Raw genomic sequence first — 57,671 nt, forward strand, 5'->3', positions numbered from 1 at the left:
TTATACTTTGTTTTTATATGGTGCCATTTATTTAGGTGAAGTTAAAAGTTTTTATTATGTAGTTCCTCATTGGGATACAATCTTACATACTTTTAGTGGTGCTATGTTAGGAGCACTTGGATTTTCATTTGTTACATTATTAAACAAAGAAGAAAAGATTCCATTGCAATTAAGTCCAGTATTTGCTGCTTTATGTGCTTTTTGTTTCGCAGTAACATTAGGGGGGTCTGGGAGATTTATGAATTTAATTTTGATGGCTTATTAGGTTTAAATATGCAAAAATTTGTATTAGAAGGTGGGGGAAGCTTATTGGTAGAGTGGCACTTGTGGATACAATGAAAGATTTAATCATAAATATTGTAGGCGCCTTTGTTATGAGTTTTGTAGGTTATATTTCATTGAAGTACAAAAAAGGCTGGATTGAAAAGTTATTAGTAGCTAATTATAAACAAAAAGAAGTACATTGGTGTACTTCTTTTTGTTTATAATTATATTTATTTACTAAAATAATTATTCAAACGTTATGAATAAATTAAAATATTATAAATAAATTTAAAATAAAAATAATGAGTAAAAAGAGTTCAAAAATTAGATGTTGTTGTATAATAAATGAAAAGCTATTAATAATGGAGGGTAAAAGAATGGGAGATTTAACCTTTATTAAAGATTATAAAGAGGACAAAATAATTCGTAGTAGTTTAAATGCATTAATACAGGAAAACTGTGGTTATTCATTAGAAGAATGGTATGAAAAAGGATATTGGCAGGAACAATATATTCCGTATTCTTTTGTAAAAGATGAGATGGTAATCGCAAATGTATCTGTATGTAAGCAGGAGATGTTATTTGAGGGTGTTCACAAAAGTGCAATTAGCTTAGAACATATTCTTTTACATCCTAAATACCGTTATCAAAGTTTACTAGAGGACCTTATGAAGCGTATCATTGAGGATTATAAGGAAAAAGTAGATTTTGTATACTTAATAGCACACGAAGCTGTAACACCTATGTACACAAAGCTGGGATTTAAATATGTTGAAGATCGACAAATATGTATTAAAACAGCAAAGATTGAAAAAAGTCAAGCGCCACAGTTGATAGATATTACAAAGTTAGACGAAGATATTAAAAAATATCCTGAAACTTTTACCGTGCTTAGCAAAGGTGTGAAATGGATTAATAACGCATCAAGAAGGCACTTTGAATGTAGTAATGGAGAGATTAAAGTTTACAACTTTAAAGAAGTGATACATATGTTATAGTTCATTTTGAAGATGGTATCTTAAATATTATTGATATTTTAAGTAAGCAAATACCAGAGGTAGATGAAATTATTGCAGGGTTTAAAGCAATTTATGAGTTTGATAAAGTACGTCTCTATAGTGATACAACTTATAAAGGATGTGGCAATACCTATGAAGAAGTAGGCAGTCAATTACTCTTTATGAAATATTTTAATCTTGAGGAAGAAGTATTTCCAATCATTGTAGGAGACGAGTAGAAAAAACAAGCGCACTATATGTCAAAATGCCATATAATGTGCTTGTTTTTTGGGGATTTATAATTAATATGACGAATTATAAAAAGACGTGGAATATAATACAGGAATAACCTTGTCAAAAAAAGAAATAAAAGGTAGAATGAATGTTGATAAAATTTAAAATATAAAGACAATGATATAGAGATAACGTTAAATAAAAAAGAGAATAGAGGGAACACGATGCTACAAGTGGTGAAGTATATTTTAGGGTATAGCTTATGCCTATATGAGATAGCTACATTTAGTATCCTAGTAGGCGGTAAGAAAAATAATGAAGAATTAAGTTTATTTAAAACAAGTATACTTTTTGGAGGCGAGGCAATAGGGGGAATAAGCCTTTTACTTATGATGGAAAGAATATTTGAGAAAGAAGAAATGATAGGGTTTATAATAGGTGTCTTGGGAGGCTTTAGTAATATTATCATATTACTATTAAGTTTCAGGAGAAAGAAACAAGAGCAGGAAGAAAAGCAGATTCTACGGGCACAAAATAAATCGTTAGTTGATCTTATATCAAGCAATAAGGTGCTTGATGAAAGAAGAAGAAAGATGGGGCATGATTTTAATAATCATATTAGTTGTATAGATATGTTGCTTCAAATGGGAAATATTGAACGCGCTAGAGAATATATTGCGAAGATGAACCAAAACTATAGTAAGTATTATGCAGGTATTAGTGTTAATCATGAGATAGCAGATGCTATTATGAATGAAAAATATTTAAAAGCTCAAAAAAGCCATATTGATTTTCTTGTAGAAGGCCAATTTGAAGCACTCAATATAGATGAAATGGACTTTTGCATTATTCTAGGCAATAGTTTAGATAATGCCATTGAAGCTGCCATGCGCATTGAAGATGAAGCAGAACGTTATATTGAAGTTAAAATAGAAAACACAAAGTCAGTTACATGTATTACTGTATTAAATAGCATGAAAGAAATCGCTCAAGAAGGTAAAAGACTTTTAACCACCAAAAAAGATAAAGAACATCACGGCATAGGCATCAATAGCATGCAAGCAGCAGCCATGAGAAATAATGGTGAAATTAAATGGCAATGCAGCGATGGAGAATTTAAGCTGAAAGTCATACTAAACAAATAAGAAAGGGGGTATCGCAAAACAATGTCATTAAGTTAAGATGACCAAAAAGATCTCTATACTAATCAAATGCTATATTAATCTTTTTTGAAAAAATATTGACAAGTCTAAAAAAATGTGTGTCCGCTCTCATTACTGACTGAATATAAAGGTAGTGAGAGCGGCCCTTGTAATTAAAGGAAACTTAGTTACAAGGAGGATACATATGAAACAAAACCCAATTAAAAAACTTTTATTAAATGAAATTCAAAAGATAAGTAATAATCTGCATGATTATTGTACTAATCCAAATTGTGATTTTTTACGTACAAGAAAATTGCCTATGAATAAGGTTTTAGCTGGAATCATTGGAATGGGAAGTGGAAGTCTTACAAATGAATTATTAGATTTATTTGGTGCATCTGCAGATACGCCAACTTCTTCTGCGTTTGTTCAGCAGAGAAAAAAGATAAAGACTGAAGCGTTTAAGAACATATTTGATGGCTTTTCAAGCAAACTTATGGCTAACTTTAATGAAGATATGCCTATACTTGCTGTTGATGGGTCTGATGTACATATTCCAACTAATCCTGATGCTCTAAATTTATTTCATTCTGGAAAAGATGGAAGAAAACCATATAATCTTCTGCATATAAATGCATTGTATAATATAAATCATTCTATTTATCATGATGCAATAATACAAAAGTCTAAAGAAAAAAATGAACATAATACTTTACAAGAAATGGTCAATCGTTCTGCAATTCCTAAAGTTCTCGTTATTCATTAAAACTTACAAGAAAGAAAACAAATGAAGTCAAAGAACTTTTCAAAAACAAAAACCATTATCGAAGTATTTCTTCAACTCAACTGTTTGATTATTTACCACTTAAAAATAAGAAATCTGAACCTGCTAAATTCTATGAATTACATTTTAGAATAGTGAGATTTTCTATTTCAGAAACTTCATATGAAACCATAGTTACAAATCTAAACAGCGAGGAATACCCTCCTGATAAAGTGAAAAAACTGTATGCTTCTCGTTGAGGGATTGAAACATCTTTTAGAGATTTAAAATATACGATTGGAGTGTTACATTTTAATTTAAAGAAGGTGATGTGCATCAAACAGGAAAGCTATGCACATATAAAATGTATAATTTTTTAGAAATAATCACCTCGCACGTAGTCATTGAAAAAAGCAGAGAAAACATACATATAAAGATAATTTCTCAGTTGCAGTACATATGTGTAGATTATCCTATCATGGAAAAGCAACACCACCTGATTTAGAAGCCATAATTGCAAAAATCTTATTCCTATAAAGCCTGATAGGCATAGAAAACAACACCTAATTATCAAGATTTTTTATAGCTTCTTTTATAGGGTAGTAAAAATTTTTATAATTGAATAGAAATTTTGAGATAGATGCAAATTTGTCTATCTGTAATGCCTAAAAATAGAAAAGAAGTTGAAGAAATGAATCTTCAACTTCTTTTTTCTAAAGAGTACGTTTCTAACACAATATTAACTTAATAACATTGATTTTGCTAGGGGGTATCTTTTTATTAGGTGTGGGGATACTTAAGTTTTATTTCCATTGACATGAAAACAGTTACTATGTTAAAAGTTAAATTTCCATAATTTTAGACATGAAAATAGCCAGCATCCTGAGGTTTAATATAATTATTAGACCATACCAAACACAAAGGAGCTGACTATGGACAATTATATTACCTTATTCGAAAAATTTATAGGTCTTATCGATTGGAAATTACTTCAAAAATATACTGTTAAACTAAATACCGATTTTAAAAAGAATAAATTTTTTACACATGAACACCTTGCAAGTATGATTTATTTTCATATTTGTGAACATGATGGACTTCGTGATTTAAAACAAAGTATGACTGAGCAAATGTCAGAAATCTTACCAGACATCAGCTTAGCAACTTTATCAAATCATAATAACACTAGAGATTACAGAGTATTTCTTCCTATTATGCAAGAATTGATTAATACTTGTGTCTCAACGCTTACAATAGATGAACGCCTTAAAAAATTTGGTTCAGTCAAAATGATTGACTCCACTACTGTAAGTAGGTGTTTACGTTTTTTTGACTGGGCAAAGTTCCGAAAGACAAAAGCTGGTATAAAAATGCATACAAGTATCGATGGTTCAACAGGTGTACCTGAGCGTATTATTTCTTCTAATGCAGCATGTCATGATCGAACAAAAATGGATAAACTAATGACAGATAAAGGAACAGTTTACATTTGTGATAAAGGCTACATTGAGTATAAAAAATTTGACAGCTATACTTCAAAGGAAATTTACTTCGTAAGTCGTCTTAAGGATAATGCCAAATTTAAAGAAGCCATAGATTTACCTATCATACAATGTAACAAAGCCCAGCCGTTGTTACCAGTAGGTTCAACTTAAAGTGTAAAATAAAAAATCAGCTATTCAAACATGTAACCAAGATGCAATGCTATAAAACAGCATTATTTAGTAGTTCCTAAAACATGGAAAAGTGAATAGCAATCCAAGTAATTATACCTGTAGTGTATCTAACTTTATTGGATAAATATAGAAATTATTTATTTGAGTCTGTAAAGCATATTTTAGAAGCATAAGTCAATGGAAATTTTAGTTAGTAACTAAACATTAGTGAAATGAGTTGAGTTTACTTGAAATAAAATTAAAAAATAATAAGTGCAGTACATGAACTGAAAATAGATATTTTAACAAAGAGAATGTAAAATAAAAACCCCTAAAACACATGTTTTAGGGGTTTTGCTTATAAGCTCTAAGCTCCCGAGCGGACTTGAACCGCCGACCTCCGCCTTACCAAGGCGACGCTCTACCGACTGAGCCACGAGAGCAAAGCGTTCATATGCTGAACGCTTTTATAGAATATCATGTCATAATTATTTTGTCAACATTTGCCTACGTATTTTTAAAATATGGAAATAGGTTGAAAATTAATAACCTAATGCTTCACCTACTAAGATTACTTTAATACGTCCTTCAGGTTTGCTGTTACGTGTGACAACAGTTTGCATACAAATGCAGTCAGGAGATAGGCAATTGTGACAAGTACCTGTTTTGCCACATGGTGTCTGTTTATTAAGGCGCATGGCATTGATTGGTGCAGCAATTTGGTGAATACGTTCTATAGCAGCATCTACGTCTTTGACTACTTTATTCATACCAGCAATGACTATGACTTGTTTTGGACCATAAATAAGGGCTGCCACGCGGTTTCCTGTACCATCAGTATTGACAAGTTCTCCTTTTTGTGTGATCGCATTTGTACTCATAAAATATGTATCTGCTGTAAAAGCTTTGCGGTAAATATCTGGGACTTCTTCGGCTGATACTTTTGAGCGGTCAAGTAAATTATAAGTGCCTTTTTGCTCAAGGGCTTTAAAAAGATCGATTTCACTCAGTGTCATAGAGCCTCCCCAAGTAATGGTCATACCATCTTCGAGAAAAGAAAGTGCTTTGTCTTTTGCTTCCTCTTTTGAACAGACATAATGACCTTCTATACCGCGTTTTGCCATTTCTGAAACCATATTTTCGGCAATAATTTTAAAATAAAGTTTTTTATTTTCCATAATTGACCTCCTAATAAATGAATAATTTCTATCCATATTGTAGCATATTTCATAAAATTTATAAGTAATATAGCAAGAATTTCTTGCTATGAGTCAAAATATTACACGAACCTCCCTTTTTTGTATTTTTTAGTACTAAAGCACGAAAAAATAAGGGCATAATCACATATTGTATTTTTTTAAGAACATTTATAAAATGGTAGTGGGGTGATGGAAATGCTAAATTTTAGCGAAGAAAATAGTACTTATAGTTTTAGAACAACAATGGGACGTGTAAGTGTGAATGCAAAAGAAATTATGTATTTTTCTTATAGTGACAGGCACGTTCATTTACACACGATTAATGGAACTTTTAAAACCAAAATTGTACGTTTCAAAGATTTAGAAGATATTTTAAAAGAGCCAGAATTTATGAGTATCCATCGTGCATGTATTGTAAATGTCTGTTACATTAAAAGCATTGGGGGCATTACATTAACCATGGAAAACGGTGATAAATTGTCTATTAGCCGTTATAAGATGTTAGAGATGCAAGAAAAAATGAAATCATTAGTAGCAATCAAATAGTGTATATAGAAATAACTCCTATTCAAATAACTTGGCTTACAGATTGTTTGAATAGGAGTTATTTTATGTATGTTAACAAGACACTAATAATACACTTTAGATATAAATTGTAATACAATACTAATAGGAAAATTATCCTAATTGAAGCAGTGTGACATAAAAGCTGACAAAACGAGGAGGTAGAAATATTAGATATCGCAATTATTGTTGCTGGTCTAGCGGGGTTATCAGTAGTTATTTCAGGTGTTATTCGTAACAAGAAGTTAAAGTATTTGGGAATCCACCAAGTACAAGTTTTATTTATAGAGCAGAGTGCGTGGACAATTATCTTGGCATATTAGGTACAAGTGGTGAAGCGATGATGGAACATTTCGTTAGTCATGCTAAAGAACTTGGTGTAGAGATTCAATAATCGAAGGTTATTGAAATTTTCCCAATGGGTGACTACTATATATTCAATGTAGAAAATGAATTTGTGGAAGCAAGAAGAGTAATTTTAGCTAATGGTTTATCAAAGAACAAAGTACTTGAAAGAGAAAATGAATTCTTAGATAAAGGCGTAAGCTATTGTGCAACTTGCGATGGACCACTATATCGTAAAAAACAAGTACTTGTTATAGAGGATTCAGCCCATGCAGAAGAAGATGTAAATTACTTATCTGAAATCTGTGATAAAGTGTATGAAATACAAAGAATTAAATTAGTTACTGCACGAAAATATGTTCAGATGACAGAAGAGGATATCCGTTTATTAGACTCCCCTAAAAATTATAAAAAAAGAAAGACAGTAGTTGATGATTATCTAAATATTATCTATAAAATGCTTTATGATAAAATAGATCCTGCCGTCATTTTATCATATGTCTTACGAATGGGCTATGATGGGAATTTAAAGACATTAGAAAACTATATCGCAGTGCTTGCTAAAAATAACTTTAATAATAGTGCATTGCATATAAATTGGGCATATAAAACAGAATATCCTAAAGAAATAACTGTTAGTAAATGTCATCAAATATTAAGCTCTATTTTACGAAAAAGTTCAGGGAATATAGATACTGATGGGATAAAAGAATATATTGAAATCATTAAGAACTACTATGAGATAGTTAGTCTATTAGAAGATGCATATTATAGTCGTTAACTTAAGACTAAGTTTTTTCCAGCAACAATAAGTTGTTCTAAATAACCTTCTATTTTAGAATAGGTAGTTTGTCTTAAGCGTTTTTCATGCAAAGCCAACTTTCCTATTCTTTGAACTAAGTTAGAAAACGTCTCGTAAGTATGTAGTGTGATTCTTTTTAGTGTATAGAATTGATATAAGTCTACAAGCAGTAATGTATAAAATCTTTGCATACTTACGCTTCTCCCCTGACTCTTAAATATGCTTTGATCTACACTATCATAAAGTGGCATTGTAAGTAATGCTCCTAGAAGTTTCCTATAAAGAATTGCTTCTACATATTTAGTTTTACCTACATGCATTTTATCTAGGGAAAAGGTGCTTTTTAGAACCTTAAAAAGAAGTTCTATTTGCCATCGTATACGATAAAGCTCTGTAATAATAGATGTATTAAGGATTTCTTTGCTGATGTTAGTACTCATAAGATTCCAATGTAAAAGCTGACGCTTATGTGAGTCAATATCTTCACCATTATTTTGAATAACAGCACATTTTTCAGCAATCACTTCTTCGGTGAGCTTCTTTGAATCTAAAATTCCTAAAGACATTGCTTTTGTAAATGTCTTTAGGAATTTTAGAATGACGATTCATAAAACCAGTTAATTTTGTAACTTTTTCTATAAAAGATAGTATAAAAAGTTTAAAAAGTCTAGATATTAATCTTGTGATATGCATAGGAAACCTCCTAATCTGAGTACTATTAGACTATAGAGATTTCCCATTTTTATTGAATTTATTACTGGAAAATTTTATTTATAAGTTAACGCTTATGAGATGCATATAATAGTTTTTATACGATACTTATGGGAAAAGACTCCAATCAATTAGATGGATTTATTAAATCGTATGAAACATCTTATATTAAAGGTTTTGTAGAAGGCATAAAAAAAGATATCGACTTGATCAAGAATGCGATATCTCATAACGTAAGTAGTGGATTTGTTGAAGGAAACAACAACAAATTCAAACTCGTTAAACGTATTTTATATGGTAAATCCAATTTAGTCAACCTTTTTAAGAAATGTTATGTAACATTTCAACTTAAAAGTACGAACTTTAGTTTACAAAAACTACTAAAGGTGAATGCATTATATTAACACATTCACCTTTAGTAAAGGAGGTGCACTTACCCAAAGTTAAGTAAGAACTCAGAATTGTGGAACTTCTTTTTTGTTTTATATTTCAAGAATTTTAGGTTCTAAATAGGAGAGTTTATCTATAAAATAAAAATAAGACAAATTATAAGTGGAGGAAAGCGTATGAGTAGAGGATATTTTTTGCTGATTGTATTATGCGTATTAGGCATATATGTGCTGCTTTTAAATCTATCTGTAATCAAGGGTAATAAATTTACAGTATTAAGACAGGTTTGCAGTATATTATTGATTTTTTCTATTACACGTTATATGACGCTGGTTGCATATGGTGATCATTTAGAGTTTTCAACCCTTATGAAACTAAGATATTTTTATTTCGCAACTAGTATAGGTCTCACCATTCCTACTGCTTCAGCCCTTTGGTATATTACCCCTTTATATCGTGAAAAGATTAAATATCCGTATTATTTATTATGCTTCTTGCCTTGGATTTTGTTTTATACATATCTTATTGTGAGGCAACCCACTCAAATTATACAAGGCAGCAGGTATGGCTATGTATTGCAGCTTACAGGTTCTTTTCCATTATATCTAAGTATTGTACAAGGCAGTTTTATTGCGGTGATTATCGTTTTAAGCATTATTGGTTTAGTGCGCTATAAGAATATACAATTAAGGGTAGAATATATCATATTAATTTTAGCGCAAATTACATTAATTTTAGATGGCCTTGGCTATTATATAGGAGGGGCAAGAGTATTTCCATCTTTTACAGCTTCAGAAATATTAGGGTTCGCAGCTATTTATTATACTTTTAAAGTTCCGATTATAGAGATTAAAGGTATTCAAAGTAATTAAAAAAGAGGTATTGCAAAATTATTGGTTCTTACTCAACTTTGGGTATTTTAAAGATGGCTCGACAAAAAAAGTGGTATTTTTGAATGCCTTTTTTGTTGAGCTATTTCCTATGTTTTGATAGACTGATATTATATCAGCGAAGGGTAACATTATAAATGAAATACAAAGAATTAAATATCAACGAAAAATTATTCGGTAAGGATTATCTAGTCTATGACTGGGTAGAATCTGGTGAAGAAATACATATCTATATAAAATCTAAATCATGTAAAGCTATTTGTCCAAATTGTGGAGAGACGAGTAGCTTTTTTCATGCTACATATGTTCGTAAAATACAAGCGGTGCCTATACATTTAAAAACAACCTATCTTCATGTTACTGCCTATAAATATAAATGCCTCAATGAATCCTGTGAAACAAAAGTGATTATGGAAACACTTTCATTTGCATCTGCTTCCCAGGTAAGAACAACTGAACTCACATCTCTTATTCTAACTGTTTCAATCTTTCTTAGTAATGAGGGAGCTAGCAAAGTACTTTCTTTTATAGGTGTAAGAATAAGTAATGATACTATTAAAAGAATTTACGATAAAATTATTATTGAGGATAATCCTGAGGTTGAAGCTGAAGGTATTGATGATGTTGCCATTCGAAAAGGCCACACCTATGCTACAGCAATTTATGATTTAAATGACCATCACCTCATTGCGTTACTAGAAGGACGAGATGCTCCGACATTAAAGATATGGTTAAAAGAACACAAAAAATCAAACTTATTGCATGTGATCGAGCAAGTACTTATGCTAAGGCAATTAATGAAATATTGCCTACATGTACTCAAGTGGCAGACCGATTTCATTTACTTCAAAATTTAATCAATCGTATAAGGGACTTATTTAAGGTGGAATTACCTAAAGAGATATTTATAAAAGATGGCAAGAGCTTGGAGGTAGAAATACTAAAATTATTGCAGATGAATTCCATATAAAATTAGTTACTGCACGAAAATATGTTCAGATGACAGAAGAGGATATCCGTTTATTAGCCCCCCCTAAAAATTATAAAAAAAGAAAGACAGTAGTTGATGATTATCTAAATATTATCTATAAAATACTTTATGATAAAATAGATCCTGCCGTCATTTTATCATATGTCTTACGAATGGGCTATGATGGGAATTTAAAGACATTAGAAAACTATATCGCAGTACTTGCTAAAAATAACTTTAATAATGCATTACATATAAATTGGGCATATAAAACAGAATACCCTAAAGAAATAACTGTTATTAAACATCATCAAATATTAAGCTCTATTTTACAAAAAAGTTCAGGGAATATAGGTACTGATGGGATAAAAGAATATATCGAAATCATTAAGAACTACTATGAGATAGTTAGTCTATTAGAAGATGCATATAATAGTTTTTATACGATACTTATGGGAAAAGACTCCAATCAATTAGATGGATTTATTAAAGCGTATGAAACATTTTATATTAAAGGTTTTGTAGAAGTCATAAAAAAAGATATCGCCCTGATCAAGAATACGATATCTCATAACGTAAGTAGTGGATTTGTTGAAGGAAACAACAACAAATTCAAATTCATTAAACGTATTTTATATGGTAGATCCAATTTAGTCAACCTTTTTAAGAAATGTTATGTAACATTTCAACTTAAAAGTATGAACTTTAGTTTACAAAAACTACTAAAGGTGAATGCATTATATTAACACATTCACCTTTAGTAAAGTAGGTGCACTTCCCAAAAGTTGAGTAAGAATCAAATTATTTGCAGTACCTCTTTTAAATCTATATAAATTATAAATATGCTTCGTATTTTGGAACAAGACAAATTCCTACAACGTCTGGCCCTGTATTAACACCAATTGTTGTTCCAATAAAGCTATAATCTGTTGGTATTGTAATACCTAGTTCTTTTTCTGCAAGTTCATGCATTACTTTTGCGTATTCGACATTATCAGCTTGAGCGATAGTGTAGTTGTAGGCATCAGCGTTGCCGTCTAAGTATTCTTTAGTAAGTTCTACAACTTTAGCAAATGCTTTTTTAGTACCACGGACTTTACCACATGGGAAAAGGGCACCATCTTGAAGATGATGATTGGTTTTACATTAAGCATTGTACCAAGAAGAGCAGATGCTTTACCAATACGGCCACCGTGTTCTAAATAATCAAGTGTTTCAACGAAGAAGAAGATTCTTGCGTTTTCACGAAGTTTGTAAGCTGTTTCAACGATTTTTTCAAATTCAAGTCCAACGTCAATCATGCGACCAATTTCTTGAACGAGAAGTCCTTGACCACCTGTAGCATTTAATGAATTAATAATTTCGATTTTTGCATTAGGATAATTTTCTAAAATAAGTTCGCGTGCATTAACGGCTGCATTATAAGAACCGCTAAAGTTGCTAGATAAGCATACACAAATAATGCTTTTTCCAACTTCTACATGTGGTGTAAAGCGTTCCATATAGTCATTGATTGATGGAAGAGATGTTTTTGGAAAAATCTTTTCTGCTCTAAGTCTTTTATAAAACTCTGTAAGTGATAATTCTGTAATTTCACGATAATATGTTTCTTGATCGAAAGAAACATAATAGGGAATAATCTCCACATTGTATTTTGTAGCAAGAGATTCTGGTAAATCACAAGAGCTATCACTAATAAGTACGATATTGGACATTATTTCACCTCCTTTATGTTAAGATAACCTCTTCACAATTTTAATATGCAAATAGTTGTGGTGTCAATTCATAAATGATGAAAATGTGAATAATATTCATGTTGAGGAAAAAATTGGCATATATTTAATAGAAGCAATTAAAAAGGGGAAATGTACATGTTATCTGCCAGCTTAGAAAAATATTTACTGTGCATTTATGAAAGAATAAATGGAGATAAAGAGTTAAAGAGTACTGAAATTGCAAGAGAGATGAATCAACCCTTGCAAAAGGCTGTGCAAGCATTACAACGTCTTCATTATCAAAAGTATATTACGTATTCTGCGTATCAGCCCCTTAGGCTGACAGATCAGGGCAAACAGGTAGCGCAGTATTTGATGGCTAGAAATCAGCTCATTGATGAATTCTTAAATATTCTCCATATTGAAAAAAATAAAGAGACTGAGAAAGAGGCTATGCAGCAGTATTTATCTTATGATAGCTTGAAAACAATTGAAAAGTTTGTGATCTTTAATAAGCAGTATCCTGAGATTATGCAGCGTTATGAAATGATTTTAAAAAGAGAGCCTATTGTGTATTTGCTGCCAGAATTACCAAGCAGTGATAAGAGATAGGCGAGTGATAAACATAGTTTAAGATTTTGTATCTTAGGCTATGTTTATTATTTGAAAATAGACAAGCCCATAAAATAAGTTAGTAAAAAGGGTGTACTACATGATAAAATATGATAAAATATTTTTTAGTGTAAATATAGAAAAGAAAAGCAGAGGAATGATATGGAAGGTACAAATAATAAACAGGGCCTTATGAAAGGCGCAATGATTTTAAGTATGGGTGTACTTGCAAGTCGTATTATTGGAATGCTTTATCGTATTCCAATCCGTAATATCTTAGGAGATGATGGTAATTCGCTTTATGGTGTAGCATACACTGTATATGCTATGATTTTAACCCTTACAGCGATTGCTATTCCAGGTGCTTTATCGAAATTAATTGCGGAGCGTAAAGCAGCAGGCGCACACCGCGAAGCGCAGCGTGTATTTCACATTGCACTGATTTACTGCTTAGCTGGTGCTTTTGTTTTAGCATTAGGTATGTGGTTTGGGGCAGATTGGATTCAAGCAAAATTCTTCCCATCTCAGACTGGTGTGGTACTGCCAATCCGCGCACTCGCACCAACGGTTATGATTGCTACAACACTGGCAGTTATGCGAGGTTATTTCCAAGGTAACGAAGATATGTCACCGACAGCTATTTCACAAGTTGTTGAACAAATTGTCAATGTAATCTTTAGTGTACTTTTTGCTTCAATACTTATTAAAACATCTGTTGTATATGGGGCAACTGGTAGTGCCCTTGGAACAGGAACAGGGGCGGTGGCAGGTTTTATTGTTTTGATGTTACTTTATAAAAAGAAACGTCCAGTGATTAAATCAGAAATCGCACAAAGTGTAGAGTACAAATATGAATCAACAGGAACAATCCTAAAACAAATTTTAGGTATGATGATTCCTGTTATTATTAGTACATCTATTTTTTCAATTATGACATTCATTGATCAATCTATGATCTCAACATACTTACCAAACGTTGTGGATTTCTTAAAAGCAAATGGCCAAATTGGTTTAGTGCCAGTAGCCGGTGCGGATACAATGGAAACAGCTAAGGTTGTTAGAGAATTAAGTGGTCAAATGAGCTATCAATATGGGACATTTATGAATATCCCAGCAAGTTTAGTTATGCAGTTAGGACTTGCAGCTGTACCAGCTGTAGCTGCGGCAGCTTCAATTAAAGATTACAAAGAAATCCGTAAAAAAACAAAGCTTATTTTAAAAGTAGGGATGCTTTTAGCGGCACCTTGTGCGATAGGTTTTATGCTTTATGCGAAACCTATTTTCTTACTCCTTCATGGAGACATGGCAGGTTCAGAAGTTTTAATACAAGGAGCCATTGGTATTTTTGTAATTTCCCTTGCACAGCTTACAGCAGGTATTTTACAAGGAATGAGCTTACAACGTATTCCAACAATTAATGCAATTGTAGCATGTGGTATTAAAGTACTTATTAATATTGCATTTTTACAAATTCCAGTGTTAAATATCTTTGGATTTATTCATAGTACAACAATCTGTTATTTAATTTATGCCATTTTAAATATTTATTATTTATGCAAGCAATTAAATATGAGATTAAGCTGGAATAAGCTTCTTGTAAAACCTACAATTAGTGCAGTACTTATGGGCGCACTTTCTTATCCAATTTATTTTGGACTTACAAAGCTTATGGGGGCTAGATTTGCAATTATCATTGTGATGCCATTAGCAGCAATTATTTATTTCTTCGTAGGTATTTTAACAAAAACAATTACAAAATCAGATTTAGCTATGTTACCAGGTGGAAGAAAAATTATTCGTTTATTTGAGAAAAATAATTTATAAAAAATTCTAAAAATATTTGCATCTTATGTATAAAAACTGAGATTTTACACATAATCTCAATAGGTTGAATTATACAAAGGATGTGAATGCAATGTTAAAGAAAAATCAATATCGTATGAGTTTACTATTGGGCATCACTGCATTTCTTCTTTTTTTCATAGTAGCGTATTTAGTTACTTTACAAATGCCAAATTCTCAAAGGGATATGGCAGTAACAAAAGACGAACAAAGTGCTCACACATTAGTGGAATTAAAAGAAGAGGTGCCACGTATAGGAATAGATACAGAAGTGATTTTACAAAATGTCAATAAATCTGGAAAAGTAATCGAGAAGGTTCAGATTCCTGGTGGTGCACTTTTTGGTGAAGATGCAGACTCACTGAAAAAACATTATCCAGAGTATGAGCTTGTGACATTTAGTGACGTTAAAGTGATTTTAGAAAAAGTAGTTGAAAATAATAAAAAAGATGTCTATGAATTAAAACTTGATATAGAAGGCAGACTGTATATTATAGATAGTAATGGACATTCTGAAGAGATAGAAGTTGATTCATCTCTTAGAGGAACACTTCCTGCTGAGCTAAAAAGAGGATGGCGCATTACGGAAGATGAAAAAGACAAGTTAATTAAAGATAAAAGTTATATAGATCATATATTACAAGGACATCAGCAAAGCTAGGGCTACCGGTAGGTAGCCTTATTGTCTGTTTAGAAAGGATTAATTATGAATGATATTATAATTATAGGTGGCGGGGCATCAGGGATGATGGCAGCTATTACAGCAGCTAGAGAAGGAAAAAGCGTACTTATATTAGAACGTTTAAATCGTATTGGGAAGAAAATACTTGTGACAGGAAATGGTCGCTGTAATGTGAGTAATACGAATTTAAAACCAGAGCATTTCCATAGTAGAAGTCAAAAGGCAATATTTGGACCAATTGAAGCATTTGATTATGGAAAAACAGAAGCATTTTTCAAGGAATTAGGTATTGAACCTTTAATTGAAGGAACAAAAGTTTATCCACGTTCAGAACAAGCCAACAGTGTTTTAGATGTATTACGTATGGAACTTGAAGAATTAGAGGTAGATGTTTTAACAGAGGTAAAAGTAGTAGGCCTTAAAAATAAAAAAAGTGTATGGGAAGTAGAAGCTGAAAGTGGAGAAGTTTATATGGCGGAGAAAGTCATTATGGCTACAGGTGGACTTGCTAATGCGTCTTTAGGCTGCGATGGCTTAGGTTATGAAATTCTTAAAAAATTAGGTCACACAGTCATACCAACTTATCCAATTTTAGTACATGCCCTTTCAAGTTCACCTTACTGTAAAATGATGAAAGGGACAAAAGTAAAAGCAGTAGCAAGTGCTTATGTAAATGGCAAATGTGAAAGAGAGGAGTTTGGAGAAGTATTATTTACAGAAGATGGTCTTTCAGGACCAGCGATTTTCCAAATCAGCCGCAATATCTCATGTGCCCATATCCAAAAGAAAAAAGCAATGGTGACACTAGACTTAGTGCCAGAACAAAGTTATGATGAGGTAGTAGCAATGATTTATGAACGTATTGCTGCAAAACCAGAACGCAGCATAGAATTGTTACTTATGGGATTTTTAAATAAACGTGTCATTGTACCTGTTTTAAAATGTGCCGATATTAATAGCATTCATAGAAATTGCGATACTTTAGAATATGAAGAAGTAGAACACCTTGTAAAAGTTTTAAAAGGCTTTCCATTTGAAACACAAGGGACTAGAGGTTATAAGTATGCGCAGGTTACAGCAGGAGGCATTAGCGTAGATGAAATAGATTTAGAAACAATGGCGTCACTTAAAGCACCGCATTTATATGTAACAGGTGAAATCTTAGATGTAGATGGTGACTGCGGTGGATATAATTTACAGTGGGCATGGGCTACAGGCTACATAGCTGGCATAAACTGTAGTAAGTAGAAAGGAAAAATAATGATTAGAGTACAAGATATTAAACTAGATTTAAATGAAGATATTGCAATGCTTCCAGTTAAAATTGCGAAGAAACTTAAGATCAAAACAGCAGATATTTTAAGTTATATGATTTTTAAAGAAGCCATAGATGCACGTAAAAAAGATGATATTAAATTAGTATACACAGTAGATGTGGAAACAACAAAAGATGAAAAGCTTTTAGCGAAATTCCCTAATTTAAAACATGCAAGCGCTCAGTATATATGTCCACCTAAAGGGGATAAAGTAATGAATCATTCACCAGTTGTAGTAGGAAGCGGGCCTAGTGGATTATTTGCAGCTTTAATGCTTGCACAACAAGGATTTAAGCCAATTTTATTAGAACGCGGCGTAGCTGTAGATGAGCGTGTTAATGATATTGAGCGTTTTTGGAAAGAAGGTAAATTAGATCCTAAGTCAAATGTACAATTTGGAGAAGGGGGCGCAGGGACGTTTTCAGATGGGAAACTGACAACACAGATTAAAAACAAACGTTGTCATAAAGTACTTGAAGAGTTTGTAATTGCTGGGGCACCAGAAAATATTTTATATAAAAATAAACCACATGTGGGGACAGATATTTTAAGAGATGTTGTAAAAAATATTCGCCAAACAATTATTGAATTGGGTGGGACTTACCGTTTTAACAGTCAAGTCACAAATATCTTTGTAGAAAATAATAAAGTATGTGGTGTAGAAGTGAATGGCAACGAGCGTATTGATACAGAACATTGTATTATGGCTATTGGACATAGTGCCCGTGATACTTTTGAGATGCTTTATAATGCCAAGGTGCATATGGAACAAAAACCATTTTCTATGGGGATGCGTGTAGAACATCTTCAAGATTGGGTTAATGAAGCACAATATGGGAAATTTAAAGATAATGAAAAATTAGGAGCAGCTGAGTATAAACTTGTACATCACTGTGAAAATGGACGTACTGTATATAGTTTCTGTATGTGTCCTGGTGGGTATGTTATTGCTTCTGGTTCAGAAGAAGGGAGCCTCGTAACAAATGGAATGAGTGAACATGCCGTGATGGGAAAAATGCTAATAGTGCTATCCTAGTAAATGTAGGACCAAAAGATTATCCAAGCGAGCATCCACTTGCTGGAGTAATCTTACAAAGAGAACTTGAAACACTTGCCTTTGAACTTGGTGGAAGAGATTACAAAGCGCCAGTACAGCTTGTAGGAGATTTCTTAAATAACAAAACAACAACTGAACTTGGTGTTGTCAAACCAACTTATAAGCCAGGTGTAAAATTTGTGAATATGCGTGAAGTTCTTCCAGAATTTATGAGTGAAGCCATCTGTGAAGGAATGCAGGCTTTCGGTAAAAAAATGAAAGCATTTGCTCATCCAGAAGCTGTATTTACAGGTTTTGAAACAAGAAGTTCTTCACCAGTACGTATGCCACGTAATGAGGGATATATGAGTAATATTGAAGGACTTTATCCAGCAGGAGAAGGTGCTGGATATGCTGGTGGAATTACTTCTGCGGCAGTAGATGGTATTGAAGTAGCTGAGGCGATTATTCAGAATTATTGTGGTATTAAAGAAAATCTCTAAAGTTACTATATAATTATTCCTAAGTCGAACCTTTTGTGTTATAATTAAGAAAAAGTTCGAATTTGTGGAGGTTAACATGAAACAAGACATTGAAAAGATTTTATATTCACAAGAAGCATTAGCAAGGCGTGTAGCGGAGCTGGGCCAGCAAATTACAAAAGACTATGAGGGACAAAATCTTTTAGTAGTCGGTATTTTAAAAGGTTCGAATATGTTTATGAGTGATTTGGTACGTAATATTAAGTTACCATTAAAATTAGATTTTATGGTTGTTTCAAGTTATGGGAATGCTACAGAGTCTTCAGGCGTTGTGCGCATCATTAAAGATTTAGAGCAAAGCATTGAAAATTGCCATATTTTAATTGTAGAAGATATTATTGATAGCGGATTAACACTGAGTTATTTAAAAGAAAATTTAATGACTAGAAAGCCTAAGAGCGTGGCAATCTGTACACTTCTAGATAAGCCTTCAAGACGTAAAATAAATGTAAATGTAAAATATGTAGGCTATGAAGTACCTGATGAATTTATTGTAGGATACGGCATTGATTATGCGGAGTACTATAGAAACTTACCATACATCGGAATACTTAGCCGATCTGTTTATGAAAAATAATTTTAAAGAAAGAAGAAGTGCCATGTATTATAAAAAAGTAAGAGAAGCTATTTTCAAGGAAAGACCAAACCGCTTTATTGCCTATTGCGAAATAGATGGCAGACTTGAAAAGTGCATGTGAAAAATACAGGGCGTTGCAAAGAATTACTAGTGCTAGGGGTCAAAGTTTATGTGCAGCATCATAATAATCCTAATCGTAAAACTAATTATTCTTTGATTACGGTGGAAAAAGGCTAGTGTACATTGATTCCCAGCTACCTAATACAGTATTCGAAGAGGCTATTAAAAATGGAGTGATTAAACTGCCTGATATGGGAGAGCCACTAACACAAATCAAACGTGAGAAAACCTATGGGAACTCACGCTTTGATTTTTATTTAGAGTCAGTTCATGAAAAGGCCTTTATGGAAATAAAGGGTGCAACGATTGAACAAGAAGATTATGTTTTATTTGTAATTCAGATAGGTGAGATGGAATATTTTACCTTCCATGTAGCAAGAAATCCTAAATTTGCAAAAGCTTTATATAAGGCCAGTAAGAAGGGTGTTAAGATTTTGGCTTATGAATATAAGGTGATGGAAGATACGTTAGAGGTAACAAAACAGCTGCCTGTACAGCTACCAAAATTATAAACTAGATAAGTTATAATGTAGAGGAAATATAAAAACAATAAAATAGTTGGTTATAGATTATGATAAAATAAATGATTTACAAAAGCAGGGGGAAAGCGTATGTACCAATTAGCCATATTTGATTTAGATGGCACATTATTAGATACAATCCAAGATTTATGTAATGCATGCAATCATGCATTAGCTTATTTTGGGTATAAGACACATGATATAGAAGCATGCAAATACTTTGTAGGTAGCGGAATTTATAAACTTATTGAACGTGCATTACCAGAAGAAGTGAGAGATGAAGCAAATGTTTTAAAAGTAAAAGCCGTATTTGATGCATATTATGCAGCCCATAGTGAGGAGTATACAAAGCCTTATGACGGCATTTTAGAAATGCTTGAAAGCTTAAATGCAAAAGGTGTGAAATGTGCTGTGCTTACCAATAAAGCACAAGTGTATGCTCAGGAACTAGTAGATCGTCAATTCAAAGGCTTGGTAGAAGAGGTCATTGGTCAAAGAGAAGGCATTCCTAGTAAGCCAAATCCAGTAGGTATTTATGAATTGTTAAATACATTAAATGTTGCAAAAGAAAATTGTATTTATATTGGGGATTCTGATATTGATATGTATACAGCAGCAAATGCCCAGGTGACATCAGTGGGTGTCCTTTGGGGATTTAGAACAAAAGAGGAACTTATATCAGCTGATGCTAAGTATTTAGCAAAATCACCAGTAGAATTAGAAGTTTTAATTTTAAATAGATAAAATAGAAAAAGCGACCTAGTGAGATTATTTCTAATTTTACTAGGTCGCCTTTTCTAAATGAATTATTTCATTTCGACTGTATATTTTTTAGAAAGTTCTTCTTTTTTTGCAAGATAGATATCTTGACGTTTTGCATTTAAGCATTGATCTGTTACTTGGTTTTCAATTTCTTCAAGTTTAGATGGTTCTTCTGGAGAGAAGTCATCTAATTTGATAATGTGGTAACCAAATTGAGTTTTAACTGGGTCAGAAACTTGACCAACTTCCATAGCGAATACTGCTGCATCAAATTCTGGAACCATACGTCCTCTTGTAAATTCACCAAGGCTTCCACCTTGTGCAGATGATGGACAGCTAGAGTATTTTTTAGCTGCCTCAGCAAAGTCAAGACCACCATGAATTTTAGCAAGGATTTCTTTAGCTTTATCTTCTGTATCTACTAAGATATGGCTAGCTTTAGCTGTTTCAGGTTTTTTGAAAGCATCTCTGTGTGCCATGAAGTAAGTTTTAACTTCTTCTGGTGTTACAGTAACATTGTTTAAAAGGTTACGCATAGCGTATTGTTTAAGTAATGTAGCTTGCATATGAGCTAATGCTTCTACGTATTCTTCTTCTTCTTCAAGTTTTAATTCTTTAGCTTCTGAGTAAAGTAACTCTTGTGTTACTAATTCATCAAGAAGTTGCTTTTGACCTTGTGGAGATTGGAATTGCATAGCGTTTTGTCCAATAGATTGAACAAGTTCCATGAAATCTGATTCTGTGATTTCTCTACCATCTACGATGGCTAATACTTTACCTTTATCCATAATGAATAAACTCCTTTTTCAAATAAAATGATTATGATAATCATACTATCATGATTTGTAGAAAATGTAAAATAATTAAGATAAACTGCGGTGTTTATAGTATTATAATAGCATAAATAATGCTTAATATATATAATATTTTAATTAATATTCAAGAAAATATATTGTTATTAAATATTAAGTGTGGATAATTTTTCGCCTTCTAAAGTATAAACTGTTATTGTGCCATTTTCATAAGTTGCATAAGTATGTGGGCGGTTTCCTTTTGGCAGTGTAAGAGAACCTGGATTACATACAATGACATTTCCCTCTTTTTTGAGTTCCCAAAGGTGAGTGTGACCATATAAGAAGACTTCAGGATTACCTGTTTTAGGGAAGTTTTCCGATGTATATAAATGGCCATGTGTAGCAAAGAGTCGTACGCCTTCATCGAAAACTTGACTATAATCCCCAAGGCAAGGAAATTCTAATAGCATTTGATCGACTTCCGCTTCACAGTTACCACGGCAAGCAATGATTTTAGAAGCGATAGGATTTAAAAGTTCTACAACAATTTTGGGATTATGACCTTCTGGAATAGGATTGCGTGGTCCATGATAAAGAATATCTCCCAAAATAATAAGGTAATCATAAGCTTCTTCATAAAATCTTTTTAAAGCTTTTTCTAAAAAAAGTGAAGAGCCATGAATATCAGAAATAATCATATAACGCATAAAAACTCCTTTAAATTTAAATTTGAATTCATTATAGTACGATTTAACAGCCCTAGGCAAGAAGGTTGCCCTTTCAAGTGAAGAAATCACTTAAGGAAGTAATTCAAAATTGGAATGAGTTCACTTTAAGGAGGCAATATGCTACAATAAACAATAGGATTTGACATATACCCTACAGTAGGATATATATAAATAAATGCTTAAGAAGATAAAGTGTTAAGAGATGAGGAGGCTAGTAATATGGAATGTCGTGATTTTTGTGGAGCTTGTTGTATTGCACCGTCTATTAGTTCTCCCATACCGGGAATGCCGAATGGAAAAAAAGCAGGTGAGCGTTGCATTCAATTAGATGAAAATAATCGTTGTAAAATCTTTTTAGATTCAAGACGACCTAAAGTATGTGGTGCTTTAGCACCTGAGAAAGAAATGTGTGGGCACTCACGCGATGAGGCACTTAAATACCTTGAAGAGTTAGAACGCCTAACAAGTCCTTCTTAAGTAAAGGAGGTTAAAAAATGGCAAATGCTAAAACAAATGTCATGAGAATTTTAGACAAAGCAAAGATTGCTTATGAGATGACTTCATACGAAGTGGCAGATGGCAAGATTGATGGGAATTCAGTTGCCGAAAAGATTCATAAACCTAAAGAACAAGTATTTAAAACATTAGTGGCAGTGGGGCATAGCAAATTAAACTATGTATTTGTAATTCCTGTTGATAATGAGCTGGATTTAAAGAAAGCAAGTAAAACAGTTGGAGAAAAGAGTATGGAAATGATTCCTCAAAAAGAACTTTTAAAAACAACAGGATATATTCATGGGGGCTGTAGTCCTATTGGCATGAAAAAGTTATTCCCTACAATCATTCATATAAGTGCACAGTCACTTAGTGAAATGACTTTTAGTGCAGGAAAAGTAGGCTATCAAGTCACATTAGCCCCATCTGTTCTTGAAGACATAGTAAAAGCAAAATTTGCAGATATTATCAAGTAAAAATAAAAGAGGTGTCACAATGTTATTTATAATTTTGCGACACCTCTTTCTTTACTTCATAAATTCAATTAACTGTGGCATACAAGCCGTGGCTGCTTTATAACCATCTTCATAAAGTAGTTTAAGCTTATCCACGTTTTTTTCAAAACGATCTAACTCTAATGGATGGGGTGGGGCAATAATAAAAGCCTTGCCTTCTTTTTCTAATTCCTCTAGTAGTTTTAATGAATTGTTATAGTGAATATGCCGATGAGCCATGCCATTTATAAGCTCAGGGTAAGCGCGGAGCGTTCTTTGAGCCAGTATATGTGCGCTTTTAGAGTAAGCTTTACGGTAGCCACGATTACGTGTAGAAATGAAAATATGATGTGTATTACCATCTTCAATAGACTTATCAATAGGAATGCCATTGACACTGGCGCCGTCTAAATAATATTGTCCCCTGATTAAAACAGGTTTTGAAACGCTAGGAATACTACTTGAAGCACGAAGCATCAGAAAAGTTTCTTCCTCACTACGTGCCTTAGCTGGCAGCATATAAAATGTTTTTCCAGTGCGACAGTGTGTGACACCTACTTTAAAACAAGTATTGGTCTTATAAAAGGTTTCAAAATCAAAGGGATCTAGCTTATAGCCTAATTCATTATAGAGAAAGTCTAGACCGAAGTAAGAGCCTTCTTTTAAGAAATTGCTAAGGTTTAAAAAGCGTTTATCAGCCACCCACTTAGTATAAATACGTTTATTGCGTTCACATTGATTAGATAAATAGTCGCTTGCCAAATTGGCACCTGCAGAAATACCAATGATATAAGGAAACTCTAAGTGATATTCTTTAAAAGCTGTAAACACACCAGCTGTGAAAGCCCCACGCATTCCACCGCCCTCTACAAGCAGTGCTAATTTTTTAGACATTTATAAATCCTCCTCATGCGTAGATATATATTCTTGTAAGTATTTAAAAGTATAACCTAAACCTAAGTATAATACGCACACATGAAGAGTATAAGAATAAATTAAATTCTTCCTTTTTTATAAAATTTCATGATGACAAAGCTAATGACAAGGGCTGCAAGAACTCCAAGGGCAATATTGCTATAAGTATTTAAAAGCTGCTCAATTAATGCCCAGTTGTTACCTATATAAAAGCCAATGGACATTAAAACAAGGTTCCAAAGGGCAATGCCAGTAGAAGAATAAAGCAAAAATTCATGAAGTGGCATATGACTGACACCAGCAAAAAGTGAAATATAAGTGCGTGTAAGTGGTACAATGCGAGTAAGAAGTACGGCCCAGCGGCCATAAGCTACAAACCAATCATCAAACTTATCTAGAGCAGTTTGAAGTCCTGATGAACGTTTTGCTAAAGCATGTAGTAGTGGTTCGCCTCCGTATAAACCAATGGCATAACAAATAAGTGAGCCAAATAATCCGGCTACGATACTTATTAAGAAACTCGGTAAAAACGAAAGTGAAGTTTGTGGAATACTCATGCCAACAAAGGGGAGTACAACTTCGCTGGGAATAGGAAAACAGGCATATTCAAGGCCGATGACAAAGAATATCCCTATATAGCCTAGCTTCTCAATAAGATAAATCATATAGTTTGCAAAAGAAGTAAAAATATCCATAGTTAACCTCCTAAAATGATTCTTATTTATATCATATGAAGACAACCATAAAACATACCAAAGAAATAATTCGCTAATCTTAAAAAACTGCTTCAAAATTGCTAATATATGTAAAATGGTGTAATGAATATAGTTTTGAGAGGGAAAAATGAGAAAGTTGAATTTAAGTGTAGGAAAAAAATTAGTTTTAGTATGCACGGCATTGCTAATTGTATTTAATGTAGGAATCGCTAGTATAGTTGGGCACTTGTATAGTAAAAGTACACGTAGTTATTATACAGAAAGCAGTATCGAGCTTATTCATAGTATGATGTAAGGGTTAAATAAAGATTTAGTAAATGAAGTGTATGAAAGTCAGAATATGACAATTGATGCCTATCAAGAACTCTATCAGTATTTAGAGGGGTTTAATGCAAAGTTCATTTATGTATCAGTATACCAAAATAAAGGTGAATCAGCATATTATTTAATTGCTCCCAAAGTAGAGGGTAGCGAGGACTATACACTTTTAGAAACTCAATTAAAGCCTGAGAATTTAGACGTGGAATATGAAGCAATGCTTAAAGATGGGGAATATGTAACAGATATCTATGAACGTTCAAAAGAAAAACGTATTACAGTAGTAGCACCTATTGCAGTTATGACTGATGATGAGATAGTAGCCTTAGCCATAGATTATAATGCTACAGATATTTTAGTGAGTATTAAGAGATTTAAAGTTATGTTAAAAGGTATTTTAGCATTACTATGTCTTGTACAAATTATCGGTATTTCTATAGGCACAAGTTATTTTGTAAAACGTCCAATTGCAGGCATTAGACAACTTATTAATGCAACAGCACAATTTGACTTTAAGGCATTAGAGGGGGCAGAGATCGGTTTACAAAGCAACAATGAAATCGGAGAGATGACACAAGAGGTTTTATCAATGCGTAAGGCATTAAATGAAAAAGCAAGTATTACACAAACAGTTGTAAGTAGTCTCTTAGATATTGTAGGGAAAATGCAAAATGAGATAAATCACTCAACATATAATACAAAAGTAGTAAATTTACAAGACAAACAAACTTATTAGCACTTAATGCTTCAATTGAGGCAGCAAGAGTAGGGGAAACTAGTAGAGGTTTTGGAATTGTAGCAGATGAAATCAAAACATTTTCTACAGATACTTTTGAATTTACAGAGCAAATTCAAGAAATGGTAAATGAGATTAATACAGAGATAAATCTTATTAGTGAAGGAGTATGTGAACTTGATGAGAGTAGTAAACTTGTTACACAAATTGAAGAAGCAGTAAGTAATTTACGGATACACAAGTTGTAATGTAGGATATGATGTTACAATTAGAAATGTTTACAAAATCTATTCAAACATTAGGTGAAGACAAAGATGCAACAGTAGTAATTATGCATAAGTTAACAGAGGCATCAGAAAATCAACAAGCATTAACAAATACATTAACAGATGTAAATAATGCGCAAATGGGCTCATGTGAAATGTTGGCTGGTACAGGAGCTAATCTTGTTGAAATTACAGCTGAATTAGAAGTAAGCTTAAAAGATTATAAACTATAGAGAACGTAAAAAGCAGTTAAATATACAAGGGTATATTTAACTGCTTTTTTATATAGAATAAGGTTTATAGAAAGATTTAGGAGAAGATGTAACATGAATAAGTGGCATACACTAATCAATTTCATTGAAAATTTTAATGATGAAATGGTATTACTTACAAAAATTCTAAAGCCTCAGCAAATTATACTTGTTTCAAGTCAGAAGTTAACGCCTGAAAGTAAGTTACAGCAAGTACTCAATTATATGAAAGCAGCTATGCCCCGAATAGAGCCGGAAATACTTTTATATGATAAAGAGGAGCCTTTAGCTTTAAAAGAAAAGCTTTTGGTTTATTTAAATCCTGATGTTGTTGTTAATTTAGCTGGAAGTTCGCCTCTAGAAGCACTGCTCATTGCAAATTTAAAGCAGTCTTTTACCATGCTTTATCCAGATATTAAGCAAAATAGTCTTTATATATTTGAAGAAGGAGAAGTGAAAAGTGAAGTTTTATCGAAGGTAATAGGCTCTCTAGAGGTGAAAGATTATTTAGCCCTAGAAGGGGGTGAAATTTTAAAAGATGAACGGTGTAAATATGAAACGCCATTATATGAACAGATGCTACGTTTCTTGCTGATTCATTACAAAGATACTTTTTCAGAAATTAGGCATTTATTTAAGCCAACCTATCTGTATTTTAGTCCTTCTTATGAAAAGGAATTTTATTTTGAAATCAAAAGTGAAGGACTTACACCACAGCAAAAGATTGCTTTAAATAAATATCTTACGTATTTAAAAGAAATAAATTGGATAAAATCTTTTACAGAAAGTAAAGTGAGTTTACGCGTTTATGCACAAAATAAGGAGCTTGAGCATTATTTAAGTAGTGGATCATGGTTAGAGCATGTAACGTATTACTATATGAAACAAATTCCAGAAATTAGTGATGTGCATACTGGATTTAAATTTGCATGGCATATGAGTAAAAAGCATGTGCACAATGAGCTAGATGTAGTGGCCACACTTAAGAACCGTCTCGTATGTATTTCGTGCAAGGATACAGAAAAATATGATTATCAGACCTTAAATGAGCTAGAGGTTTATACGACGAGACTAGGTGGTCCGGAAAGTATCAAAGTACTTGTGACGACTATGCCTCCTGCTAAAAGTAGTACATTAGACCGGGCTAAAGGAATGGGAATTCATATTATTCAAATTGAAAATGAATTAGATGTATTATATGATACATTAAGGAGACTTGTATAAAAAATAAGGATTTTATATGGTCAATGATTCCTAAAGTGTGGTATAATACACAATGTTGAAGTAAATCACCCGAAGGGTAGATTTCAAAGAAAAGAATGTCATATTTAAGTTTATTTAAACTTAAGTCATGAAATCTATAGATAAAGGATGATAAAATAGATGATTACAGTAAATAATATGAGCCTGCAATTTGCAGGAAGAACACTATTTAAAGATGTTAATCTTAAATTTACATCTGGCAACTGTTATGGGGTAATTGGAGCAAATGGTGCTGGTAAATCTACTTTCTTAAAAATCTTATCTGGTGAGCTTGATAGCACAACAGGTGAAATCGCAATTCCAAAAAATATTCGTATGTCTGTTCTTAAACAAGATCACTATCAATATGATGAGTGTCAAGTTCTTGAAACAGTTATCCGTGGAAATGCTAGACTTTTTGAAATTATGCAAGAAAAAGATGCACTTTATGCTAAAGAAGATTTCTCTGATGCAGATGGTGAAAGAGCTGCTGAACTTGAAGGTGAGTTTGCAGAAATGAATGGATGGGAAGCTGATTCAGAAGCATCTCAACTTTTACAAGGTCTTGGAATTGGAACAGATCTTCACTACTTACAAATGAAAGAACTTCAAGGTGGGGAAAAAGTTAAAGTTCTCCTTGCACAAGCTTTATTTGGCCAACCAGGAATCCTTCTTCTCGATGAGCCTACTAACCACTTAGATATCGATTCAGTAGAATGGCTTGAAGACTTCTTATTAGACTTCCCAGGTACAGTTATCGTAGTATCTCACGACCGTCACTTCTTAAATACAGTATGTACACACACTGTAGATATCGACTTTGGTCAAATCAAAATGTACGTAGGTAACTACGACTTCTGGTATGAATCAAGTCAAATGATGCAACACTTAATGAAAGCACAAAACAAGAAGAAAGAAGATCAAATTAAAGAACTTCAAAACTTCATTCAACGTTTCTCTGCTAACAAATCTAAAGCGAAACAAGCTACATCTCGTCGTAAATTATTAGATAAATTAACACTTGATGAAATGCCTGCTTCTTCTAGAAAATATCCATTCGTACGTTTCACACCAGATCGTGAAGTAGGAAATGAAATCCTTACAGTAGAAGGTCTTTCTAAAACTATTGATGGTGTTAAAGTACTTAACAATGTAAGTTTCCGTGTAAATAAAGATGATAAAATTGCTTTCATTGGGGAAAATGAAATTGCACAAACAACATTATTCAAAATTTTAGCTGGTGAAATGGAGCCAGATGAAGGAAGCTTCAAATGGGGTGTTACGACATCTCAATCATACTTCCCTAAAGATAATACAGAGTTCTTCGAAGGCTGTGAATTAAACCTTATTGACTGGCTTCGTCAATACTCTGAAGATCAAACAGAAAGTTACCTCCGTGGTTTTCTTGGACGTATGCTCTTTGCAGGTGAAGATTCTCTTAAACCAGCAAAAGTATTATCAGGGGGAGAAAAAGTTAGATGTATGCTTTCTCGTATGATGCTTTCTGGTTCTAACGTTGTCATGTTAGATCAACCAACTAACCACTTAGACCTTGAGTCTATTACAGCAGTAAATGATGGTCTTATTGAATTCAAAGGAAATGTTCTTTTCACATCACATGACCACCAATTCATGCAAACTATCGCAAACCGTATTATTGAAATTACAGAAGATGGAACAATCGACCGTATCGGTACTTACGATGAGTTCTTAAACTTCAAAAAAATAAATAATCGTTAAAAAAGTGGATGTCCATGGGCATCAATGTCATTTAGTTAAGACATTGAACTTAGAATACTTCTTAAATACCCAAGTACTTAAACCGGTACTTGGGTATTTTTTATGTAAAAAAGTTTGACAAAATCTATAAAATTTGCGGCGAAGCCCCTTGATGATATACAACTTCAAGGAGGCATATTAATGACTAGCTACGCAACACAAATTAAAGAAAATTTACTAGGGATTATTGAACAAATGAATGACTATCAATGGCTTACGCGTAATCGCAAATTAGATAAGTATTCTGTCTATTTGCCATGCTTAAAATTATATATTTAGATAGAGTTTAAGCAATAAAAAGGTCATCTAACAATATTTAACTATTTGTAGATGACCTTTTTATATGTATTCTAAAAAATGGAGAAGAGAGTAATGTGGGTACATTACTCTCTTTACTTAAGAAGATAGACGTGAGTCTAAGTTGAAACAATATAAGAATGTTCTCCAAACTACTTATATTGTAGAAAGCGATAGGGTTATCACTTCCTGATGGATAAGGCTAAGGATCGTTCTAGTTGCAGCATAAAAGAAACAAAAATCCTTACTGATAATTTTGATTTCTTTTAAATAGAACGATGGTGATTCAAAATCTTAAAAATGATGGAAGTATGACAGGGTGTGTTGGGTGCCAGTGCATCTTTGTTTTGGATGCATTCATAGTATGAGCGAAAATGCTTAGATTTATGCTATAATAATAAAGAGCATTAAAACTTTAAGGAGGCACCAAGATGGAAAATTATTTTTACAAATGTGAAATATGTGGTTATGTACATATTGTGCCAGCTTATTGGGTGAGCTTTTCACCTGAAGAAGAAATGGAGTCACCGCACATTTGTCCAGAAACAGGGGCATGTTGTGAAAATATGCTGTTACATTTTATGCATGATACCGAAGCATAAGTGTTATATAAAGATAAAAGTGGATTAAAAATATGAGGAGTACATAAAATAAGCAAAGTAATTAAGAATTTTACAATGATTTTATTATTAAAGGAGATTAATGATGAAAGTAAGTAAAATAATTATGAATGCATGTCGGCTTATTTTTATTGTCAATGGTATTTGGATATTGTTTTTAGGACAATGGGGGAAGGGACTAGGTTTACTTGGTAGTTTAATATTGACCTTCTTACCAGAAGCCTATAGATGGCTTACAAAAAAGAAGGTGCCAGGTAAGGCCAGCATGTGGTATGTCATTTTTATATTAGGGTGTCAGTGGCTTGGCACTTATCTTAGATTATATGACAGTCTATTTTGGTGGGATATTTTACTTCATTTTAGTTCTGGCTTTTTATTAGGGTATATAGGACTTGTTTGTCTAATGAGCTTAGATAGTGATTATAGTTTGTTTAAAAACAAAAAGTATATGATTATTACCTTATTTATTTTTACTTTTTCGGTAACAGGCGCAGCTATTTGGGAAATGTGTGAGTTTTTAGCAGATCAAATCCTAAGTAGTTTTACCCAGCTTGGCAGCCTTAAAGACACAATGGAAGATATTGTTTGTGGGATAGTTAGTGCATTTTTATTTGCAAGTTATACGTATATAAGATTAAAGAGAGAGAAGCCTTCCTCAGTGACTTCTTATATACGGTTAAATCATACAAAAGAGAATGTTAAAGAATAAATTTATAATTAGGCTTTAATAGACTCTCTAAAGAAAGAGGAACAATTATGATTTTATTGTCTGTTAGTAATATTAAAAAAGTTTATGGTGAGAAAGTCATTTTTGATGATATTGCCTTTAGTATTGATAGTAATGAGAAAATAGGGATTATTGGTGTTAATGGGACAGGGAAAAGCAGCCTTTTAAAAATTATGGCAGGATTAGAAGTACCAGATCAAGGAGAAGTAATTACATCCAATGAACTTGTGATTGAGTACTTACCTCAAAATCCATATTTTGATGAAAAGTCTACAGTACTTGAACAAGTTTTCAAAGGAACTTCACCTATTATGAAAGTGCTTCGTGAATATGAAAGAGTAGCGCAGCAATTAGAAAAGGACCTAATGAATGAGAAGCTTCAAAAAGAGCTTATGGATTTAAGTGGACAAATGGATGCACAAGGCGCTTGGCAGCTTGAAAGTGAAGCAAAAGCCATTTTAACACAATTAGGTATCAATGATTTTGAGCAAAAAGTTGCCAATTTATCAGGGGGACAACGTAAGAAAATTGCCCTAGCAGGGGCTCTTATTCGTCCTTGTAACCTACTGATTTTAGACGAACCAACTAACCATTTAGATAATGATACAATCGATTATCTTGAAAATATGCTTAAGACTAAAAAATGCGCCCTTGCTATGGTAACACATGACCGTTATTTTTTGGAACGTGTTACAAACCGCATTATTGAACTTGATCAGGGTAAAGTTTATAGATATGAAGGAAACTATGAAGCTTTCCTTGAAAAAAAGATGTTACGTGAACAAATTGAAGAGCGTCAAAGAGAAAAAGATGCAAGTTTATATAAACAAGAACTTGAATGGATGCATAAAGGCGTAGAAGCAAGACGTACCAAACAAAAAGCGAGACAAGAACGTTTCTATGAATTAGAAGAACGTATGGGTGGCAATAATAAACAAACTATGGAAATCGCTCTTGGTACAAGCCGCTTAGGTAAGAAAATCATTGAGCTTAAAGATGTAAGCAAAACATTTGATGGCAAATGCGTCATTAAAGAGTTTACTTATACAGTAGTAAGAGGTGACCGTATCGGAATCGTTGGAAATAATGGGATGGGTAAATCTACACTCCTTAATCTTATTGCAGAAAAATTTACACCAGACACAGGTAGTGTAGCTATTGGAGATACAGTTAAAATTGGTTACTACACACAAGAAAGCAAAGATATGAATATGAAGCTCCGTGTGATTGATTATATCAAAGAAAAAGCAGAGCAAGTGAAACTTGCAGATGGCACAATGGTATCAGCAGGTAAAATGCTTGAGAAATTCTTATTCCCACCTATTCTTCAATATTCGCCTATAGAAAAATTATCAGGTGGAGAGAAACGGAGACTTTATTTATTAAGTGTTTTAATGGAAGATATTAATGTCCTTTTATTAGATGAACCTACAAATGATCTTGATATTTACACACTTCAAATATTAGAAGATTTCATTGATAACTTTAATGGACCTGTTATTGCAGTATCCCATGACCGTTACTTCTTAGATCGTATTGCGGATAAGATTTTTGCATATGAAGGAGAAGGACAAATCGTTTATACACCAGGTAACTACTCTGATTATCATGCACGCAAAATGCAGGAAGCAGAAGTTATGGAAGTGAAAAAAGAAAAAGTAGCAACATCTAAAAAAGAAAAAGTAAATATGGCTGGGCCTAAACTCAAATTTACTTTTAAAGAGCAAAAAGAATATGAGCAAATTGATAGTGTTATTGAAGCTTTAGAAGAAAAGATTCAAAGTCTTGAAGCAGATATGGTAACAAATTCAACACACTTTGCAAAATTACAAGAGCTTACAGAAGAAAAAGAAAAAGTAGAAGAAGAACTTATGTTCCAAATGGAGCGTTGGGAGTACTTAAACGAATTAGCTGAACGTATTAAAAATCAATAAAATTGAAACGTTTTATAAAGTTTAATAAGCTTTATAAAGCGTTTTTTTGGGGTAATCTACCTTAAAAATTACTTTAAAAATTTAATTTAAATCAGCTTAAATTGTTTTGAAAATAATAAATACTATGATATATTTAAGGTAAATACATGACAAAGGAGCAGGGAAATGAGAGTTGAGGGGATAAATAAAAATATTAAAATACGTGGCAGAGTTTATACAGAAGGAGAAGTAGTTTACTTAAACTATTCTTGCACTTCTTTAGAATTTACATGTAAGAGTAAGAAAGTTAGTGTAAGACTTTGGACAGATGGACATAAAGGGGAGGAAAATTTCCTTGCAAAGATGGCTGTTTTTATTAATGGGGAAGATATGCCATCTAAGTACTTTATGTTAGAAGAAGAGGAAAAAGATTATATACTTTATGAAAACACGTCAGAGGAGAAGGTACATATTAAGCTTATGAAGTTATCAGAAGCTGCCTTTGCTAAAGTAGGTGTCAAAGGCTTTGAAGTTGAGGGTGAGTTATTACCATTGGACGTAAAAGAAGCCAAACATAGGATAGAGTTTATAGGCGATTCTATTACATGTGGCTATGGCATCGAAGGGGTATGGAATGTAGATACTTTTTCAACGAAGCAACAAGATCCTTGGAAAGCTTATGCGGCAAGGACAGCAAGATATTTCGGTGCAGATTTCCATCTTATTTCATGGAGTGGGATAGGAATCGTTTCATCATGGACAGATACAGGGGATATTAATAATGACTGGCTTATGCCTATGATTTATCCATATTTAGATAGAGGGCTTGAAAATACTTTAGGCCATAAAGAATATAAGACTTGGGATTTTCAGAAGTTTCAACCTGAATGTATAGTAGTCAACTTAGGCACAAACGATACAAGCTATACAAAAGTAGATACAAGCCGTATTGCAGAATTTGGTGAGAGCTATTATGAATTTTTAAAGACCATTAGAGACAATAATAAAAATGCTATGATTATCTGTACATTAGGAGCTATGGGACAAGAGCTATATCCTGAAATTAATAAGCAAGTGGCACGTTTTAGCTTAGAACAAAAAGATACAAGAATTATAGATATGCCTTTTGAAGTGCAAGATGAAGCAGATGGTATAGGTACTGACTGGCATCCAAGTGAAAAAACACATGAAAAAATGACAGCACAGCTTACAGAAACTATTCGCACAGTCATGGGTTGGGAAAAAGAAGATTAATCACATAGAAGCTATCATATTTGCAAATACTGTAACAAGTAGCAAAAACTAATTTAATACATAAAACTTTTAAATATACTATATTTTTCATTTATAAATGTGTATAATAAGAGAGTATATGTAAGATAACGAAGGAGGAGTACTAAAATGGAAGAAAACAATCTCACCATGGCAGACTTAATGGCAGAAGTAGATAAATCAATGGCGCGTATATATAGAGGACAAGTGCTTGAAGCAACAGTTATTCTTGTTCAAGAAAAAGGTGTAAGCGTTAATATTGGATCTCAAAAAGATGGTTTCATTCCTTGGGAAGAAATGTCTTTCGAAGAAGTAGATAAAACAGTAGTTAAAGAAGGCGACAAATTTAACGTAGTTGTTGTAAAAATCGATGATGAAGAAGTAATCGTTTCTAAAAGAAAAGCTGAAGTACAAGAAACTCTTAACGAAGTACAAAAAGCATTTGAAAACAAAGAAACATTCACAGTTCACATTAAAGAAGTAGTAAAAGGCGGGGTAGTAACACCATTTAAAGGACTTCGTGGATTCATTCCAGGTTCTCAAATTTCTCATACATATGTAGAGGATTTAAATGCATATGTAGGTAAAGATGTAGAAGTAGAAATCATCGAATTTGATCCAAAAGCTAAAAAACTTGTTTTATCAGCTAAAAGACTTTCTGCTGAAAAAGCTAAAGCAGCTAAAGCAGCTAAACTTGCTACACTTGTTCTAGGGGAAAAAGTATCAGGTACAGTTACAAAATTAATGCCATACGGTGCATTCGTAGATCTTGGTGGCGTTGAAGGACTTGTACACAATAATGAACTTTCATGGACACATATCAAACATCCTTCAGATGTTGTAAAAGAAGGAGACAAAATTGATGTAATTATTTCAGCTGTTGATGCTGAAACAGGTAAAATTGCATTAAGCCACAAAGATATGACAGTAGATCCATGGATTCTTGAAACAGCTAACTTAGAAAAAGATCAAGTAGTTGAAGCAACAATTACTCGTTTCGCAAACTTTGGTGCATTTGCTAAAATTAGTGAACATGTTGAAGGCCTTATCCACATTTCACAAATATCAGAAAAACGTATTAATAAAGCTGAAGAAGTATTAGAACTTGGTCAAGTTGTTAAGGCTAAAATCGTTAACCTTGATAAAGAAGCTAAAAAAATTGGCCTTACATTAAAAGATGTAGATGCTAAAGTAAATGAAGATATGGCACAATATATGCAAGCAGAAGATGAAAAAGTTACAATCGGCGATGTACTTAACTAATCTGTGCATATGAACAAAATGCCTTATTATAATTTAAGTTATGATAAGGGCATTTTATTGTACTATTAACTAGGGATTAAATGTGATAATATAAAACATACAAATATAAATATAAAAGTTGAGGGGAATAGAGTGAAAGGACTAAAGAACTTATGGCAGGCATTAACGCATAAAATGATGTTTAAACAGGATACCATAATGGATGAGAAATCTGTAGAAGAAGTTTTTAATGAGTTAGAGTCTGTGGTCACTAAAAAACAAAGGGTAACAGAGTATCTTGCTACATTAGCAGTTAAGGAAGAAGAAACAAAAAGGTTTGAAGCGTTGGATAAGAAAACCATTAATGCTTTAAATGTACTTGCTGGTAGAGCTAAGGCTATTGAAGAAAAAAAACAAAATTTAAAGGGAAGACTCATTAATCAAAATGCAGCCCTTATGAGACTTGTGCCTTATGAAGATGAAATTCCAGATATTATTAAGGAAATGCAAGAAGCTGAGAAACGTAAGCGAGAAACTGAAAATAATATGTATTATTTACGTGAAGAAAGGGAAGAACTTTTAGAAGAGAGAGAGTCCCTGCTAAGCGGTTATAGCTTTTTAAAAGGGTTTAGCATTGTGTTTATTGGGCTTATTGGGATTGGGATTCTTGTTATTTTTGCCCTTATGCAAGTCTTAAGAGAAGCTGTGTGGTTTTACTTAACATTTGCAACAATTTTACTCGTTTTATTCTTGGCTGGTTTATTATATGCTAAAGAACGTATTGAAAAGGCCTTAGAGCGTAATACGATTTTACAGCAAAAGGCAGTAAGATATTTAAATAAATCTAAGATTCGTTATTTCCATCAAATGCGTTATTTAGATTTTCAATATCATAAACTAGGAGTAGATAGTGCTGCTAAATTAGAAATGTACTATACACGTTATGTGAAGAATAAAAATAATGAAAAAGTATATTTACAGATGAATGAGACACTCAGTCAAATAGAGGACAAGATGCTTGCGATTTTAAAAGAACATCATATTAATATTGATTATATTGACAATCTTACAGAATGGGCACTAAATCCTAAAAAAGTAAATGCCTTAAAAAATGTAAAAGTAGAATATCAAAAGACCGAGGAGCAGTTGCAAGGATTGAATACTTATGAGCAAGAATTATGGAAAGAAATACTTGTGATGCAGGAAGATTCTAATCTAAAAGCTGTTGTGACACAAAAGATTAAAAAGCACCAAGAAAATCACATGCTTGACAAAGCGCAAAAAGGTGCATAAAATAGTAGTAATCGAATGAATGATGCAATGATAAAGAGGAGTACGATAGAAACCCCGTTTAGAGAGAGAAGATGATACGCTGAAAGTCTTCTTATGAAAGGTCTATTGGAAGGTAGCTTTGGAGCACTATTTTTGAAATTAAGTAGAAAATAGCGGGAAAGCCCGTTATAGCTAAGAGCGCTTTGCGTGATATATTACGCAGGGAATTAAGGTGGTACCGCGAGCTATATCGTCCTTATGTTTAACATGGGATGATATAGCTCTTTTTATTTTGTTTTGGAGGTGCACGTCATGAGTATGATAGGTTTTGTGCTTTTTGCTATTGGTCTTATGGTCTTCTTTTTTGCAAGACGTATTGTCATGGCGAAAACCAAACTAGATGAGAATGATAAAGAAGAATTTGGAATGCTAGTTAGCGGTGCTGTTATGGCAGTTAGGCTTTCAGGTTGTGTTGTCGCTGCGCTAGGCTTTATATTTTTGCTTTTAGGACAGCAGTAATAAGCTCTTTAAATAAGTATTGCATTCGAAAAAAGGAGGAAAAGTCAGTGAAAGAATTAGAAAAAGTTTATGATCCTAGTCAAGTAGAAGAAAGACTTTATAAAAACTGGATGGAAAAAGGTTATTTCCATGCTGAAGTAGAAAAAGATAAAAAACCATTTACAATCGTAATGCCACCACCAAATATTACAGGTCAACTCCACATGGGACATGCGCTTGATAATACACTTCAAGATATTTTAACACGTTATAAACGTATGCAAGGTTACAATACACTTTGGATTCCAGGTACAGATCATGCAAGTATTGCAACAGAAGTTAAAGTAGTAGAAAAAATTGCTGCTGAAGGTCTTACAAAAGAAGAACTCGGTAGAGAAAAATTCCTTGAACATGTATGGGATTGGAAAGAACAATACGGTGGACGTATCGTAGAACAACTTAAAAAACTTGGTTCATCTTGTGACTGGGATAGAGAGCGTTTCACAATGGATGAGGGATGTTCAGAAGCTGTTCAAGAAGTATTCATTCGTCTTTATGAAAAAGGATACATCTACAGGGGATCAAGAATCATTAACTGGTGTCCAGTATGTCAAACATCTATTTCAGATGCTGAGGTAGAACACGAAGAAAAAGAAGGTCATTTCTGGCACCTTCGTTACCCAGTAGTTGGAACAGACGAATTCGTTCAACTTGCAACAACTCGTCCGGAAACAATGATTGGGGATACTGCAATCGCTGTTAACCCAGAAGATGAACGTTATGCTCACCTTGTAGGTAAAATGGTTCGCATTCCACTTATGGACCGCGAAATTCCAGTAGTAGCTGATAACTATGTAGATAAAGAATTCGGAACAGGTGTTGTTAAAATTACACCAGCTCATGACCCTAACGACTTTGAAGTTGGTAAACGTCACAACTTACCAGAAATCTGTGTAATGAACGATGATGGTACAATGAATGAGCTTTGTGGTAAATATGCAGGTATGGATCGCTATGAAGTAAGAAAAGCTCTTGTAGCAGATTTAGATGCAGCAGGATTCCTTGTAAAAGTTGAACCACACTCACACAATGTTGGTACACATGATAGATGTAAAGCTGTTATCGAACCAATGATTAAAGCACAATGGTTCGTTAAAATGGAAGAAATGGCAAAACCAGCTATTGAAGCTGTTAAAGAAGGTAAAATTAACTTAGTACCAAAACGTCTTGAAAAAACATACTACCATTGGCTTGAAAACATCCGTGACTGGTGTATTTCTCGTCAATTATGGTGGGGACACAGAATCCCAGCTTATTACTGTGAGGAGTGTGGTGAAATCGTAATTTCAAAAGAAATGCCACACACATGTCCAAAATGTAACAACAGTAAATTCGTTCAAGATGAAGATACATTAGATACATGGTTCAGTTCTGCATTATGGCCATTTTCAACACTTGGTTGGCCAAACAACACAGAAGAACTTAAACACTTCTATCCAACAAGCGTTCTTGTAACAGGATATGATATTTTATTCTTCTGGGTAATCCGTATGGTATTCTCCGGTATTGAGCAAATGGGCGAAGTACCATTTAAAGATGTATTATTCCATGGGCTCGTACGTGCAGCTGATGGACGTAAAATGAGTAAATCTCTTGGAAATGGTGTCGATCCACTTGAAGTTATTAAAAAATACGGTGCTGATGCCCTTAGACTTACACTTGTAACAGGTAATGCACCTGGTAACGACATGCGTTTCTACTATGAAAGAGTAGAAGCTAACCGTAACTTCGGTAACAAATTATGGAATGCAACACGTTTCATTATGATGAACTTTGAAGGTGAAGATATTAACTTAACAGTAGATATAAATGATCTTACACCAGCAGATAAATGGATTATTTCAAAAGTAAATACATTAGCAGCTGATGTGACAGAAAACATGGATAAATATGAACTTGGTATTGCTGTTCAAAAACTTTATGACTTTGCTTGGGAAGAATTCTGTGACTGGTATATCGAAATGGTTAAACCACGTCTTTACAACAAAGAAGATAGCACAAGAACAGCTGCTCTTTGGACACTTAAAACAGTAATGACAAACATTCTTAAAATACTTCACCCATATATGCCATTCATCACAGAAGAAATCTTCTGCGGACTTCAAGATCAAGAAGAAACAATCATGCTTTCATCTTGGCCAACATTCAAAGAAGAATGGAACTTCAAAGCTGAAGAAGAAGAAATCAGCTTAATCAAAGAAGCAGTACGCAATATTCGTAACTTACGTAGCGAAATGAATGTACCACCATCAAGAAAAGCTAAAGTATTCGTTATAACAGAAGATGAAAAAGTAGCAAGTACTTTTGAAAATGGTAAAGTATTCTTTGCTGTACTTGGATATGCTTCCGAAGTAGTCATCCAAAAAGATAATGCAGGTATCGATAGCGATGCTGTATCAGTAGTCATTCCAAATGCTACAGTATATATTCCATTTGCTGAACTTGTAGATATCGAAAAAGAACTTGAACGTTTAGCAAAAGAAAAAGCTAAACTTGAAAGTGAAGTAGAACGTGTTAACAAAAAACTTTCTAACGAAGGATTCGTAACAAAAGCACCAGCTAAACTTCTTGAAGAAGAAAAAGCTAAAAAAGAAAAATACGAAACAATGCTTGCAAGTGTTGTAGAACGTATTGCACACTTAAGCAAATAGTTTGTTTTAAATTAAAACTTATAAATTGACATTTAAGCCATGCCTGAAATGATATGAGGGCATGGTTTTTTATAAACAAGGTAGGGGACAGATGAAAATCAATAGATTATTTGAGATTATTTATTAATTACAGGAAAAAAGAGAGTATAACGGCAAGAGTGTTGGCTGAGCATTTTGAAAAAAGCTTAGAAGAATGTTTAAATGAACCTTTTTTTAATGAAGCAACTCAGATGCATACTGAAGAGATTATTTTATAAATAGAAAGTAAGTTTGATTATCGTGTTTATGAGGAATTTGAGGAGCGCCAAATTAAAAGTTAGAAAATGGTAGCTTTAAAATACATATAAGTTATCCTAAAGATGAGTGGCTTTATAATCATCTATTATCTTTTGCTCTCTATTTAGAAATTATAAAATCTAAGAAATATGAAAATTTTAAATAATAGTTTAAAAAAGATGTTAAGGTACTATACTAAATATGACAGCTAGTTGACAGGTTTTGAAGACTATAATAATCATTGTAAAAACAAATTCATAACATCTATAACAGTTATATATTTATAAATTATAGTATTTTAAATGAGATGGTATGTACAAACAGGATGAAAATAGTTATGGAAGAATTTTGTCAAAGTTGTGGAATGCTTTTAGAGGCAAGTGTGTGTGATCATAATGAGGATGGAAGCCTTAATAGAAAATATTATAAATACTACTTTAAAGATGGTAAATTTACAGGGGATATGACAATGATACAAATGATTGATTTTTGTGTGGCAATCATGGTAAAAGAGAGACTAGGATTAACGCTTGAGGCTGCTAGAAAATAAATAGAAAGCTTCTTTCCGACATTAGAAGGTTGGAAATAAAAACTATATATAATTAGAGTTGCTTGCGAAATGAAATTCATAGCAACTCTTTTTTATGTAATAAATAGATTAAATGTTAAAAATAAACATTAAATTTATAATAATAATTAATATAGAAGGAAAAAATGCGTAAAATGTGTTATAATTTAAATGATTTTTAATATCAAATTAAAATGATTGAAAACAGTAATTCGTGTCCGTATTCATAATGATGAAAATAGACATATAAGGAGTTAAATTATGAGTAGATTATTAAATTTAGGAATCGATGTAGGTTCTACAACTATTAAATTAGCTTATTTAGATGAACAAGGTGAGATAGTTTATTCAAGATATGAACGCCATTTTTCTGATATAAAGACAACATTAGAACGTCTGTTGAAGGAAAGTTTTATTACTTTAGGTGATGTGAAGGTAAAAGTAGCCATTACAGGTTCTGGGGCTATGGAAATAGCAAAACATTTAGGGCTTACATTTGTTCAGGAAGTTATTGCCTGTACAGAGGCTGTACAAAATTATATACAAGATGTGGATGTAGCTATAGAGCTAGGAGGAGAAGATGGTAAGATTACTTACTTTGAATCTTCTCTTGAGCAACGTATGAATAGTAGCTGCGCAGGAGGTACAGGTGCCTTTATTGATCAGATGGCAACTTTATTACAGACAGATGCTATGGGACTTAATGAAATGGCCAAATCTTATAAGCAGATTTATCCTATTGCTGCAAGATGTGGTGTATTTGCTAAGACAGATGTACAGCCTTTAATTAATGAAGGCGTAGCCAAAGAAGATATTGCAACGTCTATTTTCCAAGCTGTTGTAAATCAAACAATTAGTGTATTAGCTTGTGGTAAGCAAATCAAAGGAAAAGTAGCCTTTTTAGGAGGGCCGCTTCACTTTTTATCAGAGTTACGTAAGCGATTTATTGAGACATTGAAGCTTACGGATGATAATGTGGTTGTACCAGAAAAACCAGAATTATTCGTAGCTTTAGGTGCAGCTATACTTTCTAAAAAAGAAAAAGCAATTAACTTGGAGTGCTTAAGTCAAAGATTACATAGATTAAAAGATGATTTTCATACCAATAATGATTTACAGCCTTTATTTAAAAATGAAACCGAAATTAAGTTCTTTAGAAAAAGACATGATGCACATCAGGTGCCAATAGGTGATTTAAAAGCTTATAAAGGCGGTGTATTTTTAGGAATCGATGCGGGTTCTACAACAAGTAAGTTAGCTTTAATAGGAAAAGATGGAGAACTTTTATATACCTTCTATGGAAGTAATCAAGGTGATCCATTAGCTTTAGTTTCTAAAAAGCTCATAGAGATTTATGATATTTTGCCAGACGGAGTTATATACAAAAAGGATGCGTCACAGGTTATGGTGAAGCGCTTATGAAAAATACGTTTAAAATTGATAAAGGTGAAGTAGAGACCATTGCCCACTATACAGCAGCTAAAGCTTTTGCACCAAAGGTTGGCTTTATTTTAGATATTGGTGGACAGGATATGAAATGTATTACCATTAAATCAGGTGTTGTGCAATCTGTTATCTTAAATGAGGCATGTTCATCTGGCTGCGGTTCATTTATTGAAATGTTAAGCGGCTCACTTGGCATGGACGCAAAAAGCTTTGGTGAAAAAGCATTACTTGCCCCTACTCCAGTAGATTTAGGAAGTCGTTGTACCGTGTTTATGAATTCTAAGGTAAAGGAAGCTCAAAAGGAAGGTACATCTATTGGAGATATTTCGGCAGGGCTTTCTTATTCAGTTATTAAAAATGCCCTTTATAAGGTTATTAAATTAAGAAACGCAGACAGTATTAAAGGAGATATCGTCGTACAAGGTGGGACTTTCTATAATGAAGCAGTACTACGTGCCATGGAACTCATTTTGGGGAAAGAGGTCATTAGACCGGATCAGGCGGGACTTATGGGTGCTTATGGGGCAGCTTTGCTTGCTAGGGAAGAAAGTGACGACGAAGAAATAAGTGAAATGCTTACAAAAGAAGAGCTTTTAGATTTACAAATTCAGAAGACACCTACACGTTGTAAAGGCTGCGAAAATAGATGTCTCTTAACAGTGAATAAACTAAGTGATGGGAGACGTTTTATTTATGGTAATCGCTGCGAAAAGCCATTAGGCGGCAGTGCTGCTAAAAATGCATTACCGAATTTATTTGAATATAAATATAATCTATTATTTGAACGTGAAGTTTTAAGTGAGGCAGAAAGTAAACGCGGCAGCATTGGTATTCCTCGCGTACTAAATATGTATGAGGATTATCCATTTTGGCATGCTTTCTTTAAAACACTTGGGTTTAGAATCGAGCTTTCAACTAGATCAAATAAAAAAATATATGAAAAAGGTATTACGACTATTCCTTCAGAATCGGTATGTTATCCAGGAAAATTAACCCATGGACATATTATGGATTTAATTGAAAAAGGCGTGAAGACTATTTTTTATCCATGCGTACCTTATGAAAAGATTGAAGATCACACAGCAGACAATCATTATAATTGTCCGATTGTTACTTCTTATCCAGAAGTTATTAAAAATAATATTGAAGCTTTATGTAGTGAAAATGTGAACTTTATTCATCCGTTTTTAAATTTAGATTCGCCGAAATCTATTATTTCACAAATGACTAAGGCCTTAGAGAGTTTTAATATTTCTAAAAATGAAATTAAAGCCGCAACAGAGGCTGCTTATGAGGCTTTAAACACATTTAGAATGGATGTGGCAAAGAAGGGCGAAGAAACTCTTGAATATATACGTAAAAATAAATTACAAGGAATTGTAGTAAGTGGTAGACCTTATCATTTAGATCCTGAAATCAATCATGGTCTGACACAGCTTATTACAGCTGAAGGATTAGTAGTGCTTACAGAAGACAGTGTAGCCCATCTTGGCAGAATCGAAAGGCCAATTCGTGTATTGGATCAATGGGCATATCATAACCGTTTATATCGTGCAGCTCATTTTGTTAGAACACAAAAAGATATTGAACTGATGCAAATTACTTCCTTTGGATGTGGCTTAGATGCAGTAACTTCTGATCAAGTGGAAGAGATATTAGAACAAGCAGGTAAGATTTATACTCTTATTAAGATTGATGAAGGAGCCAACTTAGGGGCAATCAAAATTCGTATCCGTTCTTTAAAAGCAGCTATGAAGGAACGTAAGAAGTTACATCGTAGTTTAGAGATTAAGCCAAGTATTCCTGTAGCTCAGTTTACGGAGGAAATGCGAGAGAATTATACAATTCTGGCACCACAGATGTCACCAATTCATTTCCAATTCTTAGAAGATGCTTTTAATACTTCTGGTTACAATATCAAAGTATTACCCAAAGTATGTAAAGAAGATGTGGAAGAAGGATTAAAATACGTTAATAATGATGCATGTTATCCGGCTATTATTGTTATAGGTCAGCTTTTAAGAGCTATTAAAAGTGGTAGTATGGACCCACATCGCACGGCTTTAATGATTACACAAACAGGTGGAGGATGTCGTGCGTCTAATTACATTAGTTTCCTTAGAAAAGCATTAAAGGAAAGTAATATGGACTATGTACCAGTTATTTCATTAAATGCGGGCGGTCTTGAAAATAATACAGGCTTTAAGATTTCATTAAGTCTTATGGAAAAAGGACTTATGGCAGTATTATATGGTGACTTATTAATGCGTGTCTTATATCGTACCCGTCCTTACGAAGCTGTACCAGGCAGCAGTAATCGATTATTTGAGAAGTGGTCAGAGGTATGTAAAGAAAATGTTCGTACTGGAAATCAAAAGGTATTCAAACAAAATATAGCAGCTATAGTGAGGGATTTTGATGAGTTACCTCTTTTAGATATTAAGAAACCGAAGGTAGGGCTTGTAGGTGAAATTTTAGTGAAGTTCCATCCTTATGGAAATAATGAAGCTGTAGAGACTATCGAAGCAGAAGGCGGCGAAGCAGTGATGCCAGACTTGTTAGATTTCTTTAACTACTGTGAGTATAATCAAAAATTCAAAAATGAAGTATTACAAAAGTCGTTTAAGGATAAAATTATTGCAAACTTTGTGATTGCATTTTTAGAATATAAGCGTAAATATATGAGCAAATGCTTAAGAGAAAGTAAACGTTTTTCAGCACCTCATCGCATTGAGGCATTAGCTAAGATGGCAGAGCGTGTTATATCAGTAGGTCATCAAATGGGCGAAGGGTGGTTCTTAACAGGAGAAATTATTAGCCTTTTAGAAGACGGTGTTAATAATGTGATATGTATGCAGCCATTTGGTTGTCTGCCAAATCATGTAACAGGTAAAGGGATGATTAAAGAACTTAGACGTAACTATCCACTTGCTAATATTGCGGCTGTTGACTATGATCCAGGAGCTTCTCATGTCAATCAGCTCAACCGTATTAAATTGATGATGGCAACTGCCTTTAAAAATTTACAAGAATAAAGCAATTAAACTTTAAAACTGTTTAATAGGAAAAGAAATTTCCTTATTAAACAGTTTTTTTTATGGGTAAATTTAAGATTTTTAATTAGTCATATTTTTTTGTGAGCTTGTATATATTTATACAAAGGCATCATGAGAAGATAGGAGGATACTATGGAAAACAAATATTATAATCAAGAAATAGAAGATGTTTTAAAAGGACTTAGCACAAATGCCAAATGTGGTCTAAGTCATGAAGAAGCTGAAGAGAGACTTAAGCGCTATGGGCCTAATAGTTTTTCTAAGGCAAAAGAAAAAAGTCTGTTAGGTGAAATAAAGGATGCCTTAACACAACAACTTATCGTCATTTTATTAATTGCAGCAGGAATCAGTTTATTAATTGGAGAATATCATGATGCGATTGGTATTTGTCTTGCTGTACTTTTGGGAATTACTATTGGTATTTTAACTGAAAGTCGTTCCAAGAAGGCTGCTGAAGCGCTGAATAAGCTTACAGAAGATGTAAGTGTCAAAGTGCAACGTGAAGGACAAAAAAACTTATTACATAAAAGTGAGTTAGTACCTGGAGATATTGTATATCTAGAGGCAGGAGATTTAGTTCCTGCTGATGGGCGTATTTTAGAATGCAATGAACTGAAAGTGCGAGAAGATATGCTTACGGGAGAATCAGATGATGTCAGCAAGCATATAGGAAAAGTTAAACAAGAGGTCTTACATATAGAAGGTGAGGAAGTTGTTCAAGACCCTGTTCCTGCCAAGCAGTTTAATATGCTTTTTGGTGGGACACTTATTGCGTGTGGCAGTGCGAAAATGATTGTAACAGCCACGGGAGATGCAACGGAAATGGGATATATTGCTAAAGCCTTAGGTGACAAAGAAACAGATACACCACTAGAAATTAAAATGGATAAATTAAGTGAAACGATTTCTAAAATCTCTACGGGTGTAGCTAGTATGTTATTTATCTATATGCTTATTCAGATTGTGGAGGAGTGCCATTTAAAAGTTGACTTTACGAATACCCATGTTTTCTTAAATTCATTATCACCACTTGTGCAAAGTTTCCCGGAGATTAAAACGGCCTTTGTAGTCTGTGTTGCACTTATTGTTGCTGCTGTGCCAGAAGGCTTACCTACAATGATTAATATGACTTTAGCTATTACAATGAAGCAAATGGCTAAGATTAATGTACTTGTTAGAAAGAAAGAAGCTTGCGAAACTATAGGTAGTGTTAGTGTGATTTGTAGTGATAAAACAGGTACCTTAACACAAAATAAAATGTGTGTGGCGCGTATTTATTTGGAAGGTAAATATTGTAAATTAAAAGAGGCAGAAGAGTTTTCAAGTTTCTTAAAGAACTGTGTTGTAAATAGTACAGCAGATTTAGAGCAAATTGAAGGGGAAATGCGATATATCGGCAGCGCTACGGAATGCGCACTGCTTTCTATGTGGGGCAGTTCAGTGGATTATATGCGTTCAAGAGAAGAAACAACAGTTGTTAAACAAGTGCCTTTTAATTCACAAAATAAATATATGCTCACAATTATAAAAGAAAATGGAGGGTATCATATTTTGTCTAAAGGGGCACCGGAAGTCATTTTAAAACAGTGTAGTTACGAATATATAAATGGGGTAACAAAAAAACTCACTGATAGTCGTATTCAAGAAATATTAGAACTGATGAGTAAACTTCAAGGTCAATCTATGCGTGTGCTAGCTTTTGCGGATCAAGAAGTACCACTTACGGTGAATGTAGAAACCAAGTCAGATTGGCGTGGCCAGCTTGCTTTTCGTGGATTTGTAGGAATTAAAGATCCACTTAGAGAAGGGGTTAAAGAAGCTATAGAAGTAGCCAGAGAAGCTAGCGTAGAAACGAAGATGCTTACAGGCGATAATATTCAAACAGCTATGGCTATAGGTCAGGAGATAGGCATTATTGGGCATGGTAAAAAAGCAGTGGAATCTTCGTATATTGATACTTTATCAGACAAAGAGCTTCAAAGAGAAATAGGTCAGATTGCTATTGTAGCTAGGTCTAAACCAGATACGAAAATGCGTATTGTACAGGCGCTTCAAAAAAATGGGGAAATCGTGGCTGTTACAGGAGATGGGATTAATGATGCACCAGCTCTTAGCAAAGCGGATGTAGGAATCGCTATGGGTATTGCAGGAACAGAAGTTAGTAAAAATGCAGCAGATATTATTTTAACAGATGATAGCTTCGGTACTATTGTAGAAGCTATTAAATGGGGAAGAGGAATCTACAATAACTTCCAACGTTTTATTCAATTCCAATTAACGGTTAATATTATTGCCTTTTTAATTGCAATCATTAGTCAGGTATTAGGTGAAGAAATGCCATTCTCAACGATTCATCTTTTATGGATCAATATCATTATGGATGGGCCACCAGCTTTAGCTTTAGGACTTGAACCAATAAGGTCAACAGTTATGAAAAGAAAACCAACCCCTAGAGAAACTCATATTATTAATCCATTTATGATTCGTACCATCTTAATTAATAGTGGCTTTATTACAGGGTTATTATTACTTCAAATGAAATGTAATTTCTTAGGTACAAGTACTGCCAGTGAAAGCGTAGGTAGTCAGGCACAAACCGTTCTCTTTAGTTTATTTGCTTTTAGCGTGCTCTTTAATGCCTTTAACTGTAGAGAATTTGGCACAGCTAGTATATTTCCTAACTTTATTAAAAACACTTTAGCCCTTAAAATAATTGCTTTAACAGGTGTTTTACAGGTTGTCATGATACAGTATGGTAATAAATTCTTTAATGCCACACCTCTAGAACTGATGATGTGGGTGAAAGTCATTGGCGCAAGTAGTCTAGTTGTTATCATCAATGAAATCGTAAAATTTATGCTAAGTACACTTAAACATTCAGCTAAAGGTGCTGTAAAACAAGTAAAATCTTTAAAAAGTACAAAATAATAAAAGAAGCATCACGAAAAGTTTTAAATTCTCGTGATGTTTCTTATTGTTTTAACGAAATAGAGAGTTAGTGATTGCAGTCACAATCATGATCGCCGCATCCGCAGCCATGTTCATGTTCATCTATATAATAATCTACATCTTCATAATCAAAGCCATGAAGTGCATTAATTTCTTCTTCTGTCATATATTCTTTGTAAATATCTTCAGGTACCATACTATCCTCATCAGCAGGTGATGTGAAATAACCACCTTGTTCTAAAATGCTATGAATAGCCATGGCAGAAAGTAATGTTTGTTGTGGTTTAGAAATATTACTAAAACCAGCTGTAACATATGATTTGAAAGTAGCTTCTGGCATTACGAAAGGAATGCTGCTCATGAAGTATTGCATACGAAGCTTACGTTCTGCTACAGGAAGCTTAGTGATGTGCTCACCTAACTCATCTACAAATTTATTGAGAATTGCAATTGTTTCTTCACTATATTTTTTGTTTTTATTAAGGGCAAATCCAAATAAACTGCTCATATCCATAGTTAAGTAAGTTTGGATAAGGATGAACATAGGGTCAGTTTCTTTAGCTTTACTTACTTTTACAAGCTGGATTTGAAGTTCTTTTTGTACTTCATCTACACGTTCATTTAAAGAAGCTTGTAAGAAGCTAGCATCTTCAGCGTCAGTTAAGATTTTTTTGATGCAGTGATAGAAGTCAAAGAAACTTGGGTGAAGTTCTGCAAGTGTATTAAAGTCGATATGTTCAAAGAGTAAAAGGTTACTAAGTGTACAAATCATACGGTATATTGCATGTAATAAATCAAATAAAGTATTGATTGTTTGTTCGAGTGAATCTGCTTCTTCAAAGAAATCAATAGGATCATCATATTCTGTAAGTTCTTTTAAAGATTCTACAAGGTCTTTGAAGTCTTTACCATAGAAAGCAAAGTCTCTTCCGTCAAAGAGTTGTCCTAAAATAGCAGTTAAGAAAGTTGCTGCATCAGTAGTATCTTCGATATCAATATGATGGATGCTTTTTTTAACATAATCTAAGAAGTTTGCTTTTGTGATTTTAAGTGGAATAGCTGGGAAAAGTCTAGAAGCGTTAATTTGTCTAGCTTTCACAGTTTTTTCTTTAAATACAAAGTTTGTACAGTCTTCTGCTAAGCGGTTAAAGTCCATTTGGAGAATAGCTTCATCTGAAAACTCTTCATGGTCAATATATTCTCCGGAGAATTCAGGATTATTTTGCGCTACACTTATAAGATGATGTAATTCACGTGCATAAGCATTAAGTGTGCGGTACTTTTGTTCTAATGTATCTCTAAATGTTAAAAGTGTTTCAGCAACACGTTCTTTTTCAGATTTTGTATCTTTTCCGTTTGAAATAGTTTCGTTAGATGTAAGTAAATCAGGAAGATAAAAAGAAAATTTCTTTTAATTCATCTTGGATATGTGCTGTCTCCTCATCTAAATAAGGTGTAGAAAAGAATAGTGAATTGTTTAATAGTTTTAAATAAGCATGGACATATTCAATATAAGAATAGGCAATGCCAGTATAAAGTTGATTAGTATTTTGACTCATTTATAAGCTCCTCTCATAGTCTGTATATTAAGGATATACAATTTTTCTTTATAAAACAAGCATATAAATGTAATTGATGTAATAATATGGTGTGTATTATTGAAAAAATATTTCAAATAGTTTAAAATATAGAAAGAGGTGAGATACATATGGAAAATAGTTATGAGATGGTAAATAAAAAAATCGCATTATTAGAATTAGGGGAATTGAATAAACCACATGAAATACTAGGCTTACATACAGCAAGAGAAGGAGCAGGAAAAATTATACGTGTTTTTTGCCCAACTGTTAGTTATATGGTTGCGGTGGATTTGAAAAATAGTGATCGAAAGTTTGAAATGCATGCTGTAGGGGACAAAGGATTATTTGAAGGATATATAGGGGAAGTAGAATCAGACTTTTTATATAGCCTAACATGTAGAGACTTTAATGGGCATGAATGGACATATGTAGACCCTTATCAATTCAAACCTACCATCACATCTGATGACCTTTATCTTTTTGGAGAAGGTCGTGACTATGAAATTCACCATAAACTAGGCGCACACTTTGTCACAATCAATGGTGTACAAGGCGTACGTTTTGCCGTGTGGGCACCTCATGCAAAACGTGTAAGTGTTATTGGGCAGTTTAACAATTGGGATGGTCGTAGACATAGTATGTACTGCATGGAAAGTCATGGGATATGGCAATTATTTATTCCAGGACTTCAGGAATTTGATTTATATAAATATGAGATTCGTACGGCAAAAGGTGAAATTCTTTACAAAGCGGATCCTTATGCAAATTATTGTGAAGTAAGACCAGGACAAGCTTCTTGTTTATATAATGTAGATAATTTTAAATGGGAAGATAGTAAATGGATGAAAAAACGTAGTGAACGCGCACATTATAAAGAACCAATTTCTATTTATGAAGTTCATATTGGTTCTTGGAAAAAACATTTCGATGATACTTTCTACAATTATCGTGAAGTAGCTGAAAGCTTAGTTGAATATGTAAAAGATATGGGTTATACACATGTAGAATTGATGGGAATTATTGAACATCCATTTGATGGCTCTTGGGGATATCAAGTAACAGGCTATTTTGCACCAACAAGTCGTTATGGTACACCAGAAGACTTTAAGTATTTAATTGAATTATTACATAAAAATAATATTGGGGTTATTTTAGATTGGGTACCAGCTCATTTCCCAAAAGATGCTTTTGCACTTGAGAAATTCGATGGTGAAGCTTTATATGAAAGTAGTGATGAATGTAAAGCACATCATCCACATTGGGGCACACTAATCTTTGATTATAGTAAACCACAAGTTGTGTTATTCTTAATAGCAAGTGCAATGTCATGGCTTGAAACTTATCATATTGATGGACTTCGCGTGGATGCGGTAGCTTCTATGCTATATCTTGATTATGGTAGACAAGACAGCTTTGTACCAAATATTTATGGTGGTAAAGAAAACTTAGAGGCTATTGAGTTCTTAAAACATCTTAATAGTATGATTTATCGTAAGTTTGAAGGGGCCATGATGATTGCAGAAGAATCTACAGCATGGCCAAAAGTATCTTATTCTACAGACGAAGGTGGACTTGGATTTGGCTTTAAATGGAATATGGGCTGGATGAATGACTTCTTAAGTTATATGCGTACAGAACCTAAATGGCGTAGGGATCATCATAGTCAAGTAACCTTTAGCTTGATGTATGCATTTAGTGAAAACTTCATTCAAGTATTATCTCATGATGAAGTAGTTCATGGTAAGAGTCCTATGCTTTACAAGATGCCAGGACCTATTGAAGAAAAGTTTGCTAACTTGAGAACAACTTATGGCTTCATGTATATGCATCCAGGTAAGAAAATGCTCTTTATGGGAGACGAATTTGCACAAACTAAAGAGTGGAATGAAAAAGTTGAGTTAGATTGGGGCTTATTAAACTATCCTGCACATGAAGGTATTAGACAATATGTTAAGGCACTTAATCATCTTTATACAACACACAATGCCTTATGGGAAACGGGAAACGGCTATGAAAACTTTGAATGGATTGATTGTGAAAACTATGAACAAAGTATTTTATCATTCGTTCGTAACGGAGAAAAAACAGAAGATAAATTAGTTGTCGTTGTAAACTTTATGACAGAGAATTGGGAATGCTATCGTATAGGTGTTCCAGAAAAAGCCGAATATCGTGAGATCTTAAATAGTGATAGCTGCGAATTTGGTGGTGAAGGTCGATTAAATGAGGGTAAGTTAATTGCAGAGGATAAACCATGGCATGGTAAAGCACAAAGTATTGAAGTGAATATTCCACCACTTAGTGTGCTTGTCTTTGAAATTAAAAAGCTTGCTACAAAATCATCTGAGGAAAAGAAAACAACTACACGTAAAAAGACCATAACTAAAAAGGCTGATGCAGAAATCATAGATGCAGTAGCAGAAGTAAAAGAAGCCACGGCAAAAGAAACTAAGACAACAAAAGCGAAAAAAACTACGACTAAAAAAGTGGCTGAACGTAAAGCAAGTCGTAAAAAAGAAGTAGCAGCGGATACAGATAACAAAGAAGAAGTTAAAGTAGCTGCTAAGAAAACGACTACACGTAAAAAGACTACGACAACTAAAGAAAAGGTTGCCAAGACAAAGACAACAAGAGCTAAAAAAGCAGAAGTAACTACAGAAGCATAAAATAAATAAAATACCAGCTTTAATTATTAAAGCTGGCATTTTATTTGTGAAGATGTTTGAAATATTAAAAAGTGGTAATACTTGAAATAAAAAAGGAAAAGATATGTATTTATTAAATCAAGTTAATATGCTTAAAGAACCTATAGCTGAATTTGAGATTTACAAAAAGATAGGTTATAAGTGGCAGTATGAAACAAGCTTTAAGGCTGGAAATGCACTTGAATTTTATACTTATATAACACACTATGGATTTGATTTAAAATATGCGATTATTTACTTAGATACACTAGAAAGAAATACGTTATATTATTTGTATCCTGATATTAAAATAGCCATTCATGAAAAGGCCATTAGAAATTATGTCAGAGGACTTCTAGATTTAACTCTAGAGACATTTGAAGAGGTGGCTGCAAGTTTAGAGTACGGTAAATCTTGTTTAGAAATAGAACTTATTTGTTTTATTGATTCATTTTATAGTTATAAGGATAAAGAAGATGCTCTATTTAGTTATGCCAAGTGGCAATACGAAAGGCCTCTTAATAGAGATAAAATAAGCAAGTTTGTTCGTGTGATGGAGTTTTATTTAGATGAGATTTTAAATTATTTTGATTTAAGGAATACAATTATAGGGCTTAAAAAGGGAGAAATATAAAAATAGAGCAAGTATTAAACTTGCTCTATTTTATTATGCTATTGCATTAAGATATGCTTTTGCTTTTTCAAGATGCATATTCACAGCTTCAGGACTAGGACCACCTTTCACTTTACGACCACTTACACAAGTTTTAAGTGAAATGGCTTCATAGACATCTTCTTCGAAAATAGGATGAATACTTTTGTAAGTTTCTAAAGGTAGTGCTTCTAGAGAAGTATGATTTGTAACACAATGAAGTACAAGTTTTCCGATAACTTCATGGGCATCCCTAAAAGCAAGACCTTTTTTAACAAGGTAATCAGCAGCATCAGTGGCATTTGTAAAACCACCAGAAGCAGCATTATACATATTTTCTTTGCAAACATTCATTGTTAAAAGCATTTGCGTAAAGATTGGTAAACACATTTTTAATGTATCAATGCTATCGAAGAGACGTTCTTTATCTTCTTGCATATCTTTGTTATAAGCAAGAGGTAACCCTTTCATAGTTGTAAGAAGTCCCATAAGATTGCCGTAAACGCGCCCAGTTTTACCACGTACAAGTTCAGCAATATCTGGGTTTTTCTTTTGAGGCATGATGGAGCTACCTGTGCTATAAGCGTCATCAAGATCTACAAAGTGGAACTCATGACTGCTCCAAAGAATGATTTCTTCACTAAGACGGCTAAGATGCATCATAAGTGTAGAAAGAGTATAAAGTAAATCTAAGACAAAGTCACGATCAGATACACCATCAATACTATTTTCACAAATACCATTGAAGTGAAGTGCATTTACTACATCATCACGATTTAAAGGATATGTTGTTGTTGCAAGTGCCCCGCTTCCGAGTGGTAAATAATTTGTGTTTTCATAGGCAAAATCCAAACGTTTATAATCTCTTTTAAACATCTCAAAGTATGCCATTAAATGATGTGCGAATGTAATAGGCTGTGCACGTTGAAGATGTGTGTAACCTGGCATGATTGTTTCTGTATGAAGACTAGCAATATCTGTTACAGCTTTCATGAGTGTAAAGAGCATTTCTTTTAATGTTTTAATTTCATCAAGGGTATAAAGTCTTACGTCTAATGCTACTTGGTCATTACGACTACGTCCAGTATGCATTTTCTTTGCGACATCCCCAATACGTGAAATAAGGAGTGATTCAATATTCATATGAATATCTTCCATTTTTTCATCAAAAGAAACATGACCTGCTTCAATATCAGAAAGTAAGTCAGAAAGTCCCGCTTGAATTGCATTACTTTCTTCAAGACTTATAATATTTTGTTTACCAAGCATTGCCACATGGGCAATGCTTCCTAATATATCATGTTTATAAAGCCTTTGATCAAAAGAGATAGAAGAGTTAAAGTGATCTGTTAACGCATCTGTTTCTTTTGCAAAGCGGCCTCCCCAAAGTTTCATAAAAGCCTCCTAAAAATCTTAGTTATTATTTTGTTTTGCTTGTTCTTGTTTTAAAGCACGTACACGAAGTGGTAAACCGTAAAGTGTGATGAATCCACTTGCATCTTTGTGATCATAAAGGTCACCAGTTGTGAAACTTGCTAAATCTTCACTGTAAAGTGAGTATGGAGAAGTTGCACCTTGAGGAATGATATTACCTTTGTAAAGTTTTAATTTAACTTCACCAGTTACAACTTTTTGTGTACTTGTTACAAATGCTTGAAGTGCTTCACGAAGAGGTGTGAACCATTTGCCATTGTAAATGATATCAGCAAATTCTAATGCGATTTCTTGTTTGTAACGGTATGTTTCACGGTCAAGTGTAAGGTGTTCAAGTTCTTCATGAGCTTTGTAAAGGATTACACCACCTGGAGTTTCATAAACACCACGAGATTTCATACCTACAACACGATTTTCAACGATATCTTCGATACCAATACCATTTGCACCACCAAGTTCATTAAGCTTTTCGAGAAGTGAAGAAGGGTCCATAGGGGCGCCGTCTAAGTGAGTTGGCACACCTTCTTTAAATGTAAGTGTAATGGTAGTAGCCACATCTGGAGCTTTTTCTGGAGATACACCAAGTTTAAGAAGTGAGTTATAGTTTGGTGCATTACTTGGATCTTCAAGTTCAAGACCTTCGTGAGAAATGTGCCACATATTACGGTCACGGCTGTAGCTATCTTCTTTTTTCATTGGTACTGGAAGACCACGTTCTTCAAGGTAAGCGATTTCTTGTTCACGAGATGAGATATCCCAAATACGCCATGGAGCGATAACTTTAAGATGAGGAGCAAGTGCAGCGATACCAAGTTCGAAACGGATTTGGTCATTTCCTTTACCTGTACAACCGTGGCAGATGGCGCTAGCGCCTTCTTTAAGAGCAATACGTACCAATGTTTTAGCGATAACAGCACGTGCAATAGATGTACCTAAGTAGTATTTAGATTCATATACAGCACCAGATTGAATCATTGGGAATACATATTCTTTCATGAATTCATCTTTTACGTTTTCAACATAAACTTTGCTAACACCCATTGAAAGTGCACGTTCTTCAAGACCAACTAATTCTGCATCTTGGCCAACATTTATACATACAGCAATAACATCATAGTCATAGTTTTCTTTGAGCCATGGAATGATAACAGAAGTATCAAGACCACCTGAATATGCTAATACAACTTTTTCTTTCATTTTCAAATCCCCCTTGTGAGTGTCTAATATTTATTTGTATTTATGTATGATTATACACAAAAGTAAATTAAATTCAATACTTATGTAAAAATATTTATTAAAATTTATTAATTAAAGATAATTTGAATAAGTTTGTACAAGTTAAAAGAATGAAATATATTATTAGTGTACATTTATGATCTTTATAAAAGATATTTTTGTTTGAGTTGCTTTACCATTCCTATAACGTTAAGAACTTCATTCAATATATCTTTGATTATAGCTTCATTAGTAAACTAAGTGTCCATTAATATGTATTGAGCAGAAATACCTTGTGTTACTGCATTTTGAATCAGTTTAATAGCTATATCTGGTTTCTTTAAAATAGTTTCTTTTCGCCTTTTATAACCAGTTGTTTTTTTATCAATAGTAGTTGAAACTTTTATTAAGCAGTTAGACTCTGTGCTTAATGATAACATGGTAAAATCAACAGGTAAAAAGCTATATCCATCGGACCAACCTAGCGTAAGCATAGTAAAGCCTTTTTGATATCTGTAGAATACATGGTCATATACTTTAGCCAAAAGCTCAACAGATTTACTGCGATTACGTGTCACAATAGAATCATCAAGTATAAAGACGTTAACTTTATTAAATGCGGTGAGTTTTTTTAAGTAAGCTACTATTTTAGCAACAAGTAGTAGTAAAAAACGCGCTAGTTAAATGTATTATTGCTCAAGAAACGATAGTAAATACCAGTACTTTTGGTAATACCAGCTTGATGAAGAAGCTTAGCAATTTGTAACGATTTAAAAGGTTGAAAAAATTTGTCTAGACTCTTTTCAGATGCGATTTTGGTATATATACACCTTTTTTGTTTGGAATGTTTTGTGGTAATTGCATTTTATCAAACCAAAGGTGTATTTTTATCTATAGATCTAAATTTTTTCACTTAAGCCAAAATATATCGTAAAAAAACATAATTTTACTGATGGGAAAGTTGAGTTATATTTATAAATATTTATAAAAGAAACACATATAGTTTGTAATATAGAATAATAAAGTATTTTATAGTATAATAAGTATAAATAAACTTTGCAGGTAAAGTATTAATTTGACAGGAAATGAAATTGAGGAGGCAAAAAATGGGTAGTTTATTTAATCTAGATGCACCTATTTGGGTATGGATGAGTGAAGTGGCAGATATCATTATCCTTACATTTTTATGGTGGGTATTTTGTATCCCGGTTATAACAGCAGGTGCATCAACAACAGCATTTTATTATGTAATGGGGAAAAAGGTTCGAAAAGAAAATACATATGTTTTAAAAGATTTTATTAAAAGTTTTAAGCAAAACTTTAAACAATCACTTCTTATTACTGTAGTAATGTTAGTAGCATGCATTAGCGCAAGTTTATATGCATTTATGACAATAGAAGGACTTTTATTAAAAGCAACAAGTTTAAAATGGATTATTCCTGTGACAATTATTTTTGTATTTGAACTTGTTAATATCTTTTCCTATTTATGGGCCTTATTATCACGATTTGAAATGAAAACAAGAGTACTTGTTAAAACCGCTCTTGTTCTTACACACAAACATTTATTAACAACACTTGCAAATACTTTTGTATTTGTAATTACAGGTTATTTAATCTTTAGGTTACCATTTTTAATTGTATTCGCGCCAGGTATTATTATGACTTTAAGTTCATTCTTAATGCAAAATCTATTTACACACTATATTACAGCGGATGCAGAAAGAGAAGCGGTAGCAAAGGCAGAAGTTATTGAGGAAGAAGTACATATAGAAGGATAGAATCAATGAAGAGGCAATTTTGCCTCTTCATTTTTGTTTATTAAAAGGGCATATCTTAAAAAAATAGAGGTATACTTATAAAATAAGTG

General features: G+C 33.2%; 52 protein-coding genes, 1 tRNA gene, 5 pseudogenes and 1 other annotated feature. Of the genes and pseudogenes, 45 read left to right on the forward strand and 13 right to left on the reverse strand.

All coding sequences use genetic code 11. The annotated features are described in order from the left end of the window. The 6 genes and pseudogenes from JCM14822_RS22935 to JCM14822_RS00025 all read left to right on the forward strand — a co-directional run. Nucleotides 1–265, forward strand: a pseudogene (locus JCM14822_RS22935) (hypothetical protein); the annotation flags it as partial. A gap of 52 nt (nucleotides 266–317) precedes the next feature. After that, a complete protein-coding gene (locus tag JCM14822_RS22940; protein ID WP_207643244.1) occupies nucleotides 318–488 on the forward strand; it encodes a hypothetical protein in 171 nt (56 codons plus the stop codon). 153 nt (nucleotides 489–641) lie between these two features. After that, nucleotides 642–1,262 carry a GNAT family N-acetyltransferase gene (locus JCM14822_RS00010; protein WP_054738488.1) on the forward strand — a complete coding sequence of 207 codons (621 nt, stop codon included), beginning with the start codon at nucleotides 642–644 and terminating at the stop codon, nucleotides 1,260–1,262. A 458-nt stretch (nucleotides 1,263–1,720) separates the two neighbouring features. Then, nucleotides 1,721–2,641, forward strand: coding sequence for a sensor histidine kinase (locus JCM14822_RS00015; RefSeq protein WP_054738490.1), 921 nt, complete (start codon nucleotides 1,721–1,723; stop codon nucleotides 2,639–2,641). Between the two features lie 202 nt (nucleotides 2,642–2,843). After that, on the forward strand, nucleotides 2,844–3,407 hold the full coding sequence (locus JCM14822_RS21350; RefSeq protein ID WP_054738492.1) for a hypothetical protein: 564 nt from the start codon (nucleotides 2,844–2,846) through the stop codon (nucleotides 3,405–3,407). A 929-nt stretch (nucleotides 3,408–4,336) separates the two neighbouring features. Then, nucleotides 4,337–5,059 carry an IS4 family transposase gene (locus tag JCM14822_RS00025; RefSeq protein WP_054738493.1) on the forward strand — a complete coding sequence of 241 codons (723 nt, stop codon included), beginning with the start codon at nucleotides 4,337–4,339 and terminating at the stop codon, nucleotides 5,057–5,059. 370 nt (nucleotides 5,060–5,429) lie between these two features. On the opposite strand, the gene JCM14822_RS00030 is transcribed toward JCM14822_RS00025, so the two are convergent. Together JCM14822_RS00030 and JCM14822_RS00035 are read right to left on the reverse strand one after the other, a co-directional pair. Then, nucleotides 5,430–5,502 (reverse strand) — tRNA-Thr (locus JCM14822_RS00030). A 99-nt stretch (nucleotides 5,503–5,601) separates the two neighbouring features. Then, a complete protein-coding gene (locus JCM14822_RS00035; protein ID WP_054738494.1) occupies nucleotides 5,602–6,237 on the reverse strand; it encodes a lactate utilization protein in 636 nt (211 codons plus the stop codon). A gap of 216 nt (nucleotides 6,238–6,453) precedes the next feature. Between JCM14822_RS00035 and JCM14822_RS00040 the strand changes: the two genes are divergently transcribed. Then, on the forward strand, nucleotides 6,454–6,804 hold the full coding sequence (locus tag JCM14822_RS00040; RefSeq protein WP_054738497.1) for a LytR/AlgR family response regulator transcription factor: 351 nt from the start codon (nucleotides 6,454–6,456) through the stop codon (nucleotides 6,802–6,804). A 475-nt stretch (nucleotides 6,805–7,279) separates the two neighbouring features. Continuing rightward, nucleotides 7,280–7,948 carry a thioredoxin-disulfide reductase gene (locus JCM14822_RS21130; RefSeq protein WP_174888017.1) on the forward strand — a complete coding sequence of 223 codons (669 nt, stop codon included), beginning with the start codon at nucleotides 7,280–7,282 and terminating at the stop codon, nucleotides 7,946–7,948. Here JCM14822_RS21130 and JCM14822_RS00050 read toward each other — a convergent pair. Next, complete coding sequence (locus JCM14822_RS00050) at nucleotides 7,945–8,535, reverse strand: transposase (protein WP_083461177.1); 591 nt, start codon at nucleotides 8,533–8,535, stop codon at nucleotides 7,945–7,947. The two genes, JCM14822_RS21130 and JCM14822_RS00050, sit on opposite strands and share 4 nt — an antisense overlap. A gap of 255 nt (nucleotides 8,536–8,790) precedes the next feature. Here JCM14822_RS00050 and JCM14822_RS00060 point away from each other — a divergent pair, with 255 nt between their 5' ends. From JCM14822_RS00060 to JCM14822_RS00075, 4 genes and pseudogenes are all read left to right on the forward strand, one after another. After that, nucleotides 8,791–9,084, forward strand: a complete 294-nt coding sequence (locus JCM14822_RS00060) for a transposase (protein WP_054738509.1) — start codon at nucleotides 8,791–8,793, stop codon at nucleotides 9,082–9,084. Between the two features lie 162 nt (nucleotides 9,085–9,246). Then, complete coding sequence (locus JCM14822_RS00065) at nucleotides 9,247–9,942, forward strand: hypothetical protein (RefSeq protein ID WP_054738511.1); 696 nt, start codon at nucleotides 9,247–9,249, stop codon at nucleotides 9,940–9,942. Between the two features lie 155 nt (nucleotides 9,943–10,097). Next, nucleotides 10,098–10,930: pseudogene (locus JCM14822_RS00070) on the forward strand (transposase). Between the two features lie 29 nt (nucleotides 10,931–10,959). Next, entirely contained in the window at nucleotides 10,960–11,676 is a 717-nt protein-coding gene (locus JCM14822_RS00075) for a transposase (protein WP_054738516.1), read from the forward strand. Between the two features lie 88 nt (nucleotides 11,677–11,764). Here the strand turns inward: JCM14822_RS00075 and JCM14822_RS00080 are convergent. Beyond that, a pseudogene (locus JCM14822_RS00080) lies at nucleotides 11,765–12,645 on the reverse strand (DegV family protein). A 156-nt stretch (nucleotides 12,646–12,801) separates the two neighbouring features. Here JCM14822_RS00080 and JCM14822_RS00085 point away from each other — a divergent pair. The 10 genes and pseudogenes from JCM14822_RS00085 (at nucleotide 12,802) to JCM14822_RS00120 (ending at nucleotide 20,637) form a co-directional block, all read left to right on the forward strand. Beyond that, nucleotides 12,802–13,257 (forward strand): metal-dependent transcriptional regulator, encoded by a 456-nt coding sequence (locus JCM14822_RS00085; RefSeq protein ID WP_054738518.1) that lies wholly within the window; start codon nucleotides 12,802–12,804, stop codon nucleotides 13,255–13,257. A 162-nt stretch (nucleotides 13,258–13,419) separates the two neighbouring features. Further along, a complete protein-coding gene (locus JCM14822_RS00090; RefSeq protein WP_054738519.1) occupies nucleotides 13,420–15,081 on the forward strand; it encodes a putative polysaccharide biosynthesis protein in 1,662 nt (553 codons plus the stop codon). 91 nt (nucleotides 15,082–15,172) lie between these two features. Then, the gene (locus JCM14822_RS00095) at nucleotides 15,173–15,760 is read left to right on the forward strand and encodes a hypothetical protein (protein ID WP_054738522.1); all 588 of its coding nucleotides are present in this window, start codon (nucleotides 15,173–15,175) and stop codon (nucleotides 15,758–15,760) included. Between the two features lie 45 nt (nucleotides 15,761–15,805). Continuing rightward, a complete protein-coding gene (locus JCM14822_RS00100; RefSeq protein ID WP_054738524.1) occupies nucleotides 15,806–17,029 on the forward strand; it encodes a BaiN/RdsA family NAD(P)/FAD-dependent oxidoreductase in 1,224 nt (407 codons plus the stop codon). Between the two features lie 858 nt (nucleotides 17,030–17,887). After that, nucleotides 17,888–18,636 (forward strand): annotated as a pseudogene (locus tag JCM14822_RS23320) (NAD(P)/FAD-dependent oxidoreductase). 76 nt (nucleotides 18,637–18,712) lie between these two features. Next, nucleotides 18,713–19,252, forward strand: coding sequence for a hypoxanthine phosphoribosyltransferase (gene hpt, locus JCM14822_RS00110; protein ID WP_054738526.1), 540 nt, complete (start codon nucleotides 18,713–18,715; stop codon nucleotides 19,250–19,252). Beyond that, on the forward strand, nucleotides 19,242–19,373 hold the full coding sequence (locus tag JCM14822_RS23325) for a hypothetical protein (RefSeq protein ID WP_304502425.1): 132 nt from the start codon (nucleotides 19,242–19,244) through the stop codon (nucleotides 19,371–19,373). The genes hpt and JCM14822_RS23325 overlap by 11 nt, the downstream gene beginning before the upstream one ends. A 29-nt stretch (nucleotides 19,374–19,402) precedes the next feature. Beyond that, nucleotides 19,403–19,489, forward strand: coding sequence for a hypothetical protein (locus tag JCM14822_RS24320; protein WP_304502426.1), 87 nt, complete (start codon nucleotides 19,403–19,405; stop codon nucleotides 19,487–19,489). Continuing rightward, entirely contained in the window at nucleotides 19,489–19,884 is a 396-nt protein-coding gene (locus JCM14822_RS23330) for a DNA/RNA nuclease SfsA (RefSeq protein WP_054738528.1), read from the forward strand. Before JCM14822_RS24320 ends, JCM14822_RS23330 begins: the two co-directional genes overlap by 1 nt. A 99-nt stretch (nucleotides 19,885–19,983) precedes the next feature. Further along, nucleotides 19,984–20,637 (forward strand): HAD family hydrolase, encoded by a 654-nt coding sequence (locus JCM14822_RS00120; RefSeq protein WP_054738530.1) that lies wholly within the window; start codon nucleotides 19,984–19,986, stop codon nucleotides 20,635–20,637. A gap of 62 nt (nucleotides 20,638–20,699) precedes the next feature. On the opposite strand, the gene JCM14822_RS00125 is transcribed toward JCM14822_RS00120, so the two are convergent. Together JCM14822_RS00125 and yfcE are read right to left on the reverse strand one after the other, a co-directional pair. Next, a complete protein-coding gene (locus tag JCM14822_RS00125; RefSeq protein ID WP_054738532.1) occupies nucleotides 20,700–21,443 on the reverse strand; it encodes a peptidylprolyl isomerase in 744 nt (247 codons plus the stop codon). Nucleotides 21,444–21,613: 170 nt separating this feature from the next. Beyond that, complete coding sequence (gene yfcE, locus JCM14822_RS00130; RefSeq protein WP_054738534.1) at nucleotides 21,614–22,156, reverse strand: phosphodiesterase; 543 nt, start codon at nucleotides 22,154–22,156, stop codon at nucleotides 21,614–21,616. A 240-nt stretch (nucleotides 22,157–22,396) separates the two neighbouring features. Between yfcE and JCM14822_RS00135 the strand changes: the two genes are divergently transcribed. Both JCM14822_RS00135 and ybaK read left to right on the forward strand, forming a co-directional pair. Further along, a complete protein-coding gene (locus JCM14822_RS00135) occupies nucleotides 22,397–22,654 on the forward strand; it encodes a YkgJ family cysteine cluster protein (RefSeq protein ID WP_054738536.1) in 258 nt (85 codons plus the stop codon). A 17-nt stretch (nucleotides 22,655–22,671) separates the two neighbouring features. Continuing rightward, on the forward strand, nucleotides 22,672–23,148 hold the full coding sequence (ybaK, locus tag JCM14822_RS00140; protein ID WP_054738538.1) for a Cys-tRNA(Pro) deacylase: 477 nt from the start codon (nucleotides 22,672–22,674) through the stop codon (nucleotides 23,146–23,148). Nucleotides 23,149–23,199: 51 nt separating this feature from the next. Here ybaK and JCM14822_RS00145 read toward each other — a convergent pair whose 3' ends face one another. Together JCM14822_RS00145 and JCM14822_RS00150 are read right to left on the reverse strand one after the other, a co-directional pair. Next, complete coding sequence (locus JCM14822_RS00145) at nucleotides 23,200–24,060, reverse strand: patatin-like phospholipase family protein (protein ID WP_054738540.1); 861 nt, start codon at nucleotides 24,058–24,060, stop codon at nucleotides 23,200–23,202. Between the two features lie 101 nt (nucleotides 24,061–24,161). Next, a complete protein-coding gene (locus JCM14822_RS00150; protein WP_054738542.1) occupies nucleotides 24,162–24,776 on the reverse strand; it encodes a DedA family protein in 615 nt (204 codons plus the stop codon). 148 nt (nucleotides 24,777–24,924) lie between these two features. Here JCM14822_RS00150 and JCM14822_RS19815 point away from each other — a divergent pair, with 148 nt between their 5' ends. The 18 genes and pseudogenes from JCM14822_RS19815 to JCM14822_RS00220 all read left to right on the forward strand — a co-directional run bounded on the left by JCM14822_RS19815 (nucleotide 24,925) and on the right by JCM14822_RS00220 (nucleotide 48,215). Beyond that, complete coding sequence (locus JCM14822_RS19815; protein ID WP_157047555.1) at nucleotides 24,925–25,092, forward strand: hypothetical protein; 168 nt, start codon at nucleotides 24,925–24,927, stop codon at nucleotides 25,090–25,092. Nucleotides 25,093–25,137: 45 nt separating this feature from the next. Beyond that, nucleotides 25,138–25,851 (forward strand): hypothetical protein, encoded by a 714-nt coding sequence (locus tag JCM14822_RS00155; RefSeq protein WP_054738543.1) that lies wholly within the window; start codon nucleotides 25,138–25,140, stop codon nucleotides 25,849–25,851. Between the two features lie 14 nt (nucleotides 25,852–25,865). Then, nucleotides 25,866–26,099: a methyl-accepting chemotaxis protein gene (locus tag JCM14822_RS18875; protein ID WP_083461180.1), complete on the forward strand. Its 234-nt coding sequence runs from the start codon at nucleotides 25,866–25,868 to the stop codon at nucleotides 26,097–26,099. Between the two features lie 11 nt (nucleotides 26,100–26,110). Next, nucleotides 26,111–26,350 carry a hypothetical protein gene (locus JCM14822_RS00160; protein WP_054738546.1) on the forward strand — a complete coding sequence of 80 codons (240 nt, stop codon included), beginning with the start codon at nucleotides 26,111–26,113 and terminating at the stop codon, nucleotides 26,348–26,350. Between the two features lie 93 nt (nucleotides 26,351–26,443). Next, a complete protein-coding gene (locus JCM14822_RS00165) occupies nucleotides 26,444–27,592 on the forward strand; it encodes a Card1-like endonuclease domain-containing protein (protein ID WP_054738548.1) in 1,149 nt (382 codons plus the stop codon). A gap of 159 nt (nucleotides 27,593–27,751) precedes the next feature. Then, entirely contained in the window at nucleotides 27,752–29,350 is a 1,599-nt protein-coding gene (locus JCM14822_RS00170; RefSeq protein WP_054738550.1) for an ABC-F family ATP-binding cassette domain-containing protein, read from the forward strand. Between the two features lie 180 nt (nucleotides 29,351–29,530). Then, on the forward strand, nucleotides 29,531–29,668 hold the full coding sequence (locus JCM14822_RS19820) for a hypothetical protein (RefSeq protein WP_157047558.1): 138 nt from the start codon (nucleotides 29,531–29,533) through the stop codon (nucleotides 29,666–29,668). Between the two features lie 449 nt (nucleotides 29,669–30,117). Then, nucleotides 30,118–30,288 carry a hypothetical protein gene (locus JCM14822_RS19825; RefSeq protein ID WP_157047559.1) on the forward strand — a complete coding sequence of 57 codons (171 nt, stop codon included), beginning with the start codon at nucleotides 30,118–30,120 and terminating at the stop codon, nucleotides 30,286–30,288. A 103-nt stretch (nucleotides 30,289–30,391) separates the two neighbouring features. Beyond that, nucleotides 30,392–31,015: a hypothetical protein gene (locus JCM14822_RS00175; protein ID WP_054738552.1), complete on the forward strand. Its 624-nt coding sequence runs from the start codon at nucleotides 30,392–30,394 to the stop codon at nucleotides 31,013–31,015. A gap of 47 nt (nucleotides 31,016–31,062) precedes the next feature. Beyond that, nucleotides 31,063–32,967: an ABC-F family ATP-binding cassette domain-containing protein gene (locus tag JCM14822_RS00180; protein ID WP_054738554.1), complete on the forward strand. Its 1,905-nt coding sequence runs from the start codon at nucleotides 31,063–31,065 to the stop codon at nucleotides 32,965–32,967. A gap of 165 nt (nucleotides 32,968–33,132) precedes the next feature. Next, complete coding sequence (locus JCM14822_RS00185; RefSeq protein WP_054738557.1) at nucleotides 33,133–34,200, forward strand: SGNH/GDSL hydrolase family protein; 1,068 nt, start codon at nucleotides 33,133–33,135, stop codon at nucleotides 34,198–34,200. Between the two features lie 147 nt (nucleotides 34,201–34,347). Then, the gene (rpsA, locus tag JCM14822_RS00190) at nucleotides 34,348–35,481 is read left to right on the forward strand and encodes a 30S ribosomal protein S1 (protein ID WP_054738559.1); all 1,134 of its coding nucleotides are present in this window, start codon (nucleotides 34,348–34,350) and stop codon (nucleotides 35,479–35,481) included. Nucleotides 35,482–35,613: 132 nt separating this feature from the next. Beyond that, nucleotides 35,614–36,753 carry a hypothetical protein gene (locus JCM14822_RS00195; protein WP_054738561.1) on the forward strand — a complete coding sequence of 380 codons (1,140 nt, stop codon included), beginning with the start codon at nucleotides 35,614–35,616 and terminating at the stop codon, nucleotides 36,751–36,753. A gap of 18 nt (nucleotides 36,754–36,771) precedes the next feature. Continuing rightward, nucleotides 36,772–36,993, forward strand: a binding site (T-box leader). A gap of 51 nt (nucleotides 36,994–37,044) precedes the next feature. Next, nucleotides 37,045–37,251: a hypothetical protein gene (locus JCM14822_RS00200; RefSeq protein ID WP_054738563.1), complete on the forward strand. Its 207-nt coding sequence runs from the start codon at nucleotides 37,045–37,047 to the stop codon at nucleotides 37,249–37,251. Between the two features lie 47 nt (nucleotides 37,252–37,298). Next, complete coding sequence (locus tag JCM14822_RS00205; protein WP_054738565.1) at nucleotides 37,299–39,941, forward strand: valine--tRNA ligase; 2,643 nt, start codon at nucleotides 37,299–37,301, stop codon at nucleotides 39,939–39,941. A 613-nt stretch (nucleotides 39,942–40,554) separates the two neighbouring features. After that, nucleotides 40,555–40,767, forward strand: coding sequence for a zinc ribbon domain-containing protein (locus tag JCM14822_RS00210; protein ID WP_054738567.1), 213 nt, complete (start codon nucleotides 40,555–40,557; stop codon nucleotides 40,765–40,767). 279 nt (nucleotides 40,768–41,046) lie between these two features. Next, nucleotides 41,047–45,266: pseudogene (locus tag JCM14822_RS00215) on the forward strand (acyl-CoA dehydratase activase-related protein). A gap of 153 nt (nucleotides 45,267–45,419) precedes the next feature. Continuing rightward, nucleotides 45,420–48,215, forward strand: coding sequence for a calcium-translocating P-type ATPase, PMCA-type (locus tag JCM14822_RS00220; RefSeq protein WP_054738569.1), 2,796 nt, complete (start codon nucleotides 45,420–45,422; stop codon nucleotides 48,213–48,215). A 67-nt stretch (nucleotides 48,216–48,282) separates the two neighbouring features. Here the strand turns inward: JCM14822_RS00220 and JCM14822_RS00225 are convergent, their stop codons facing one another. Next, the gene (locus JCM14822_RS00225) at nucleotides 48,283–49,392 is read right to left on the reverse strand and encodes a hypothetical protein (protein ID WP_054738571.1); all 1,110 of its coding nucleotides are present in this window, start codon (nucleotides 49,390–49,392) and stop codon (nucleotides 48,283–48,285) included. 229 nt (nucleotides 49,393–49,621) lie between these two features. Beyond that, nucleotides 49,622–49,795: a hypothetical protein gene (locus JCM14822_RS19830; protein WP_157047561.1), complete on the reverse strand. Its 174-nt coding sequence runs from the start codon at nucleotides 49,793–49,795 to the stop codon at nucleotides 49,622–49,624. Nucleotides 49,796–49,944: 149 nt separating this feature from the next. Here JCM14822_RS19830 and glgB point away from each other — a divergent pair, with 149 nt between their 5' ends. Both glgB and JCM14822_RS00235 read left to right on the forward strand, forming a co-directional pair. After that, nucleotides 49,945–52,482, forward strand: a complete 2,538-nt coding sequence (gene glgB / locus JCM14822_RS00230) for a 1,4-alpha-glucan branching protein GlgB (protein ID WP_054738573.1) — start codon at nucleotides 49,945–49,947, stop codon at nucleotides 52,480–52,482. A gap of 103 nt (nucleotides 52,483–52,585) precedes the next feature. Beyond that, a complete protein-coding gene (locus tag JCM14822_RS00235) occupies nucleotides 52,586–53,134 on the forward strand; it encodes a hypothetical protein (RefSeq protein WP_054738575.1) in 549 nt (182 codons plus the stop codon). A gap of 33 nt (nucleotides 53,135–53,167) precedes the next feature. On the opposite strand, the gene argH is transcribed toward JCM14822_RS00235, so the two are convergent. The 3 genes from argH to JCM14822_RS18880 all read right to left on the reverse strand — a co-directional run bounded on the left by argH (nucleotide 53,168) and on the right by JCM14822_RS18880 (nucleotide 56,448). Beyond that, on the reverse strand, nucleotides 53,168–54,547 hold the full coding sequence (gene argH / locus JCM14822_RS00240) for an argininosuccinate lyase (RefSeq protein WP_054738578.1): 1,380 nt from the start codon (nucleotides 54,545–54,547) through the stop codon (nucleotides 53,168–53,170). 18 nt (nucleotides 54,548–54,565) lie between these two features. Beyond that, nucleotides 54,566–55,783 (reverse strand): argininosuccinate synthase, encoded by a 1,218-nt coding sequence (locus JCM14822_RS00245; protein WP_054738580.1) that lies wholly within the window; start codon nucleotides 55,781–55,783, stop codon nucleotides 54,566–54,568. Between the two features lie 275 nt (nucleotides 55,784–56,058). Then, complete coding sequence (locus tag JCM14822_RS18880; protein ID WP_083461181.1) at nucleotides 56,059–56,448, reverse strand: transposase; 390 nt, start codon at nucleotides 56,446–56,448, stop codon at nucleotides 56,059–56,061. 459 nt (nucleotides 56,449–56,907) lie between these two features. Between JCM14822_RS18880 and JCM14822_RS00255 the strand changes: the two genes are divergently transcribed. Continuing rightward, entirely contained in the window at nucleotides 56,908–57,582 is a 675-nt protein-coding gene (locus JCM14822_RS00255; protein WP_054738584.1) for a YesL family protein, read from the forward strand. The last annotated feature ends 89 nt before the right edge of the window (nucleotides 57,583–57,671 follow it).

Source organism: Cellulosilyticum ruminicola JCM 14822 (genome assembly GCF_001311925.1).
Classification (GTDB): Bacteria; Bacillota; Clostridia; order Lachnospirales; family Cellulosilyticaceae; genus Cellulosilyticum; species Cellulosilyticum ruminicola.

Excerpts from the sequence above, each read along its gene's own strand:
- JCM14822_RS00010 (WP_054738488.1), top strand. The coding sequence starts at position 642 with ATGGGAGATTTAACCTTTATTAAAGATTATAAAGAGGACAAAATAATT.
- JCM14822_RS00015 (WP_054738490.1), top strand. The coding sequence starts at position 1,721 with ATGCTACAAGTGGTGAAGTATATTTTAGGGTATAGCTTATGCCTATAT.
- JCM14822_RS21350 (WP_054738492.1), top strand. The coding sequence starts at position 2,844 with ATGAAACAAAACCCAATTAAAAAACTTTTATTAAATGAAATTCAAAAG.
- JCM14822_RS00025 (WP_054738493.1), top strand. The coding sequence starts at position 4,337 with ATGGACAATTATATTACCTTATTCGAAAAATTTATAGGTCTTATCGAT.
- JCM14822_RS00035 (WP_054738494.1), bottom strand. The coding sequence starts at position 6,237 with ATGGAAAATAAAAAACTTTATTTTAAAATTATTGCCGAAAATATGGTT.
- JCM14822_RS00040 (WP_054738497.1), top strand. The coding sequence starts at position 6,454 with ATGCTAAATTTTAGCGAAGAAAATAGTACTTATAGTTTTAGAACAACA.
- JCM14822_RS00050 (WP_083461177.1), bottom strand. The coding sequence starts at position 8,535 with ATGTCTTTAGGAATTTTAGATTCAAAGAAGCTCACCGAAGAAGTGATT.
- JCM14822_RS00060 (WP_054738509.1), top strand. The coding sequence starts at position 8,791 with ATGGGAAAAGACTCCAATCAATTAGATGGATTTATTAAATCGTATGAA.
- JCM14822_RS00065 (WP_054738511.1), top strand. The coding sequence starts at position 9,247 with ATGAGTAGAGGATATTTTTTGCTGATTGTATTATGCGTATTAGGCATA.
- JCM14822_RS00075 (WP_054738516.1), top strand. The coding sequence starts at position 10,960 with ATGACAGAAGAGGATATCCGTTTATTAGCCCCCCCTAAAAATTATAAA.
- JCM14822_RS00085 (WP_054738518.1), top strand. The coding sequence starts at position 12,802 with ATGTTATCTGCCAGCTTAGAAAAATATTTACTGTGCATTTATGAAAGA.
- JCM14822_RS00090 (WP_054738519.1), top strand. The coding sequence starts at position 13,420 with ATGGAAGGTACAAATAATAAACAGGGCCTTATGAAAGGCGCAATGATT.
- JCM14822_RS00095 (WP_054738522.1), top strand. The coding sequence starts at position 15,173 with ATGTTAAAGAAAAATCAATATCGTATGAGTTTACTATTGGGCATCACT.
- JCM14822_RS00100 (WP_054738524.1), top strand. The coding sequence starts at position 15,806 with ATGAATGATATTATAATTATAGGTGGCGGGGCATCAGGGATGATGGCA.
- hpt (WP_054738526.1), top strand. The coding sequence starts at position 18,713 with ATGAAACAAGACATTGAAAAGATTTTATATTCACAAGAAGCATTAGCA.
- JCM14822_RS23325 (WP_304502425.1), top strand. The coding sequence starts at position 19,242 with ATGAAAAATAATTTTAAAGAAAGAAGAAGTGCCATGTATTATAAAAAA.
- JCM14822_RS00120 (WP_054738530.1), top strand. The coding sequence starts at position 19,984 with ATGTACCAATTAGCCATATTTGATTTAGATGGCACATTATTAGATACA.
- JCM14822_RS00125 (WP_054738532.1), bottom strand. The coding sequence starts at position 21,443 with ATGGATAAAGGTAAAGTATTAGCCATCGTAGATGGTAGAGAAATCACA.
- yfcE (WP_054738534.1), bottom strand. The coding sequence starts at position 22,156 with ATGCGTTATATGATTATTTCTGATATTCATGGCTCTTCACTTTTTTTA.
- JCM14822_RS00135 (WP_054738536.1), top strand. The coding sequence starts at position 22,397 with ATGGAATGTCGTGATTTTTGTGGAGCTTGTTGTATTGCACCGTCTATT.
- ybaK (WP_054738538.1), top strand. The coding sequence starts at position 22,672 with ATGGCAAATGCTAAAACAAATGTCATGAGAATTTTAGACAAAGCAAAG.
- JCM14822_RS00145 (WP_054738540.1), bottom strand. The coding sequence starts at position 24,060 with ATGTCTAAAAAATTAGCACTGCTTGTAGAGGGCGGTGGAATGCGTGGG.
- JCM14822_RS00150 (WP_054738542.1), bottom strand. The coding sequence starts at position 24,776 with ATGGATATTTTTACTTCTTTTGCAAACTATATGATTTATCTTATTGAG.
- JCM14822_RS19815 (WP_157047555.1), top strand. The coding sequence starts at position 24,925 with ATGAGAAAGTTGAATTTAAGTGTAGGAAAAAAATTAGTTTTAGTATGC.
- JCM14822_RS00155 (WP_054738543.1), top strand. The coding sequence starts at position 25,138 with ATGACAATTGATGCCTATCAAGAACTCTATCAGTATTTAGAGGGGTTT.
- JCM14822_RS00160 (WP_054738546.1), top strand. The coding sequence starts at position 26,111 with ATGTTACAATTAGAAATGTTTACAAAATCTATTCAAACATTAGGTGAA.
- JCM14822_RS00165 (WP_054738548.1), top strand. The coding sequence starts at position 26,444 with ATGAATAAGTGGCATACACTAATCAATTTCATTGAAAATTTTAATGAT.
- JCM14822_RS00170 (WP_054738550.1), top strand. The coding sequence starts at position 27,752 with ATGATTACAGTAAATAATATGAGCCTGCAATTTGCAGGAAGAACACTA.
- JCM14822_RS19820 (WP_157047558.1), top strand. The coding sequence starts at position 29,531 with ATGACTAGCTACGCAACACAAATTAAAGAAAATTTACTAGGGATTATT.
- JCM14822_RS19825 (WP_157047559.1), top strand. The coding sequence starts at position 30,118 with ATGGAAAATTATTTTTACAAATGTGAAATATGTGGTTATGTACATATT.
- JCM14822_RS00175 (WP_054738552.1), top strand. The coding sequence starts at position 30,392 with ATGAAAGTAAGTAAAATAATTATGAATGCATGTCGGCTTATTTTTATT.
- JCM14822_RS00180 (WP_054738554.1), top strand. The coding sequence starts at position 31,063 with ATGATTTTATTGTCTGTTAGTAATATTAAAAAAGTTTATGGTGAGAAA.
- JCM14822_RS00185 (WP_054738557.1), top strand. The coding sequence starts at position 33,133 with ATGAGAGTTGAGGGGATAAATAAAAATATTAAAATACGTGGCAGAGTT.
- rpsA (WP_054738559.1), top strand. The coding sequence starts at position 34,348 with ATGGAAGAAAACAATCTCACCATGGCAGACTTAATGGCAGAAGTAGAT.
- JCM14822_RS00200 (WP_054738563.1), top strand. The coding sequence starts at position 37,045 with ATGAGTATGATAGGTTTTGTGCTTTTTGCTATTGGTCTTATGGTCTTC.
- JCM14822_RS00210 (WP_054738567.1), top strand. The coding sequence starts at position 40,555 with ATGGAAGAATTTTGTCAAAGTTGTGGAATGCTTTTAGAGGCAAGTGTG.
- JCM14822_RS00220 (WP_054738569.1), top strand. The coding sequence starts at position 45,420 with ATGGAAAACAAATATTATAATCAAGAAATAGAAGATGTTTTAAAAGGA.
- JCM14822_RS00225 (WP_054738571.1), bottom strand. The coding sequence starts at position 49,392 with ATGGACTTTAACCGCTTAGCAGAAGACTGTACAAACTTTGTATTTAAA.
- JCM14822_RS19830 (WP_157047561.1), bottom strand. The coding sequence starts at position 49,795 with ATGAGTCAAAATACTAATCAACTTTATACTGGCATTGCCTATTCTTAT.
- glgB (WP_054738573.1), top strand. The coding sequence starts at position 49,945 with ATGGAAAATAGTTATGAGATGGTAAATAAAAAAATCGCATTATTAGAA.
- JCM14822_RS00235 (WP_054738575.1), top strand. The coding sequence starts at position 52,586 with ATGTATTTATTAAATCAAGTTAATATGCTTAAAGAACCTATAGCTGAA.
- argH (WP_054738578.1), bottom strand. The coding sequence starts at position 54,547 with ATGAAACTTTGGGGAGGCCGCTTTGCAAAAGAAACAGATGCGTTAACA.
- JCM14822_RS00245 (WP_054738580.1), bottom strand. The coding sequence starts at position 55,783 with ATGAAAGAAAAAGTTGTATTAGCATATTCAGGTGGTCTTGATACTTCT.
- JCM14822_RS00255 (WP_054738584.1), top strand. The coding sequence starts at position 56,908 with ATGGGTAGTTTATTTAATCTAGATGCACCTATTTGGGTATGGATGAGT.